Origin of the sequence: Hydrogenophaga sp. BPS33, assembly GCF_009859475.1 — a bacterium.
GTDB lineage: Bacteria > Pseudomonadota > Gammaproteobacteria > Burkholderiales > Burkholderiaceae_C > Hydrogenophaga.
Genome location: NZ_CP044549.1, coordinates 5500343 through 5556323 on the forward strand (window position 1 = coordinate 5500343; position 55981 = coordinate 5556323).

Genomic DNA, 55981 nt, shown 5'->3' on the forward strand with positions numbered 1-55981 from the left:
TACATGCAACGCGCAAGAGACCCCCGCAGTCACCACGAGGGTGGCCAGACGCCTGGGACCCGCGGCGCTGGCCTTGTCGCTCACGGGAACAACACTGCGCCGAAAAGACGCTCGTGCTCACGGATCGCAAAGCGGTCGGTCATGCCGGCGATGTAGTCGGCCACTGCTCGGGCCAGATCCCGGCGATTTCCGTGCGCCTCGGGCAACTCCTGGGGGGTTTCCATGTAGCGCTCGAAAAGATCGCTGACCACACGACGGGCGCGGGCCGTCGTTTCCGTCACTTGTGGATGGCGATACAGATTGCGAAACAGGAACGCCTTGAGGGCCTGCGAGCGCTCGCGCATGTCATCGGAGAAAGCCACCAAAGGCAAACTGGCACGCACGGCATCGGGCGAGTCGACGCCCGATGCCGTGATGCGGCTGCGCGTGAGGGCGATCACGTCGTAGACCTGATCGCTGAGCATGAGCCGAATGGTTTCGAACAGCAATCGACGGCCTTGAAGCGTGGGATGCGTGCGCACAGCTACTTCACGGTAGTGCCGAAAGAGCTCAACCTCGTCCATCTGCTCGATGGTCAGCAAGCCCGAGCGCACACCATCGTCAATATCGTGCGCGTTGTAGGCGATTTCATCGGCGAGGTTGCAAAGCTGGGCCTCCAGCGAAGGGGAGCCACCGCTCAAAAACCGCGATGCCACACCGCCGGGCTCTTGCTGCTCCAAGCGCCGAGCATTCACCTTCGAACAGTGCTTGAGGATGCCTTCGCGGGTTTCGAAGCAGAGATTGAGCCCATCGAATGCAGGGTAGCGCTCCTCCAGCGCATCCACCACACGCAAACTTTGCAGGTTGTGCTCGAAGCCAAGGCTTTCATCGCCAGCCAGCGAAGCGCTTTCGGAGAAGTTCTTGAGACTGCTGTTGAGCGCGTCCTGCCCCGCATGCCCGAAAGGGGTGTGCCCCAAGTCGTGCGCCAGCGCGATGGCCTCCACAAGGTCCTCGTTCAACTGCAAGGACCGCGCAATACTGCGCCCCAGCTGCGCGACCTCCAGCGAATGGGTCAAGCGTGTGCGGAACAGATCGCCTTCGTGGTTCAAAAACACCTGCGTCTTGTAGACCAGGCGTCGAAAGGCCGTGGAATGAATGACGCGATCCCGGTCGCGCTGAAAAGCGGTCCGCGTCGGTGCTTCGGGCTCCGGATGGCGTCGACCACGACTGGCTTTGGGGTCGCTTGCAAAGCGGGCCAGCGTGCCTTCACGCGTCACGGCGCCCGAGGAGGTCATGACACCCGGCAACTGGCGTTGATCACCTCGGCCACGATCGCATCGGGCGCGCTGCGCACGGTCGCCTGGCCGATCGGATCGATCACGACAAATTTGATCTCTCCGGCCTCGGCCTTTTTGTCCACGCGCATCAGTTCCAGATAGCGGCCAACGTTGTCATGCTCGCTCAGGACAGGCGCCACCAGGGGAAGGCCGGCGCGGCGCACCAATGCCGACAACCGATCCACAAATGCCTGATCGACCAGACCCAAGGCCTGCGAGAGCCGCGCAGCCATGACCATCCCGCACCCCACAGCCTCACCATGCAACCATTCGCCGTAACCCATGCCGGCCTCAATGGCATGACCGAAGGTGTGGCCGAAGTTCAGAATCGCGCGCACACCGGATTCGCGCTCGTCCTGGCTGACGACCCAGGCCTTGATCTCGCAACTGCGGCGCACCGCAAACGCCAGCGCACTCAAGTCGCGTTCGAGAAGCGCATCCAGGTTGTCTTCCAGCCACTCCATGAAACCCATGTCAGAGATAGGCCCATACTTGATGATCTCCGCAAGCCCTGCGCTGAGCTCGCGTTCGGGCAAGGTCTTGAGCACGTCCAGATCGCACACCACGCGCCGCGGCTGATAGAACGCCCCGATCATGTTCTTGCCCAAGGGGTGATTGATCGCCGTCTTCCCACCCACGGACGAATCCACCTGCGCGAGCAATGTGGTTGGCACCTGAACAAACGGCACGCCGCGCATGTAGCTGGCGGCGGCAAATCCGGTCATGTCACCGATCACCCCTCCTCCCAAAGCGAACAACACCGTGCTGCGATCACAGCGGTGGGTCAGCAAGGCATCGAAGATGAGATTCAGGGACTCCCAGTTCTTGTGCGACTCGCCATCCGGCAGCACGACCGAATGGACAGCGGGAAAGTGAACCTTCAATGCGTTGAACAACCGGTCACCGTACAGCGCGACCACGGTTGGATTGGACACGATCATCGCATTCGCGGCACCTGGAAGCTCGGCATACGAGGACGCGCTACCCAACAGGTCCCCTCCGATCGCGATGCCGTAGCTGCGATCACCCAGATCGATATTTACCCACTGAGCGTTGGAATCCAGATGCTGTGAAGTCATGGGCACCGAGTTTATTCGGTGTCCATGTTGACGTCCGATGCTCAGCGACTGGATTGGCCAGGACTGGCGGGCAAAACCGAGGCAGAGTGCCCCAGTTCAAGCTGCATCACGATCATGTTGACGAGTGTCGCAACAGACGGGCGGCCGGTTTCGATCACGAAGTGTGCGACGCTTCGGTAAAGGGGATCGCGTGCGTCAAAAAGATCGCGCAACCGCTGCAAGGGATCTGCCACCTGCAGCAACGGTCGGTTGCGGTCGTGGCGCAACCGGCGAAACAACTCTTCCGGTGTGGATTTCAGATAGAACACCGTGCCACGTTCGTGCAAATGGGTCCGATTTTCGGGCCGCAACACGGATCCACCGCCGGTGGACAGCACGGCAGCCGGACCTTGGGTAAATTCGTCGACAACGGCAGCTTCGATATCGCGAAACCGGTCCTCACCTTCGCGTTCGAAAAATTCCCGAATGGAACAGCCCAGGCGCTGCTCGATCACGTGATCGGTGTCGACAAAAGGCTGTGCGAGGCGGCGCGCAAGCTGCCGCCCCACAGTGGACTTTCCAGAGCCTGGCAAGCCTACGAGGAAACTGGACGAAACGCTCAATTGATGGCTGAGCGCCCCAACACACGTGGCGTGATGAAGATGAGCAACTCGGATTTGTTGGAAATACGGTTGCGCGATTTGAACAGATTTCCAACGGCGGGCAGATCACCCAGCAGCGGCACCTTGCTGATATCGGTGCGCTCAGTCTGCTCGAAGATACCGCCAATCACCACCGTGCCGCCATTCTCGACCAAAACCTGGGTCTGCACGTGCTTGGTGTTGATCGCAATGCCATCCGGTGTCGACTCGCCGCGGCTGTCCTTGTTGATATCCAAATCCAAAATGATGTTGCCTTCTGGCGTGATCTGCGGCGTCACTTCCAGCTTCAAATTGGCCTTGCGGAACGCAATGGCTGTTGCTCCACTCGAGGTAGCCGTTTGATACGGAAACTCCGTGCCTTGCTCTATCAAGGCCTTCACCTGGTCTGCCGTGACCACACGAGGGCTGGACACGATTCGGCCCTTGCCATCGGACTCCAACGCGGACAGTTCCAGGCTCAGGAATCTGGACGCAGAAGGGCTGAACAGAGACAGCGCGTAAGAGGCCGCCAACGCCGATCCTGGATTGGCAGGCAAGCTCACGAACGGCGCCGAGGTCAGCGTCGGGCCCGCCGCACTGGACGTGGCTGCATAGGTCGACCCAAAGTTGCCACGAACGTCGTTGCCATTGACCGAGCCAACGCCGAAACCTCGCACGCCGCCGCCGAGCCGTACGCCCAGGGACTTGTTGAAGGTGTCATCGGCCTCCACGATGCGTGCTTCGATCATCACCTGGCGAATTGCTACGTCCAGCTTGCTAATGAGATCCTGCACCTGCTCCAAACGAGAGGGTATGTCGGTCACGAACAGCTGGTTGGTTCTAGGCTCAGCAATGACACTGCCACGGTTGGAGAGAATCCGGGCATTGGCTCCACCACCGCTGTTGCCACCGCCACCTCCTGCGCCCGTTGCCATCAGTTGCGCCGCAATGTCTGCGGCCTTGGCGTAGTTCATCTGAAACGCCTGGGTTCGAAGCGTTTCCAAGCTTTCAATCGACGCTTTGGACTCGAGCTCCTGCTTTTCTCGAGCCGCAATCTCGTCTTTGGGCGCAATCCACAAGACATTCCCAGACTTGCGCATGCCCAGGCCTTTGGCTTGAAGAATGATGTCCAGCGCCTGATCCCAGGGCACATCCTTGAGCCGGAGTGTCACGGCCCCCGAGACCGAATCCGACGTCACGATATTGAAGTTGGTGAAGTCTGCGATCACCTGCAACAAGGACCGCACCTCGATATTCTGGAAGTTCAGCGAGAGCTTCTCGCCGTTGTATCCAGGCCCCTGCGTCAGCTTGGACGAGTCGATTTTCTGCTCGCGCACTTCCAACACGAACTGGTTGTCGCTTTGATAAGCAGAATGCTCCCAGTTGCCGGTCGGTGTGACGACCATGCGCACACGATCCCCGGTTTGTGTCGTGGTCACGCTTTGAACTGGCGTACCGAAATCGCTGACGTCCAAGCGACGGCGCAACCCCTCTGGCAAAGAAGTCTTGAGAAACTCAACCACCAGGTTTTGACCTTGCTGGCGAATGTCGACCCCGACCTGGTTATTGGCCAGCTCAACCACCACGCGTCCGGTACTGCCGACGCCACGACGGAAGTCAATATCTCGCAGAGCCGCGACATCGCGGTTGCGGTTCTCCGCAAACGCTGAGGACGGAGCAGTGGGCGCTGACACCGGTTGTGCCCGCTCCAGAATCACCAGAAGCGTGCTGCCCTCGATCCTGGCCTCGTAAGCAGCTGCCTGCTTCAGGTTGATCACCACACGGGTGCGGTCACCGGCCTGAACCACATTTGCCGACCTCAGATTGCCCTCGTTGATCTCGACCGCGTTACGGCCAATGGCATTGGCAACACCAGGAAAATCCAAAGCAATACGTGCCGGTGCTTGAACCGTAAAGCCCGTCGGCAAGGCCGACAGGGGCGTCGTCGTGTTGATGCGAACAACCTCCACGCCCCCTTGCACGCCTCCGGTCAGGGACTGAATCGCGTTCTGGGCATGCGCCCAAAGTGAGGTGAACGCCATGCATGCAAATACCGCAGCCCTGAGCCCCCTACGCTGCGCAACCGCGACCTTGACCGCCTGGTGTGGCTTGTTGTTCATTTAGAAGCATCCTCTTGTAACTGCAGCGCAGCTGCGCGCTCCATCCATTCCCCAGCGGAATCCTGCACGATCTCGCGCAGCACCACTTCCCGTTCGGTGATGCGGGTCACCCGCCCATAGTTCTGTCCCAGATAGTGCCCGGGCTTCACTTGGTACAGCAAATCTCCAACCTTCACCAAAGCCACCAATTGGCCTTCTCGGTTCAGGCTTCCCACCAAGGACATGGTATCGAGCGGAAACGCCTCCAGCGGTTGCTTGCGGCGGTTGAGCTCGGGCTCGATGAGCGCCGAGTTGGCGACCGGCGTCGATTGGGACCCACGCAATACGCTGGCCAGCTTCTCGCTACTGAAAGGAGATGCCAGACGCTCTGCCTCATATGCCTGCGGAACGAATTTGGTGGGCTCCGGAATGGGCTGCACCGAAGGACGAATGGAATTGCGTTCGCTCTGCATCCACGCCTGCAACTCGTCCTGTCCCGACGACGTGCACCCAGCCACGGCGAACAGAAGCATCAAAAAGCTCCCGATCAAGGGAACGCTTCGAATCGGTATCACTTCTTGGTCCCCTTTGCTGCCTGTTGCTGCGCAGCAATCTCCTCCTGATCCAGGTACCGGAAGGTCTTGGCGGTGCAATCCATGGTCAAGACGCCCTCACGATCCCTGACGGGCGTCAGGCTCAGATTGTTCAGCGTCACAATGCGCGAGAGGTTGGCAATATCCGCAGCGAACAGCCCGATGTCGTGATAGGTACCGGTCACCCGCACCGCAATAGGCAGTTCCGCGTAGTACTCCTTCACACTCACCTGGCCTGGCCGAAACAGCTCAAACTGCAGACTGCGGCCCAGGCCCGCCTGGTTGATATCCGACAAAAGCGCATCCATTTCCGCCTTGCTCGGCAACTGCTTCTCGAGCTGCGTCACGTACTGCTGCACTTGCTCGAGCTGCTTTCGAAGTGCGTCCAGATTGACCGCCTGCACGAGTTTTTTGCGGTAATCCTCGCGAAGCTGTTCTTCGCGTGCTTTTTCTGCAATCAACTCTTCGTCGGACGACTTCAACCAGGCAAACCACAATCCCGCGATGACGGCCACACACACCGCGACAAACAGCAGATTGCGTGGCAAACCCGGCCACTGAGATGGATCGTTTGGATCCAAGCCCGTGAATTGGTTTTTGAGTTGCTCTTGGATTCCCTTGAAATCCACATTGATGCTGGGCGTTTTGGCCATGGTGCGCAGTCCTAGATCAACCTTTGGCCGGCGTGGCCGCAGCAGGCACCGCGGACGGGCGCTTGAGCGACACACGAATCGTGAAATTCGAAACGCGCCGCTGGTCCCGTCCAGCTTCTGCAAATCTCGCCGCGACGATTTCCACCAGTTCGGGCTTCATCAACCAAGGACTGTTGTTACCCAGATTGCGCAACAGATCGGACACGCGCTCCTGCGATTGCGCAACGCCAACCAGGAGAACGCTCTGGCTCTCTTGCTTCATGCTGGTCAGGTAGACGCCGTCGGGCAACTGCTCTGCCAGCTCGTCCAATAGATGCACGGGCAGGTTGCGATCTCCCTGCAAGTTTTCCACTGCGGTCTGGCGTGCGCGCAAGGACGCAATTTCTCGCTGCAAGTTGGCGATGTCCTTGATTTCCGCCTCCAGCTTGGTGATCTCACCCTGCAAGAACTGATTGCGCTCTTGCTGTGCGGCAATCTGCCCCTGGTACCAAGTGAACACGGCGCCGCAGATCACACCACCCAGCAGCGCAGACAGACCCAATTGCGTGTAGAACTGGTCCTTGCGGCGCTTTCTGGCCGCCTCTCGATGCGGCAACAGGTTGATCAAAATCATTGGTAGAACCTCCGCAGGGCCAAGCCGGTGGAGGTCAAATAGGAGGGCGCCTCGCGGGAGAGCTTGCGGGCCTGCACCGAAGCGGCCATCTCCATGGCGTCAAAGGGATTGATCACCATGCACGCGAAGGATGTCTGGTGGGTCACAGCCTCCGTGAGGCCCGGCAATGCGGCGCTTCCTCCCGCCAGCAGAATATGGTCGAGCTTGTTATAGGGGGTGCTTGTGAAAAAGAACTGAAGCGCGCGCCCGATCTCCTGCGCCATGCTTTCGATGAAGGGATCCAGGACTGCCGAGCGGTAGTCATCGGGCAGGTCTCCGGAGCGCTTCTTTGCCTCCGCCTCGTCCGAAGAGAACCCATACTGGCGCACGATAAGCTGCGTGAGTTGAGCACCACCAAAGGCCTGATCTCGCTCGTACAGCACGTCGTCATTGCGCATGACCTGCATGCTCGTGGTGAGAGCGCCTACTTCAAAAAGTGCAACCAGCGAGTCCACGCCTTGGTTGGGCAAGGTTTCGATCACACGGCCAGCAGCCATCCGCGACGCATAGGACTCGACGTCCATGACCACCGGTTTGAGCCCTGCCGCTTCGGCCAAGCCCTGTCGGTCCGACACTTTCTCCTTGCGTGACGCCGCAATCAATACCTCAACGTCGCCCACCGAGTTCGCGCTCGGGCCGATCACGCAGAAGTCCAGGCTCACCTCATCCAGGGAAAAGGGAATGTACTGGTTGGCTTCAGATTCCACTTGCGCTTCCAACTCCTTGTCGGAGAGTCCGCCGGGCAGAATGATTTTTTTTGTAATCACGGCCGAAGCCGGCAATGCAAGTGCAACGTTCTTTGTTTTGCTGCCACTCTTGCGCACTGCGCGGCGTACAGCTTCGGCCACTTCATCGAATTTTTCGATGTTGCCATCCGTGATCCATCCCCGCTCCAGCGGCTCCATGGCGCAACGCTCCAGCACCAAATCACCCGATCGGTTGCGACCGAGCTCTACCAACTTCACGCTGGAGGAACTGATATCGATGCCCAACATGGGCGCCGGCTCCCGGCTGAATAACGACCCCAGTGAGATCAAGGTGGCCCCCAAAAAAAGTAACGACAGGTGTCGTTAAACTTAAGAATTCACTTGAATGCTAGCAGCAAGCCCATTGTCCAGCAAAGATTTTTTGCCTTTGAGACAAAGTGAAACGTTGTCAAAAGCATACGCATCCAAGCCGCGCCAGAGACGTTGTATCGGCCCGTTGGCCGAGAACTGGACAACAACTCACAATACGCTGAGCAGGCTCTCTGACGAGCCGCGAATTTTTATAATCAAGAGCTTCCGCTCTGATCCGCTGCATGCCCAAAACCGACACTTCTTCTACCCACTCCTCTGACGTACCAGTATCGGCCGGGCATACCGCACTGGTCTGGCTAGGTCGCTTGGTGGTGGGTCTTGCCGGACTGGCGGCGGCAGGTGTTGCGTGCGTGTTGATGGCCGTTGGCATCGCATTGGCGGTGGCGTATCCCAATCTGCCGGAAGTGGCCGGTTTGGCAGACTACCGCCCCAAGCTGCCTTTGCGGGTGATCTCGGCCGACGGGCAATTGATTGGCGAGTTTGGCGAGGAGCGTCGCAATCTGCTCACCATCCACGAGATTCCCGCCGTGATGAAGAACGCGGTGTTGGCCATTGAAGACGCGCGCTTCTTCGAACACAACGGTGTCGACTACCGCGGGATGATTCGCGCCGCACTGGCCAACCTGCGACAGGCCAAGAGCCAGGGAGCATCGACCATCACGATGCAGGTGGCGCGCAACGTCTATCTGTCGGCGGAGAAGAGCTACACACGCAAAATCTATGAAGTGCTGCTGACCTTCAAGCTGGAGCACATGCTGACCAAGGAGCAAATCCTTGAGATCTACATGAACCAGATCTTCCTCGGGCAGCGCGCCTACGGATTTGCAGCAGCTTCACAGATCTATTTCGGCAAATCGCTCAAGGATGTGACGATCGCCGAAGCCGCGATGCTCGCCGGCCTGCCGCAGGCGCCGTCGGCCTACAACCCCATCAAGAATCCCCGCCGGGCCCGCAGCCGTCAGTTGCACATCATCGACCGCATGCTTGAGAACGGGTTCATCACCGCCGAGGAAGCCGAGTCCGCCAAATCGGAGCAACTCACGCTGCGTTCACTGGGGGGGCCCAACCGCCTTCACGCAGAGTATGTGGCCGAGATGGTGCGGCAATCCATCGTTGCCCAGTATGGAGAAGAGGCCTACACAAGAGGTCTGGTGGTGACCACCACGCTGAAGGCAGATGAACAGCGCGCAGCCTATCGCGCCATGCGGCAAGGGGTGCTGGACTTCGAGCGGCGCCAGTTCTACCGCGGCCCGGAGTTGTTCATCGACTTGCCGAAAGATCAGCCCGCGCTGGACGAGGCTATCGACGATGCCTTGAACGAGCGCCCAGACAACGACGACTTGCTGTCGGCCGTGGTACTGGAAGCAAACGCCAAACGGGTGGTTGCCGTGCGCCAGGATGGTGAGCCGTTCGAGATCACGGGCGAGGGTCTCAGACCCGTGCAGTCCGGGCTCTCGGACAAAGCGGGCCCCAACATCAAGATTCGGCCGGGCGCGGTCATCCGGGTGGTGGAGACCGCGCCCAAAACCTGGCGCATCACGCAACTGCCCGAAGTGGAGTCTGCGTTCGTGGCGCTGGAGCCGAATTCGGGCAAAGTGATTGCCTTGGTGGGCGGGTTTGATTTCCAGAAGAGCAAGTTCAACCACGTCACCCAAGCCTGGCGCCAGCCTGGATCGAGCTTCAAGCCTTTTATCTATTCGGCCGCGTTGGAAAAAGGCCTGACGCCGATGACCGTGGTCAACGACGCGCCGCTGTTCTATTCGGCGGGCGAAACCGGCGGCAAGCCATGGGAGCCCAAAAACTACGACGGGCAGTTCGAAGGTCCGATGTCGGTCCGCCGCGCGTTGGCGAAGTCCAAGAACATGGTATCTATCCGAGTGCTGCAGATGGTCGGCACGCGAAGTGCGCAGGAGTGGGTCGCGCGGTTCGGATTCGACGCCGACAAGCACCCCCCTTACCTGACCATGGCGCTGGGCGCTGGCGCGGTAACCCCGTTGCAGATGGCTTCCGGCTATGCCGTGTTCGCCAACGGCGGCTATCGGGTCCCTCCCATGTTGATTTCGCGCGTGAGCGACCACAAGGGTAAGGTGCTCTACGAAGCGCCCGAACCCGCCTTGAGCGACGACCAACGCGCCATCGAACCGCGCAACGCGTTTGTCATGAACAGCTTGCTGCAGGAGATCACGCGCACCGGAACCGCCGCACGCGCCCAGGCCACCCTGAAGCGCCCCGATCTCTACGGGAAGACGGGCACCACGAACGATTCGGTGGATGCGTGGTTTGTGGGCTATCAGCCCTCCATTGTGGCGGCCGCTTGGGTCGGTTACGACTCGCCGCGCAATCTCGGCAGTCGCGAGACCGGTGGCGGCTTGAGCCTGCCGATCTGGATCTCGTTCATGTCCGAGGCGCTCAAAGGTGTGCCCGTCGCCACCTACACGCCACCGGCTGGTGTGATCAACGTGGGCAACGAGTGGTACTACGAAGAATACGGTCCAGGCCGTGGCGTGCACAGCCTGGGCATGCAGGACCCTATGCCAGGCGCGGTAGCGCCCGGTGCTGAACTCGATGCCAACGGCATACCGGTCCCCAGGCCGGCTGCGGCGCCCGAGGAGCGTCGCAGCATCCTGGATCTGTTCAGGAACTGAAAGCCAAGCTCAGGCCGGCTTGTTCGGATGCACAACGTGAGAGGTGGGCGAAGAATTCACCCTGCCCCTTGGTGTCCATCCACACCTTGCCGTCGTGTTTGTAGTGGAAGCCTCCGGCGCGCGCGGCCATCCACACTTCGTGCAACGGCTTCTGCAGGTTGATGATGATCTGGCTTTTGTTGGCAAAGGTCAGGGTGACCATGCCCCCCACGCGTTGGTTGTCGATGTCGGCGTCGGTGTGGTCGTTGATGCGATCACACGACAATTCGATCGCCTTCAGCAAGGCTTCCGCGTGGTCTTGGTACTCAGAGTCCGTCATTACAATGCGCCGATGTTGGGTTCAAAACGCATTCTAGGTGGGGCCGTCAGCCCCTCGCGCCACATGGCCATCGCCGTGGCGTCGGTGGGCGCGCTGCTCCTGAGCGCCTGCGGCCAAAGAGGTCCCCTGTATCTGCCTCAAACGCCCTCCCCTCAGCCGTCAGCGGAAAGGCCCGCCGACCAGACCCCGCGCACCGCGCCCAACCTGCCCACACAGCGCTGACTTTCCCCCGTTTCGAATGACCACAACTTCTGACCTGCCGGCGGCCGACCTCTTGCCGTTTTTTGCGTATCGGGACCAGCAACTGGTCATGGAGGGCGTGCCGCTCGAACGATTGGCACACGAGCATGGCACGCCTTTGTTCGTGTACAGCAAGGCTGCCATGCTGAGCGCACTGGCGGCCTATCAGCGTGGCCTGAAGGGGCGCCCTCACCTGATTTGTTACGCCATGAAGGCCAACTCCTCGCTGGCGATTCTGCAGACCTTGGTGCGCGCGGGCTGCGGTCTGGACATTGTGTCCGGTGGCGAGCTCGAACGGGCCTTGGCCGCGGGTGTCGAACCCTCGAAAGTGATTTTTTCCGGCGTGGGCAAGACCCGCGCCGAGATGCGGCAAGCGCTGACCGCAGGTATTGGTTGCTTCAATGTCGAGAGCCGCGCCGAGCTCGACGTCCTCAACGAGGTCGCCCACGACATGGGACGGCGTGCGCCGGTGAGCGTGCGCGTGAATCCCAACGTGGATGCTCAGACCCATCCCTATATCTCCACGGGCCTCAAAGGCAACAAGTTCGGCATCGCGCATGAAGACGTCATCGACACCTATGTGCACGCAGCGGCGTGCGATGGACTGCGCGTCGTGGGCATCGACTGCCACATCGGGTCGCAGATCACGCAGACCGGCCCGTATCTGGATGCGATGGACCGCGTGCTCGATCTGGTCGAGGCCATCGAAGCCCGCGGCGTGGCGATCGAACACATCGACTTCGGCGGTGGCCTGGGCATCGACTACCAGGGCGACACCCCGCCCGAAGCCGACGCGCTTTGGAGCCAACTGCTGCAGCGCATGGAGGCAAGAGGCTATGGCGATCGCAAGATTTACATCGAGCCAGGCCGTTCCCTGGTAGGCAACGCGGGCGTATGCCTGACCGAAGTGCTGTATCTCAAGCCCGGCGAGCACAAGAATTTTCTGATCGTGGACGCGGCAATGAACGATCTGCCCCGCCCCGCGATGTACCAGGCATTCCACCGCATCGTGCCAGTGGCACAGCCGCAGACGGAGGAACAAGCCACCACCTGGGACGTGGTCGGCCCCGTGTGCGAGAGCGGGGACTGGCTCGGGCGTGACCGCGCGCTCTCTGTACGGGCGGGCGACTTGCTGGCCGTGATGTCGGCAGGCGCCTATTGCATGAGCATGGCCAGCAACTACAACACCCGTGGCCGCGCGGCCGAGGTGCTGGTGGACGGCACGCGGTCCACCTTGATCCGCGAACGCGAGACGCCAGCAGACCAGTTCCGCACCGAGCGCATGCTGCCCGCAGCCTGAGCGTGCTGCAGACGCGGCCGCCGCGTTGCGCGGGCGGGCCGCTACCGCGAGAGTCGGCGCCACACGCGCCAGCCCAACAAGGCGCTGAGGATCGCGGCGTAAACCGCCACTTCGGCAAAATCGTTCTTGCCGGCACGCATCCAGAAGAAGTGCAACACCGCCAGCCCGGCGATGACATACACCGCGCGGTGCAGCCACTGCCAACGCGCTGCCCCCAAGGCACGTATGGCACGGTTGAACGACGTGGCCGCCAGTGCCAGCAGGAGCACCCAGGACAGGAAGCCCACCAGGATAAAGGGGCGTTTGACCACGTCGGCTGCGATGCCCGTCAGATCAAATTCCATGTCGAACCAGGCGTAGGCCAGCAGGTGCATGCAGGCATAGAAAAACACGAACAGCCCTACCATGCGCCGCAAGCGCGCCAGCGCCGGCCAGCCTGCGGTCACGCGCAACGGCGTGATCGCCAGGACCAGCACCAGGAAGCGGAGTGTCCAGTCACCCAGAGCGCGGATCAAGGCCTCGGCAGGATTGGCACCTAGTTGATCGCTGAGCGCGGCCCAGACCAACCAAACAAACGGCAGGCAGGCCAAAACGAAGCCCACGGGCTTGGCTGCGCGATGTCCGATCCAGCGATGGATGCGAGAGCCACCGCCCGATGCGGTGCGCAGATGCGTGGACGCGCTGGGCTGGATGGGCGACGTCATGGGAAGAACGGCGCCGCTCAATACAGTTTGCGCAGATCCATGCCGGCGTACAACTGCCCCACCTGGGCCGCATAGCCGTTGAACATCAGCGTCTGGCGGCGTTTGGCGAACAGGCCGCTGCCCTCGCCGATGCGGCGTTCGGTGGCCTGGCTCCAACGGGGGTGCGACACCTCGGGGTTGACGTTGGAATAGAAGCCGTATTCCTGTGGAGCCGCTACGTTCCAGGCGGTGCGCGGCTCTTTGTCGGTGAATCGGATCTTCACCAGCGACTTTGCGCTCTTGAACCCGTACTTCCAGGGCACCACCAGCCTCAAGGGTGCGCCGTTCTGGTTGGGCAGCACTTCGCCGTACATGCCAAACGCCAGCAAGGTCAACGGGTGCATGGCCTCGTCCAGGCGCAGGCCTTCCACATAAGGCCAACCGAGCACGTTGGACCGCAGGCCAGGCATCTGTTTCGGATCGGCCAGGGTCACGAACTCGACAAACTTGGCGCTGCCCTGTGGCTGTACTTGCTTGATGAGTTCGCTCAACGAATAGCCGACCCAGGGGATCACCATCGACCAACCTTCGACGCAACGCAGGCGGTAGATGCGCTCCTCCATCGGGCTGAGCTTGAGCAGGGCGTCGAGATCAAAGGTGCCCGGCTTGTTCACCAAGCCTTCCACGCTCACCGTCCATGGCCTGGGCTTGAGCGTCCTGGCGTTGTCGACCGGGTCGGACTTGTCGGTGCCGAACTCGTAGTAGTTGTTGTAGGAGCTGGCGTCGTTGTAGGAGGTCAACGGCTCCATGGTCACAGCCCCGTCGACCGTGGAACGCCTGCCCGGCAAGGCTGCGAGTTTGCCGGGTTTGGGGGTGGTACCCGGTGCTTGTCCCCAGGCATCGCGCCCGGTCCATGCGGCCAGCCCGCCGCCTAGAGCGGCCGTGGCGAGCAGCCATTGCCGTCGGTTCTGATAGGCCGATCGGGATGTGATTTCGCTGGACCGGGGGTGGTTGAAACCGTCGTCGCGCGTGCCGAGCATCATGGCGCTGTCCTTGGTGGATGAGCCCTGTGCGGAGGATGCCGCGTGGGCTGCTTCATCGGTGATGAGACCGCCACCATTCTGACAAAGTTCCGGCGCCGCGCGCCGAACTCAGAGTTCGCCGTAGCTGTGCAGTCCGGACAGGAACATGTTCACACCGATGAAGGCAAAGGTGGTGATCGCCAGCCCCACCAGCGCCCACCAGGCCGAGACCGTGCCGCGCAGGCCCTTCATGAGCCGCATGTGCAGCCAGGCCGCGTAGTTCAACCAGACGATCAGCGCCCAGGTTTCTTTCGGATCCCAGCTCCAGTAGCCCCCCCAGGCCTCGGCCGCCCACAGCGCACCCAGCACAGTGGCGATGGTGAAGAAGGCAAAGCCGACCGCAATGGCCTTGTACATCACGTCGTCGAGCACCTCGAAGCTGGGCAGGCGCTCTGCAATGCGGCGACGGCCGAACAGGATGGTGCCCACGATGAGCGCGGAAATGCCAAAGTACACGAACCAGTAACTGCCGCCGTTCTCGGCGGCCGATTGGCGGAACACAATCGGTTCGAAGCACAGCACCACCCCCAGCAGCCACAGCGGCGCGAGCTTGTACCAGCGGCTTTCGCTCGCACTCTGCTTGATGAGGTAGGCGAAGGCCAGCATGGCGGCAATGGCAAAGGTACCGTAGCCGATGAAGTTGGCCGGCACATGCAGTTTCATCCACCAGCTCTTGAGCGCGGGCACCAGTGGCTGGATGGCGTGCGCCTCGCGCACCAGGGTGTACCAGAGCAGGAAGCCCACCGCGGCACTGACCACCAACATGGCGAACGCGCCCATGCGGCGGGTCTTGTACTGGTCTTCGTAATACAGGTAGAACGCCGTCGTCATCCAGCAGAACAACACGAACACCTCGTAGAGGTTGCTCACCGGGATGTGGCCGATGTCAGGACCGATCTGATGGCTCTCATACCAGCGCACCATCGTGCCGATCAAGGCCAGCGTGACGGCCACCCAGGCCAGGCGCGAGCCCAGCAACTCGAAGGTGTCACCGGCTCGCTTGAACATGCCCACCCAGTAGAACGCGGTGCTCATGAAGAAGAGCACACTCATCCACAGAATGGCCGACTGGCTGGAGATGAAGTACTTCAGCAGGAACGCTTGGTCAGCCCGTGCCAGGTCGGCCCCCGCAGGGGTCTGGTACAGCCAGATCGCCAGCAGAGACAGTGCCGCGACCACCACCGTCAGCGCGCGCAGCGGACGCCAGAACCATCCCAGCCAGATCATGGCGGGCACTGTGCCCACAAGGATGGCTTTTTCGTATCCATCCATGGCGGCGTTGTAGCGCATGAAGGCCCAGGCCGCGCCCGCGATCACGAACGCGGCAAACAGCCAGTCCCACACATTGCGCCGCGCAAAGTAATGGGGCTCCAGGCCCCGGCCTTGCTGGCCCTTCCTCAATTCGATGGTCTGCGACGAAGCGGCGGCGGTATTCATGGTTGCACCTTCAGCAATTGTGTCTTCAACAGGTCGAACTCGCGATCGGCGTCCATGGTCTTGCGGTTCGTCGACAAGGCCATGCGGGCCTGCGCTTGTTGGTCGCCCGAGGGCGAGAGCCACACCCACAGGCGGCGCTCGCGGACATAGAGCATGGCAAAAACGCCCAGAATGAGCAACAGGCAACCCAGGTAGACGATGTTCTGCCCGGGCGCGCGCGCCACCTGGAACACGCTGGCCTGCACGTGCGTGAAGTCCTTGAGCTGGAAGGTCATGGGCGCGGGGTAAAAGAAGGTATCGCTCAGGCTGATCGCAGCCTGCGACATGAATTGCTGCGTGGCCTCGCCCGCCACCAGCGGCGGCAGGCCCACGCGTTCGCGGCTGAGTTGCATCAACTCGAACAGCGTGCCGTTGAGAATGCGCACCAGCACATCGCCAGCGCGCTCGCGTTCGGCGGGTGGCACGTTGGTTTCCAGAAACGCAGAAACCGCCTGCAAACCACCGCGCACCTCGGGTCGCGGGGAAGTCGCTCCATCACCCGCCGCAGGACTCACCGACTCGGCGCCCGCAAACAGGCCCAGGGCGCGCGTGGCCGACACGGCCAATGCCTCGGCCAGTTCGGGGCGCCCGTCTTCAACGGCGGAGGCCGCATAGCGGCGCACCGCCTGTTCGCGCAGCGCGGGGTCATCCAACGCGGCACGCAGGCGCACAAACCCGTCGATGCCGTCCTGTTCGTCCACGGGGATGCGCAAATACCGGAACGGTTCAGACGGGGTTTTTCTCAGTCCCAGCAGGTACACGCGCGTGCCATCGATCTCGACCGGCAACATGTAGTTGTGGTACTCCACCGCCTGCCCGGCGGCGTCGCGCAGCTTGTAGGTGATGCTCGGCCCGACGTTGCGCAGCGTCTTTTCCGTCACCGTCTTGTGGCCAGAGCCCAGCCGGCTTTCGATCGAACTGCGCAGGTCCACCTTGCGCACGTCGGTGCCCCCACCTTGGTTGGACCCCGCGAAGTTCTCCACGTTGATGACGCGCAAGCCTGTGTATTCCAACGTGAGCTTGTCGTCGCCGTTGCTCAACGCGGTCGAGCTGCCGATCGTGCCCTCGACTTCGAAAGGCGCGGTGGCGCGGTTCAGTGGCACGGCCTGCAGCTTGACGCGCGAGCCGCCGTCGTCAAAGCTCGACTGGTAGATGTTGATGCCGCGGTAGCTCGCGGGGTGGTTGACCTCCACCCGCGCCTCTTTGCTCTCGCCGGTCTCGTTGTCGTGGATCACGATCTCGCTGGCAAACAGCTTGGGCATGCCCGTGTCGTAGTACTCGACGATGAATTTCTTGAGCTCGACGCCAAACGGCAGGTCCTGCAGCAGAACGCCCTGGGGTTGCGCCAGGATGGCCGTGCCCGCCGTCGTACCCTCGGTCACCAGCAGGTTGCCGCGAAAGGTGGGGTTGCTCGCCGAGAGGCGGTGCTGGGCCGGCACGTCGGCGATCAGGCCGCCGCCCATGAACGGTGTTTTGCCGAGGAACCAGGTCTGTGCCCGCACCATGAGGTCGCCGTCGAGCAGGCCACCGATACACACCAGCACGATGGCGCTGTGCGCCGCGAGATAACCGACCTTGTTGGCCGCGCCGGTCTTGGCCGCCACCATCCAACCGGTCCCCGTCGGCGTAACGCGCGATTGCAGCTTGACCTTCCAGCCCGAACCCAGCAACGTCTGTCCGATGCGGTGGGCCGCGGCCTCTGGCGTCTCGCCCAAGGCGCCTTCGGCGCGGTGGGGAAAGGCCTTCAAGCTTTGCTCTCGGATGTTTTCCTTGTAGGCCTTGAAGTCCACCAGGATCTTGGGCGTGTTGCGGGCGATACACAGACTGGTGCTGACCACCAGGAAGGCCAGGATCACCAGGAACCACCAAGCGCTGTACACCGAGAACAGGTTGGCGCTGGCGAAGACGTCGGCCCAGAAGGGGCCGAACTGGTTGACGTAGTTGATGAAGGGCTCGTGCTGCTTGACCACGGTGCCGATCACCGAGGCGATGCAGATGACCGACAGCAGCGAGATCGCGAAACGCATCGAGGACAACAGCTCGACCGAGCCGCTGAGGATGCGAGAGCCTGTTCGGATGTGCAGGCCTTGGGTGGAGACGGTCATGGGTGGATCAAACGGTGCAACAAAAAAGGGCGGCCCCGGTGTGCCCGGAACGCGCCCTCATCTGACTGTGTTTCTTGTCTGGCGTTCAACGCCCGGCGAGGCTTATGGCATTGTGCCGGCAAATATCAACAGTCTCTTATATGACAAGCCGCCACGGGGGGCATTGCCCCAACCCCAGGTTTAGCGCAGACCGGCGATGTAGTCGGACACGGCCTTGATTTCACGGTCGTTCATCTTGGACGCGACGTCCCTCATCTGCACACTGTTCTTGCGCGTACCGTCGCGGAACTGCTTCAATTGGGAGGCGGTGTATTCGGCTTGCTGGCCGGACACGCGCGGGTACTGCGCGGGAATGCCGGCGCCGTTGGGGCTGTGGCAACCGGCGCAGGCGGCAATCTGGCGGTCGGCGATGCCACCGCGGTAGATGCGCTCACCCAGCTTCACCAAGTCCTTGTCGGTGGCGGCGCCGCCCTTGTCCTTCTGGCTCGCCAGCCAGTAGGCCACGTTGCGCATGTCGTCGTCGGACATGGCGGTGGCGAAGCCCTTCATGATGGCGTTGTCACGCTTGCCCGATTTGAATTCCTGCAACTGCTTGACGAGGTACTCAGGATGCTGCTGGGCCAGCTTGGGGTTGGCCGGGGTGGTGGAGTTGCCGTCTGCGGCGTGACAAGCCGCGCAGGTCTGACCGTAGAGGGCGCTTCCTTTGGCCAGATCAGGCTTGACCGATTGCGCCTGGGCGGTGAACGACAGGGCTGCGGCGGCAGCGGCACAAAGGAAAGAAACGGGCAATTTCATGACGGAGCGGGCGTCGGTTGCGACGGGTTCGGTTTATGGAATTTCGCGCTTTGCGTGGACAAAGCCGATCGATTTTACAATGCCCCACCGCTAAGCACCCCCAAATGACCCAACGCCCCACTCCAGCCCGCAAGACCTCTTCGCCGTCACCCGACGCCAAAGGCCGCTCCGGCGCCCTTCCCTCCCAAGCTGGAAAGCCCCCGAGCGACGCCAAGCCCGAGACCAAGGTGGCGCATGGCTGGCTGCACACAGCCCGCTTTCTCACCACCGCGCCCCAGCTCGAGCACCTGCCGCCGCTGGCGGTGCCTGAAATTGCTTTCGTGGGCCGCTCCAATGCCGGCAAGTCCACCTGCATCAACACGCTGACGCAGCAAAAGCGCCTGGCGTTCGCGTCCAAGACACCGGGTCGCACCCAAAGCATCAACCTGTTCTCGCTCGGCAAGCAGGGCGTCACCGACGCGGTGCTGGCCGACCTGCCGGGCTATGGCTACGCGGCCGTGCCGCGCGAGGCCAAGCTGCGTTGGCAACGTGTGATGGGCAACTACCTGATGACTCGGGAAAACCTCAAGGGGATCGTCTTGCTGGTCGACCCGCGCTTGGGGCTGACCGAGCTCGACGAGATCCTGCTCGACGTCATCCGCCCGCGCGTACAGGAAGGCTTGAAGTTTCTGGTGCTGCTGACCAAGTCCGACAAGCTCAACCACGCCGAGGCCCAGAAGGCGTTGTCTATTGCGCGCCTGCAGTCGGGCGGTGGTCGCGCGATGCTGTTCTCGGCCTTGAAGAAGAAGGGCCTGGACGATGTGGCCACGCTGCTCTGGCAGTGGGCCCACGATGAGGGTGGCACCGCTGCGGTCGTGGCCCAGCCCTCACCCGAGGACGAACCACCCGCACTGGACTGAGGGCCTGCGGAGCAAGGGCACTCAGATATCGGCGTAAAACGAAGGCTCGCCGTCGGGCCTGGTTTTGAAGCGTTTGTGCACCCAGTAGTACTGCTCGGGCACGTGGCGGATATAACCTTCGAGGTAGCGATTCATCTCTGCGGTATCGGCCTGCGCATCGGCCGTGGGGTAGTCGGGCCAGGGCGCCATCACCGTCACTTCGTACCCCTCGCGCGTGAGCCGGCTGACCACGGACACCACCCGCGCACGCCCCAGACGCGCCAGACGCGAGAGGGACATCAGCGTGGCGGTCTGCACGCCGAAAAAGGGCACGAATGCCGCGTCGCGCATGCCGTGGTCCATGTCGGGCAGCAAATAAACCGGCAGCCCTTGGCGCATCGCCGACACCAAGGGCTTGATGCCTTGGCGCTTCGCGACGACATGGGGTTGTCCGAAACGCTCGCGGCCCGCGGCCATCCACCGGTCCAGGCCGGCATTGGCTTGTTCCGCATAGAGCCCGCAGAAGCGCCGCTCCAGGTGCGCGGTGAGCGCGGTCCAACCCGCGTCCATGCCGACAAAGTGCGGCGCGAACAGCACCGTGGGCTCGTTCCCCTCCAGCGCGCTGAGTTCCCCCGTGAGACGCAGGCGCTGGCGCACGGTGGCCAAGGGTGCATGCCAAAGCCAACTGCGGTCCAGCCAGGCCTGCGCGAAATACACGAAGTGCCGACGCACTGCGCGCTTGCGCTCGACCACGCCGTCTTGCGGGAAACACTGCATCCAGTTGATGAGCGCGATGCGCCGGCGCCGGACCGCCAAGGCGTACAACGCCTGGCCCAGCAGCCAGCCCATGCAACGCACCCAGGACAAAGGCAGGACGGCCAGCACACGCATGAAGACCACGCCCAATCGGTTGAGCAGGCCGCCGGGCGCAAGCGCCTGTTCTGGGGAGGGAGGCAAGGAAGACATCAGGGCATCAAGGCGACGGAGGCGCCGACCGGTGCGGCTGCTTGTAGCGGTCGTAGGACCAGAGGTATTGGGCCGGGCATTCTCGCACCAGTGCTTCCATGGCCCGGTTGATCTGCCGCGCAGCCTCGTCGGCATCGGTCGACAGCGGGCCGGCGTTGAGGATCTCGAAAGGCCGCACATGCACGCGATAGCCTCGGCCCCACGGCAATCGCTCGCCCCAGCTCAGCAGGATCTGCACGCGCCCTGCCTGGGCCAGCCGAGCCGACAGCGTCATGGTGTACGCGTCGCGTCCGAAGAATGGCGCCCAAACGCCCTGACCCTGCGGCGGCACCTGGTCGGGCAGCAGCCCCACCGCCTGGCCGGCCTTGAGCGCCTTGATGAGCTGCTTGACGCCCGCCAACGTGGTGGGTGCGGCGAACAGTCCCGGTCGCTGCCGGGCGCCGGCGACCAGGTCGCGCAGCCAGGGTTTGCGCGCCGGCCGAAACAGTACTGTCATGGGGTGCGTGGCGCCATAGCGCTTCGCATAGGCCTGCGCGGTGATTTCGAAACAACCCAGGTGCGGCGTGAGGAACAGCACACCTGTGCCTTGCGCCAGGGCCGCGTCGATGTGCTCGGCGCCGGCCCACTCCACCGGCACGGGCCGCCCGAGCCACAGGCGCGGCAACTCGGTCACCAGCTTGCCCGACTCGGCGACCGTGGCCAGCGCCACACGGCGTGGGTAGCCAGCCTGCGCGGCGTGGGCAAACAGGCGCTGCCGGTAGCGGCTGGACAAGCCGAAGCTCAGCCACCCCACCACCCATCCGAAGGCGTGCAGGACAGACAAGGGCAACCCGCTCAGCGCGCGGAAAAGACTGCGGATCAAAAAGGCCACGGCGGGAAGGGGAAGTGCGGGGGGCGATCGCTTGATTTAGAATCCCGCGATCGCCGAGTTATCGAACTAATTGCGGGGCGATTCACAAATACCGCTAAAGCGTTCGCCGAACTCTGAAGACCGGCAACGCCGATCAACCAACTTGGAGTTTAACCATGGCGAACGATTTCCTTTTCACCTCCGAATCCGTCTCTGAAGGCCACCCCGACAAGGTCGCCGACCAGATTTCCGACGCGATTCTCGACGCGATCTTCGAGCAGGACCCGCGCAGCCGCGTGGCCGCCGAAACGCTGACCAACACCGGTCTCGTGGTGCTGGCCGGTGAGATCACCACCAACGCGCACGTCGACTACATCCAGGTCGCGCGCGACACCATCAAGCGCATCGGGTACGACAACACCGAGTACGGTATCGATTACAAGGGCTGCGCGGTCATGGTCTGCTACGACAAGCAGTCCAACGACATCGCCCAGGGCGTGGACCATGCGTCCGACGACCACCTGAACACCGGCGCCGGCGACCAGGGCCTGATGTTCGGCTATGCCTGCGACGAAACGCCCGAGCTGATGCCCGCGCCGATCTACTACGCGCACCGCCTCGTGGAACGCCAGGCGCAGTTGCGCAAGGACGGCCGCCTGCCTTTCCTGCGCCCCGATGCCAAGAGCCAGGTGACCATGCGCTATGTCGACGGCAAGCCGCACAGCATCGACACCGTGGTGCTCTCCACCCAGCACTCGCCCGACCAGAGCGAGACGGCTCACAAGATGAAAGCCTCGTTCAACGAAGCCATCATCGAAGAGATCATCAAGCCAGTGCTGCCCAAGGAGTGGCTCAAGGACACCAAGTACCTGATCAACCCGACCGGCCGTTTCGTCATTGGCGGCCCGCAAGGTGATTGCGGCCTGACCGGTCGCAAGATCATCGTCGACACCTACGGCGGCGCCTGCCCGCACGGTGGTGGCGCGTTCTCCGGCAAGGACCCGTCCAAGGTGGACCGGTCGGCCGCCTATGCCGCGCGCTATGTGGCCAAGAACATCGTGGCCGCCGGCCTGGCCAAGCAATGCCAGATCCAGGTGGCCTACGCCATTGGCGTGGCGCGTCCCATGAACGTGACGGTGTACACCGAAGGCACGGGCGTGATCCCCGACGAGCAGATCGCCGCCTTGGTCAACGAGCAGTTCGACCTGCGCCCCAAGGGCATCATCCAGATGCTCGACCTGCTGCGTCCGATCTACACCAAGACCGCGGCGTATGGCCACTTCGGCCGTGAAGAACCCGAGTTCAGCTGGGAACGCACGGACAAAGCGCAGGCGCTGCGTGCAGCGGCTGGCATCAAATGAGGCCAGCAGGCGCGTAGCGCCGTCCCTGCGCTTTGGGCGAAGCTCATATCGCGTCGCGATGTGAGCGCAGACCACAAGGCCACAAGACGGCCTCGCTGCGTGCAGCGGCTGGCCTGAAGTAAGGCCGGGCGGCACGGCCGCCACTGCGTGAATATTCACCCAAAAACCCCGAGGAGCTTTGTCTTCTCGGGGTTTTTATTTATTTCGTCTTACAGGACTCCTTGCATTCCGGGAAATGCACCCTGAATTTTTCGCCGCATCCACCGATATGGGAGTACAAGCCCACTTTCTGGACTGCCAAAAAGATCGAACTGGAGTTTTGAACCATGGACACTCCCAGCGTCCCAGGGATGGAAACCGCTGAGTTGGCGCACGATCAGCCGCTGGATGCGCGCACGCAAGAGCTGCAGGCTGCGTTGGACAGCGCTCGCGCCTTGAGCGACAGCGCGCCTTGCGGCCTGCTCACCTACGACGCCGCGCAGCACTGTGTGTATGTCAACCAGACTTTGCTTGGCTGGTTGGGCCGCAGCCGCACGGCGTTGCACTTGCACGAACTGGTGGCACCGGCCTGGCACGGCGCCCTGGGTGCCCATGTGGAGTCGCTGCGCCAAAGCGGCCACGCCGAGCCCCTGGCGTTGGACCTGCTGCATGCGGACGGCCAGACCCTGCGCGTGCATCTGGCCTCGACGCCGACGTTCGACCCCGCGGGCCAGTTCCTGCATGGCAACGCCACCGTCACCAAGGCCGCGTCAACGGCGAGTGCGCCATCGATCGCTTCCGACAACCTGCTGCTGAGCATCACCAACCGCATTCCGGCCCGCCTGGCGTACTACGACAAGAACCTGATCTGCCGTTTTGCCAACCAGGCACATGCCGAACGCTATGGCATGACGCCGGCCGACATGGTGGGCTCGCCGCTGAGCCAGGTCGTGCGTCCGGAAGTGCTGCCCGACATCCTGCCCCGTGTGGCACAGGCCCTCTCGGGCCATACGCAGACCTTCGAAGCCGAACGCACCAGCGCCAACGGCCAGCGCAACTACTACGAAATCCACTACGTCCCCGACTTTCAGAACGGCAGCGTCGAAGGCATCCTGATGGAGTTGCACGACATCTCCGAGCGCCGCCGCACGGAAGAGTTCGTGCTGCACGCCAACCACGACCTGGAAGAACGTGTGCGCGAGCGCTCGGCCGAGCTGTTTGCCAGCGAGCAGCGCTACCGCCTGATGGTCGATGCCATTCAGGACTATTGCATCTACTTCGTGGACGAGAACGGCGGCATTACCGAGTGGACCGAGAGCGCTCAGCGCCTGCACGGCCACACCCGGTCGCAAATCGTGGGGCGCTCCTACGAGGTACTGCTGGCCGAAGACAACGCAGACGAGGACGAGGTCGATCCCGGTCAGGTGCTGCGCCTGGCCAAGGCGCATGGCCAATGGGAAACGCGCGGCTGGCGCCTGCGCGAAGACGGCTCGCGCTTCTGGGCCCACACGGTGCTCACGGCGCTGCGCAACGAAGCGGGCGAGCTGCAAGGCCTCTCCAGCATCACACGCGACATGACCGCGGCCAAGAGCCTGGAGGACGTGATGAACGACCTCAACCGCGAACTGGAAAAGCGCGTGGCCGAACGCACACAGCAACTGGTGGCGGCCAACAAGGACCTCGACGTGTTTTCGCACATGGTCTCGCACGATCTGCGCGCGCCGCTGCGCCACATCGCCAGCTTCGTGAGCCTGCTGCAGGAGCAGACGCAGGCCTCCGGCGACACCCTGGCCCTGCAGTACCAGAACTCGATCGCCAAGGCCTCCAAGCGCATGAGCCTGATGATCGAAGGCCTGCTGGAATACGCGCGGCTGGGCCGCGTCACCATCGCGCCGCAGCCCGTGCCGATGGCGCAGTTGCTGCAAGGTGTAATGGCGCACCTGAAACAGGAAAATCCGGACCGCCGCATCGAATGGGTGATCGAGAACGATCTGCCGGTGGTGCGCGGCGACGCCATGCTGCTCGCGCAGGCCCTGGGCAATCTGCTGGACAACGCGGTGAAGTACACCCGCCAGCGCGATCCCGCCCGCATCGAAGTGGGCTGGAAGGTCAACCCGGTGGGCGGCCGCACCTTCTACATCGCCGACAACGGCGTGGGCTTCGACCTCCAAAAGGCGCACAATCTGTTCGTGATGTTCCAGCGCCAGCACCACTCGATGGACTACGAGGGCACCGGCACGGGCCTGGCCCTGTCGCAGCGCATCATCGAGCGCCATGGCGGGCGCATCTGGTCCGAGACCGCTCCGGGAGAAGGTTGCACCTTCTTCTTCACACTGCCTTTCGACGGGCTGGAGCCGGAAATGGCCTTCCCCGAGTCGTCGATGGCCACCTTGCCCAACTGAAGTGCCACACGGGTACACCGGTTGATAATCGACCGGTGCACCCCTCCACCTCTGTTGCGACCTCGTTGTTCTCCCTGCAGGGCCGTGTGGCCCTGGTCACCGGCGCCAGCCGCGGCCTGGGCCTGTCCATGGCCTGCGCGCTGACCGCGCACGGCGCCTCGGTCTGGCTCAACGGGCGCAGTGTCGAGGGCTTGGTCGACGCGGTGAGGCAGGCCGATACCGCTGGCGCAACGGCCGGTGGCGCGGCACACGCGTTGCCGTTCGACGTTGCCGACGAACATGCCGCCACTGCGGCCGTCGATCAGATCCTTGCCACGCAAGGTCGGCTCGACATCCTGATCAACAACGTGGGCCAACGCCGACGCGAACCGTTCGACACCTTGCCCGCCCAAGCCTTGCGTAAAGTGCTGGAAGCGAACCTGGTCTCGGCCTGGCACCTGTGCCGTGAAGCCGCGCGCCCCATGCGCGCACAAGGCTTCGGCCGCATCATCAACATCACATCCATTGCCGGGCCGATCGCGCGCGCCGGCGACGCGGCCTACACCACGAGCAAGGGCGCACTGGCGGCCCTGACGCGCGCGCTCGCCGCCGAACTCGGTCCACACGGCATCAACGTCAACGCCATTGCGCCCGGCTTCTTCGCCACGGAGGCCAATGCCACCATGGTGGAAGACCCGGGCACCAACACCTGGCTACAGCAGCGCAGCTCGCTGGGCCGTTGGGGCCATGCCGATGAAATCGGCGGTGCGGCGGTGTTCCTCGCTTCGCCCGCGGCCAGCTACGTGACCGGCCATGTATTGGCGGTCGACGGCGGCTACCTGGCTCATTTCTAGCGAGTTCAACCCGCGTGCTTGCGCACCCAGTCGGCGTACGCGCCGACCCATTTCTGTAGAAACTCGCGGCTGTCCGCGCCAATGCCGCCGTCCTTGTCGAACAGCCCGTCCTTGGCCTGAATGAAAGCCTCGGGTTGGCCCAGGGTGGGCACGTCCAGATAGGCCAGCACATTGCGCAAATGCTGCTGCGCCAGCGCGGTCCCGATGGCACCGACGGACACGCCGATCACCCCTGCCGGCTTGCCGGCCCAGGCGTTCTTGCCGTAAGGGCGCGAGGCGTGGTCGATGGCGTTCTTCAGCACGCCGGGCATCGATCGGTTGTACTCCGGCGTCACGAACAGCAGGCCTTGCGACGCCGCGATTTCCGACTTGAGCCGCTGCACGGAAGCCGCCTGGTTCGCATCGTCGTCCTGGTTGTACAGCGGCAGATCGCCGATCTCCAGCAGCTTGAACGTGAAGTCCTTGGGGCCGAGCTGGGTGATCGCATGCGCCAGCTTGCGGTTGAAAGAGTCGCGCCGCAGGCTGCCGACGACCACGCCGATCTGGAATCCACTCATGTCAAATCCTCTCTAAATAACAAGGGCAAAGCACAAAGGGTGAGCGCAACAGGCTACCGGTTTGCGACAACACTCAAGTCAGTGTGGGTACCGTGGAGTCAGGATCCTCGAGCGGAACACCTGGCGACAGATGCTGGACCACCTTGCGAGGGTCCGCCACCAGCTGGTCCAGCGCGCGGTGCAAGTGCTGCAGCAGTTGTGCATCGCCAACCGCCTCTTCGCTCGCCATGGGCAGCACCGATGACACGAGGCGGAATCGCAAGTCGATATCGCCGGGCAGCGAAGGCGAGCGCTCCAGGCCCTTGGCCACGATGTGCTGGGCCACCATGCGGATGTCTTCCGGCCCCTCGACGAGCACGGCGAAACGGGTGTCGGCGATGCGGCAGACCGTGTCCACGTCGCGCAGCACCTTCGACAGGCGCGACGCCGCCACCACCAGCGCGCGGTCGCCCGTTTCGCGCCCTTCCCGCTCGACGATCTCTCGGTGGTTGGCCAACTCCACCAGGACCAGGCCACATCGGTGTCCATAGCGACGCGAGCGCCTCAGGGCGTGGCGCAGGCGCAGGATGAGCACCGGCGTCAGCGCCAGGCCGGTCAAGGGGTCCGTGCTTTCTATGGCACGCAGTCGGGTGCGGTTCTCGTTAAAGTCCTTGGCACGCCGGTGCAGGATGTAGAGCAGCAGCGGGATCTCGATCGCCGAGCCGATCACCAGCGCATATTGCGTGGCCCAGCCATCGGGCAACACCCCAGCGCTGCGCAACGCCGGGAATGGGTAGGCCAGGTGCACAGGCAGAAAGCCCAGGGCCAGCCAGCCCGCATAGGTTTCACCACGGCGCCAGGCCCACACGCACAGCGCGAAACTGAGCAGCACCGAGAACAGGCCGTAGAGGCTGAGCACGATGTAAGCCGGCGTGCCCAGCCAACACAGATACACGATCGGGTACAGCAGGCCGAACACCGCCCAGCCCAGTGCGAAGCGGTCCACCACCCGGTCGTAGCGCGCGATCGCACAGGCTTCGCGCACGAACCAGATGCCCGAGGCGGTCAACCAAAGCATGAACACCGCTGGCGCGGCATCGTTCCACCAGGCCCAGTCGCGCCAGAAGAACAACCCGCCCACGCCGGTGAACGCGGCCTGGAAGCCGAGCATGCAGGCCACGTAGCAACAGTAGGCGACAAAGGCCCGATCGCCGTAGAGCCGCACGTGCACCCAGCCCAGGAACAACACCAGCAGACCGAATCCCAGGTAACCGCCGACCATGAGGAAGGTCCAGGAGCGGACCTCCTGCAGGCGCTGCTCGGTCAGCAACACCAGACGCGGACTCAAGGGCGCAGGCGCATTCTCCAGCCGCAGCCAGACCGGCCCCAAAGCCTGTGCATCGAGGGAGAACAAAGGGGTCTGATCGGGGTGGCTCCACTGCGCCACGGGCAGGTGATCACCCGCGCGCTGCGCCGTCCAGGCGCCATCGGCCCCAAGGGTGTACAGGGTGGCGACGTCGGTGAACGCCGCGGCACTGAGCATCAGAAACCAGCGCTGGGCGCGGTCCAACGCGGGCAACTCCAGACGCATCCAGAGCGCACCTGGGCCCAGATCGAAACTGCGGTAACGCTCCAGCGGTGTGAACGAATCGGCGGCGCGGGCCACAACCTCATCGATCCGCGCCTTGCCGCTCACATCCACCCACACCTGGGCTTGCAGGGTGACGTCGGTCTCGCTCGCAGAGGCCGCGAAGACTTGGCCAGTTGCGCAGGCCAACCACCCGCACAACAACAGGCCGACCCAACCGGTTTTCCAACGAAGCAGTCGAACCATATCCAGTGACAGGGTTGGGGTGAAGGAAGTGCCCGCTCGCCGGGCTTAGGACGCGGACCTCGCGGTCGCCGACACGGGGTACAGCCAAGTACCCTGGGGCGGTATTCTAAAAGGCGACATCGACGCGGTTCAGGCCTGCGCGCGTCGCCGTGGGCTGGCCTTCTCGCGCGCAGCATCGCGCAGGCGCAAGCGCATGAAATCGGCCGTCACCTCGGAAGCCGGAGAAATAAAAGGACCTTTGGCTTGAAAACGGCCTAAGCCACCCTTATGATTAGCACTCGCTGGGGTCGAGTGCTAACACACGATTCCAAGTCGATCAGCGGTATGCGCCCTGCTCAGGGACACCCACCGTGCTGAACAACCCCATCCGTTTCATATCCAGGAGATGCAATGAACCTTCGTCCTCTCGCCGATCGCGTGATCGTCAAGCGCATTGACAGCGAAACCAAGACCGCCTCCGGCATCGTCATCCCCGACGCCGCTGCCGAAAAACCCGACCAGGGCGAAGTCCTGGCGGTTGGCCCCGGCAAGAAAAACGACAAGGGCGAACTGTCCGCCATGAACGTCAAGGTCGGTGACCGCGTGCTGTTCGGCAAGTACAGCGGCCAGACCGTCAAGGTCGCTGGCGATGAGCTGCTGGTCATGAAGGAAGACGACCTGTTCGCGGTGGTTGAGTCCAAGTGATTTGCGGGACAGACCGGTCAACGCGCAAAGCGCATGACCGCTCTGTCCCCAACTGATTAATCTTTTTTTTCCGGAGCAACAAACATGGCAGCAAAAGACGTAGTTTTCGGCGGCGAAGCCCGCGCACGCATGGTCGAAGGCGTGAACATCCTGGCCAACGCGGTCAAGGTCACCCTGGGCCCCAAGGGTCGCAACGTGGTGCTCGAGCGCTCGTTCGGCGCCCCCACCGTGACCAAGGACGGTGTGTCCGTGGCCAAGGAAATCGAACTCAAGGACAAGCTGCAGAACATGGGCGCGCAGATGGTCAAGGAAGTTGCTTCCAAGACCTCCGACAACGCCGGTGACGGCACCACCACCGCGACCGTGCTGGCACAAGCCATCGTGCGCGAAGGCATGAAGTACGTGGCCGCCGGCATGAACCCGATGGATCTGAAGCGCGGTATCGACAAGGCTGTGGAAGCCCTGATCGCCGAGCTGAAGAAGGCCTCCAAGGCCACCACCACCAGCAAGGAAATTGCTCAAGTCGGTTCCATCTCCGCCAACAGCGACGCCTCCATCGGCGAAATCATCGCCAACGCGATGGACAAGGTCGGCAAGGAAGGCGTGATCACCGTGGAAGACGGCAAGTCGCTGCAAAACGAACTCGACGTGGTCGAGGGCATGCAGTTCGACCGCGGCTACCTGTCACCCTACTTCATCAACAACCCCGAGAAGCAATCGGCGCTGCTGGACAACCCCTTCGTGCTGCTGTACGACAAGAAGGTTTCCAACATCCGTGACCTGCTGCCCACGCTGGAGCAAGTCGCCAAGGCCGGCCGCCCGCTGCTGATCATTGCCGAAGACGTCGAAGGCGAAGCCCTGGCGACGCTGGTGGTCAACACCATCCGCGGCATCCTGAAGGTCGTGGCTGTGAAGGCACCTGGCTTCGGCGACCGCCGCAAGGCCATGCTGGAAGACATCGCCATCCTGACCGGCGGCAAGGTCATCGCTGAAGAAGTGGGCCTGACGCTCGAAAAGGTGACCCTGGCCGACCTGGGCCAAGCCAAGCGCGTGGAAATCGGCAAGGAAAATACCACCATCATCGACGGCGCTGGCGCCGCTGCTGACATCGAAGCCCGCGTGAAGCAAGTGCGCGTGCAGATCGAAGAAGCCACCAGCGACTACGACCGCGAGAAGCTGCAAGAGCGCGTGGCCAAGCTGGCCGGCGGCGTGGCCGTGATCAAGGTCGGCGCTGCCACCGAAGTCGAAATGAAGGAAAAGAAGGCCCGCGTGGAAGACGCCCTGCACGCCACGCGCGCTGCGGTGGAAGAAGGCATCGTGGCCGGTGGTGGCGTGGCCCTGCTGCGCGCCCGTCAGGCCGCTGGCACCATCAAGGGTGACAACGCCGACCAGGACGCCGGTATCAAGCTGGTGCTCAAGGCCATCGAAGCGCCTCTGCGCGAGATCGTGGCCAACGCCGGTGGCGAACCGTCGGTGGTGGTCAACGCGATCCTGGCTGGCAAGGGCAACTACGGCTTCAACGCCGCCAACGACACCTACGGCGACATGATCGAAATGGGTATCCTGGATCCGACGAAGGTGACCCGCACCGCGCTGCAAAACGCCGCTTCGGTGTCCAGCCTGATGCTGACCACGGAAGCCATGGTGGCCGAGTCCCCGAAGGATGAAGCGCCTGCTGGCGGCATGGGCGGCGGCATGGGAGATATGGGCGGCATGGGCGGCATGGGCATGTAAGCTCTCCTTGCCTGAGGGCGCAGGGCGGCGTTGCAGCCGCTTGCCGTGGCGATGCCACTGTCTGCGCGGCTGCGCCTTGCCCTGCACCCTCATGCTGCGTCGTAGAAGCATTTCTTCGCTCCTACGAAAGCCCAAAAACAAAAACCCCGCGATCGCTCGCGGGGTTTTTGTTTTTGGGCGTTGTGCGCCTATTTCATCAGCGCTTCGAGTTTGATGGTGTCGGCCACAAAGGCGCGAATGCCCTCGGCCAACTTCTCGGTGGCCATCGCATCTTCGTTGAGCGCGAAGCGGAAGCTGGCTTCGTCGTGCGTGACGAACGGGATGTCCAGTGCCTTTGCGGCTGCCGGGTCGAGCGCTCGCACCAGCGGCGCTTCGCTGGCCGCCAACTGGGCCAGCAAATCCGGGCTGATGGTCAGCAGATCGCAACCCGCCAGCGCGGTGATCTGGCCCACGTTGCGAAAGCTCGCACCCATCACCTCGGTGGCGATGCCGTGCTTCTTGTAGAACTCGTAGATGCTGCGCACCGAGCGCACGCCCGGGTCGTTGGCGCCGGCCATGGCGGTCTCGTCCCATGTGGCACCTGCGCTCTTCTTGTACCAGTCATAGATGCGACCCACAAAGGGCGAGATCAGCTGCACCTTGGCCTGGCCGCAAGCCACCGCCTGCGCAAACGAGAACAGCAGCGTGAGGTTGGTATGGATGCCTTCGCGCTCCAGTTTGGCCGCGGCCTGAATGCCCTCCCAGGTGGAGGCGATCTTGATCAGAACGCGGTCCACGTGCACGCCCTGCCCTTGGTACAGCTCGACGATGCGGCGCGCACGCGTCACGGTGGCCTCGGTGTCGAAGCTCAATCGGGCGTCTACCTCGGTGGAGACGCGGCCCGGGATGAGTTTGAGAATTTCACAGCCGAAACTCACCAACAGCCGGTTCATCACCTCGTCCAGGCCTTGCGCTGCGTGCTGGGCCACCGCGTCTTTCAACAGATGCGCGTATTCGGGCTTTTGCACGGCCTTGAGGATCAGCGAGGGATTCGTCGTGGCGTCTTGCGGGGCGTAGGCCGCGATCTGGTTGAAGTCACCCGTGTCGGCCACGACCGTGGTATGCAGTTTGAGAGCGTCGAGTTGGTTCATAGGCGGATTATCGGCCAGGGGACGTAATAAAATTTCGTTCCTCCGAAGCCTGTATGTAACCAGGGACCACCACACCATGCTCGACCGGATCAAAGCCTCCCTGCCTTCGCTGGCGCCCGCCGAGCAACGCGTGGGCAAGCTCGTGCTGCTGGATCCGCGCACTTTTGCCAGCCTGCCCGTGACCGAACTGGCCGAGCGCGCCCACGTGAGCAAACCGACGGTGGTGCGCTTCTGCCGCAGCATGGGTTACGACGGCCTGTCGGACTTCAAGCTCAAGCTCGCAGGCACCGTGAGCGAGGGTGTTCCCTTCATCCACCGCAGCGTGGACGTGGACGACAAGACGGGCGACGTGCTGGTCAAGGTGATCGACAACACCGTGGCCGCGTTCCTGAAGTACCGCAACGACGCGTCGAGCCACGCGGTCGAGAAGGCAGTGGATGCGCTGGTCGCCACCTACAAGAACCGAGGACGCATCGAGTTCTACGGCGCGGGCAATTCGGGCATCGTGGCGCAGGACGCGCAGCACAAGTTCTTCCGCCTGGGCATCAACGCCATTGCCTACAGCGACGGTCACATGCAGGTCATGAGCGCCTCGCTGCTCGGACCCGGCGACTGCGTGGTGATCATCTCCAACTCGGGCCGCACCCGCGACCTGATGGACGCGGCCGACATCGCACGCAAACACGGTGCCACTGTCATCGTGATCACCACCAGCGGTTCACCGCTGGCGCAGACCGGGCACATCCACCTCTCGGCCGACCACCCCGAAGGCTACGACCGCTACAGCCCGATGACCTCGCGCCTGATGCACCTGATGGTGATCGACATCGTCGCCACCTGTGTCGCGCTGCGCATCGGCGGCACGAAGCTGCAGCCCTTGCTCAAGGAAATGAAGAACAACCTGAAGAGCAAGCGGTACGCGTAGCGGCGGCATACCTCAGGGTGCGGGCTTGAACGACTTCAACTCGGTCAAGTTGTCGGTCCACAAACGCCCATTGCGCCAATCCTGGAACTCGGTCTTCACGTAGCGGCTGATGGACGGTGCGTACCAGAAGGTCTGCCTCACCTGCACCACACCCTGCCAGGTGATGCCGGTTACCCAGCCTTTGGACTCTATGCGAAAGGTGTCGAACTCTCCGGCCGGCGTCTGGACCTTTTCGGTGGCCGCCACCTTGAATTCAAGATCGCCTCGGGCCTGAGATTGGTTGGTGCCAGTGCCGACGTACTTGGAGGTCCAGGCCTCGCCCACCGTCAAAGGGAATTTCAGACTCTGGATGGGAGGGTCGAAACGCGTGTTGCTGGCGGCACTGACCACCAGCCCCCACTCGCGGGTTGTCAGGCCCTCGGCAGTTCGATCCGGCCGCGCAAACTGCGATCGGATTTGCGCACCGGTGACCTCCAGAACGGTCACCACCTCTTCCACGGTGCGCTTGTCGCCCCGCATGTTGACCACATAGGTGGCCACATCGCCCACCTTGACCACGGGCCTTGCGGCTTCGTTGGCGTGCGCCCAGAAACCGAGCGGTAACCACGCCAGAGCCATCCACCACCGGTGCTTGACCATGATGCACTCCTCATCAGGTAGGCCAGTGGCGTCACCCGACGGGGTGTCTCAAACCAGGCCTCTCCTGCTCAGAAGCGTAGGCCACCTGATTGCTCCCCACCATCTGCCAAATGGGAGAGCTTCGCGCTCAGATTCGCCCTTCTTCCACCGCATGGCACGCGATGCGAATGCCCTCGATATCCAACAGATGGGGCCGCTCGGCGCGACAGCGATCGTTCGCATGCGGGCAGCGGGGATTGAAGGCGCAACCACTCGGCGGGTTCAACGGATTGGGCACTTCGCCCGAGACGGGCGTGCGCGCCTTGCCGGTGTCGTGCATCTTCGGAATCGCATCGAGCAGCATGCGCGTGTACGGATGGCGCGGCCGCGCGAACAAGTGATGCTTGGGCGCCAGTTCCACCAACCGCCCCAGGTACATCACACCCACCTGATCGCTCACATGCCGCACCACGGCCAGGTTGTGGCTGATGAAGAGATACGTCAACCCGCGCTCACGCTGCAGGTCCTTCATGATGTTGAGCACCTGCGCCTGCACGCTCACATCCAGCGCCGACGTGGGTTCGTCGCACACCAGGAACTCGGGCTGCGTGGCCAAAGCGCGCGCGATCGAAATGCGCTGGCGCTGACCGCCGGAGAACTGGTGCGGATACTTCACACGGTCCTGTGGCGAGAGCCCCACCGATCGGAGCAAGTCGTCGACACGCGCGCGCAAGGCGGCGGGGTCGGTTTCAATCTCATGCTCGCGCAAAGGCTCGGCAATGATGTCCTCGACGCGCCAACGCGGGTTCAGGCTCGCATACGGGTCCTGGAAGATCATCTGGATGCGGCGGCGCAGCTTGCGGCCTTCGGGCCTCTTGAACGCGGCATGTGCATCCTGCCCATCGAACTCGAAGCCCCCGCGCGTGGGTTCGTAGAGCCCCACCAGCAGCCGCGCCACGGTGCTCTTGCCACACCCCGACTCTCCCACCAGGGCCAGCGTCTGACCGCGGGGAATATCGAACGACACGCCGTCCACGGCCCGCAGCAACTGACGCGGCTTGCGTTCCAGGACCCGGTTGAGCCAGGGTGCGGACACGTCGAAGGTCTTGGCGAGATCGGTGGCCCGCACGAGCACGGGCTGAACAGCCACTTCCGGGAGAGGGGATTCGGGCAATGTGGGCGCAGTAGGCGCGGTAGGCGCGGATTGGCGCTCGCGCGCCAGTTGTGCCTGCACGGCCTTTTCGATCATGTCGGCGCTCATGGGACTACCGCCTGACCTTGGCCATGCAACCAGCAGGCCGCGCGCGTGGCGCCGGCGGGCAACAGTTCGGGGCGCTGCACATGGCAACGGTCGAACACGCGTGGGCAACGTGGGTTGTAGGCACAACCCGCGGGTATGGCATTGAGCCGTGGCATCGCGCCATCGATCTGGTGCAAACGTTCGCGGTCCTGGGCCATGTCGGGAATGCAGTCCATCAAGCCTGCGGTGTAGGGGTGAGCGGGCTGGTTGATGACCTGGTGCACCGGGCCGATCTCCGCGATGCGCCCGGCGTACATCACGGCCACGCGGTCGCAGGTTTCGGCGATCACGCCCATGTCGTGCGTGATCAGCATCACGGCCGCGCCGCGCTGTTTGCAGATGGTCTTGAGCAGCGTGATGATCTGTGCCTGGATGGAGACATCGAGCGCGGTGGTAGGTTCGTCGGCCACGATGAGCTGTGGCTCGGCCGCCAGCGCGAGCGCGATCACGACACGCTGGCGCATGCCGCCGGAGAACTGATGCGGGAAATGGTCGATGCGCTGATCCGCCGCCGGAATGCCGGTGTCCTTGAGCAGGTCGATGGCGCGCCGCCGCGCTTCGGCCTGGCTCACGGGAAGGTGCGTGGTGATGGTCTCGATGAGCTGGCGGCCCACCGAGTACAAGGGGTTGAGCGAGGTCAGAGGGTCCTGGAAGATCGCACCGATCTGGCGGCCGCGCACCTTGCGCATCTGGTCGTACGGCAAGTTGTCGATGCGTTTGCCCTGCAGCAGGATCTCACCCGAGGCCACGCGCCCCGGCGGTTCGAGCAAGCCGATGATGGACGCACCCGTGAGCGACTTGCCCGCACCCGACTCGCCCACCACGCCGAGGATCTCGCCCGGAGCAATGTCGAAAGACACGTCGTCCAGCGCGCGCAGCGTGCCGCGGCGGTTCGGAAATTCGACAACCAGGTTCTTGACTTGAAGCAGGCTCATGTTCAGCGCAGTCGTGGGTTCAATGCGTCGCGCAGCCAGTCACCCAGCAGGTTCACGCTCAATGCGATCAGCACCAGCATGGCGCCCGGAAAAATGGTGATCCACCATTCGCCGGAAAACAGGTAATCGTTGCCCACGCGGATCAGCGTGCCCAGCGACGGCGAGGTGGGCGGCGCGCCCACCCCCAGAAAGGACAAGGTGGCCTCGGTGATGATGGCCGTGGCCACCTGGATGGTGGCGAGCACCAGCACCGGCCCCATCACGTTGGGCAACACATGGCTGCGCATGATGTGCAGCGGTGCCACGCCGGTCACGCGCGCGGCCTGCACGTACTCCTTGTTGCGCTCCACCAGCGTGGAGCCGCGCACCGTGCGCGCGTACTGCACCCAGCCCGTGAGCGTGATGGAAATGATGAGCACACCAAAGGCCAGTGCTTCGTGCGCATTGGGAAACAGGGCGCGGCCCACGCCCGCGATCAGCAGCGCGACGAGGATGGCGGGAAAGGACAGCATGACGTCGCACAAGCGCATGAGAAAGCCGTCTATCCAGCCACCGAGAAAACCGGCCAGCAAACCGAACGTCACCCCGATCACCACCGACAGCAGCACCGACGCCAAGCCCACCGCGAGCGAGATGCGCGCGCCGTACATCAACGCGGAGAGAATGTCGCGGCCCTGGTCGTCGGTGCCCAGCAGGAAATTGCTCGAACCTTCAGGATGCCAGGCGGGCGGCAGGCGCGCGTTGGAGAGTTCGAGCGTGGCGAGGTCGAACGGATTGTGTGGTGCCACCCACGGCGCGAACACCGCGCAGAACACGCAAACGATGGCAATGGCCGCCGCCACGATGGCAGTGGGAGATGAGCGAAAGCTGTGGCCGACATCGCTGTCGAGCCCTCTTTTGATGAGGCTGATCACGTGGGGAACCTTGTTGTCCGCGGAGTGGCCACGAGACGCCTAGCCTCTTGGTGGCACGCCAGCATGGCCTTACTTCGGCGACTTCACGGACATGAAGCGGAACGGCATGAAGTTGTCGGCGAGCTGCACCAGTTCCACGTTGTTGGAAACACCCCAGGCCAAGGCCTGCTGGTGCAGCGGGAGATGGCCGATGTCGTCGGTGTGCAGTTTGAAGGCCTCAGCAATCATGGCGTCGCGCTTGGCCTTGTCGGTTTCGGACTGGATCCTCACCGTCAACTCGTCGACCTTCGGGTTGCAGTACGCCCCCAGGTTGAACTGGCCGCTGCCTTTGTCGTCCACACAGCGCATCAGCGCGTTCAACGCGTTGTGCGAGTCGTAGGTACCCGGCGTCCAGCCGAGCATGTAGAAGCTGGTGTCGCGCCGCAGGACCTTGGGGAAATAGGTGCCCTTGGTCTCAGCCTGTAAATTAATCTTCACACCCACGCGCGCGAGGTTGGCCGCCACCGCCTGGCAAATGTCGCCATCGTTCACGTAACGGTCGTTGGGGCAGTTCAGCGTGACCTCGAAGCCGCTCGGATAGCCGGCCTCCGCGAGCAGCTTCTTGGCCGCCTCCGGGTCGTATGGCAATCGCTTGTTCACCGCGTCGTTGTATCCGTTGATGCCGGGACCCACCATCAAGGCCATGGGCTTGGAGGCCCCGCGCATCACCACGCGCTGGATGGTGTTGATGTCGATGGCCTGGTAGAACGCCTGGCGCACGCGCTTGTCCTTGAACGGGTTCTTGCCCTTGACGTTCGAATACAGCAACTCATCGCGCTTCTGGTCCATGCCCAGGAAAATCGTGCGCAATTCGGGCCCTTGCATCACCTTGGTCTTGCCCGTGGCATTGATGCGCGCGACGTCCTGCAGCGGCACGGGCTCGATCACGTCCACCTGGCCCGACAACAGCGCGGCCACGCGCGTGGCGTCGTTGCCAATCGGCGTGTACTCCACATTGAGCACATTGCCCTCGATCTTGCCCCAGTAGCTGCCGTTGCGCACAAAGCTTGTCCTGACGTTGGGCTGGCGCTCGCGCAGGCGGAACGGCCCGGTGCCGTTGGCGCGGAACGAGGCCGCGTTCTCGATGCCCTTGCGGCGATCGACCGGGCGCGTGGCCTGGTTGTCCTCGGCCCACTTCTTGTTCATGATGAACAACAGCGAGAGCACGTCGGGCAGGATGGGGAACGGACCCTTGGTCTCGACCTCGACGGCGAAGTCGTTCACCTTGCGGACTTCCTTCACGTCGTTGGTATAGCTCTTCATGTCCGAGCCCTCGCCGGAGGCGCGCGCGAAGGTGAACAGCACGTCATCGGCCGTGAAAGGAGCGCCGTCGTGGAATTTCACGCCCTTGCGCAACTCGAAGCGCCACACGTTCGGCGAGGTCTGCTTCCAACTGGTGGCCAGCGCGGGCACGAGTTTGAGATTCTTGTCGCGTCCCACCAGTGGCTCGTACACGTTGTTCGTCACGCTGAGCTGCAGCGATTCGTTGAGCGAATGCGGATCCATCGACAAGGCATCGCCCTGGTTGCCGATGCGGATCGTCTGCGCCGAGGCGCTGCCCATGGCGATCATGGCGGTGGTGACCAGTGTGGTCGCCCACGTTGTCCGGATGCTCTTCATGCCTCGCTCCTCGATGTGTGTGCAGTTGTGGAATGGTTTCGGGTGTGGCCGGCGTGCGCGTCGCCCGCCAGCGGCATGCCCTGCTCCACCAGGCTGGCGTGCAAGGCTGCGCCAAGCGGCAGCACCTCGTCGTTGAAGTCGTAACGGTTGTTGTGCAGCACACAGCTGCCCATGCCGTTCTCGGCGCCCTGCCCCAGCCGCAGGTACGCGCCGGGTTTGACTTGCAGCATGAAGGAAAAATCTTCCGCCCCCATGCTCGGGTCCATGTTGCGGTCCACGTGTTCGTGGCCCACCAGCTTCTGCGCCACATCCGCGGCGAAGCGGGCTTCGTCGCGCGTGTTGATGGTGGCGGGGTAGATGCGCTCGTAGTTCACATGGGCCGTTGCGCCCAGGCCCAGCGCCACGCCCGAGCACACTTCCTGCAGGCGCCTCTCCACCATGGCCTGCACCTCGGGGTTGAAGGTGCGCACCGTGCCCACCAAGGTCGCCTTGCTCGGGATCACGCTGAACGCACCCATGTCGCCGGCGTGCATGGCGCACAGGCTGATCACCGCGCTGTCGATCGCGCGCACGTTGCGCGCGACGATGCTCTGCACCGCGGTGATGATGTGGGCCGCGGCCAGCACCGGGTCCACGGTCTGGTACGGGTGCGCGCCATGGCCTCCCTTGCCCGTGATCTCGATGGTGATGCGGTCCGCGGACGCCATCATCGGGCCGGGATTGATGCCCACGGTGCCCGGACGCATCTGCGGCCAGTTGTGCATGCCGAAGACGGACTGCACCGGGAAGCGCTCGAACAGCCCATCTTCGATCATGGCCTTGGCGCCCGCAAAGCCTTCTTCACCCGGCTGGAAGATCAGCACCGCAGTGCCGTCGAACTGGCGCGTTTCCGCAAGGTAACGGGCGGCACCCACCAGCATGGTGGTGTGCCCGTCGTGGCCGCAACCGTGCATCATGCCCGGGCGGGCGGATTTCCAGGCAACGTCGTTGTGCTCGGTCATGGGCAGCGCGTCCATGTCCGCGCGCAGGCCGATCATGCGACCGCTGGTGTTGCTGCGCCCACGGATCACCCCCACCACGCCCGTCTTGCCGATGCCGGTGTGGATCTCGTCGACACCGCACACCTTGAGCGACTCGACCACGCGCTGCGCGGTGTAATGCTCTTCGAAACCCAACTCCGGATGGGCGTGCAGGTCGCGGCGCAAGGCCGTGAGTTCGGGATGGAAAGCCGCGATGTGCGAGAACGCGCGGCCATGTGCCTTGATGCGAGACGGTAGGGTCATCAGTGGCCACCGGCCTTCTCCGCGCGAAGGCGCGGGTCGACAGCGAAGTACAGCAGATCGACGATCAGGTTGATGACCACGAAGATCAGCGCGATCAGGCAGAGGTAGGCGGCCATCACGGGGATGTCGGCGAACGTCACCGCCTGGATGAACAACAGCCCCATGCCGGGCCACTGGAACACGGTCTCGGTGATGATGGCAAAGGCGATCAAGCCGCCCAGTTGCAAGCCGGTGATGGTCATCACCGGCACCAGCGTGTTCTTCAGCGCATGGCCGAAATGCACGGCGCGGTTGGTGAGCCCCCGAGCACGCGCGAACTTGATGTAGTCGGTGCGCAGCACCTCCAGCATTTCGGCGCGCACCAGCCGCATGATCAACGTGAGCTGGAAGATGGCGAGCGTGATCGCCGGCAAGGTGATGTGGTGCCAGCCCTTGGCCGTCAACAAACCGGTGCTCCACCAGCCCAGCGGTGTCACCTCACCACGGCCGAAACTCGGGAACCAACCCAGCGTCACCGCAAACAGCAAGATCAACAGAATGCCGATAAGGAAAGTGGGCAACGACACACCCAACAAGGACACGGTCATGAAGACCTGACTCATGAACGAACCCCGGCGCAATGCCGCGTAAACGCCCATGGGAATGCCGATCAGCAAGGCCAGCAGGGCTGCCACCAGCGACAGCTCCAACGTGGCCGGGAATCGTTCGGCGATCAGCCGCGACACCTTCGCACCCTGGCGCAGCGACAACCCAAATTCGCCCTGTACCGCATTCAAAAGGAAATGCCAGAACTGGATGAAGAACGGCTGGTCGAGCCCCAGGTCGGCGCGCAGCGCGCGGATCTGCTCGGGCGTCGCGTCCTGCCCGAGCAGGAATACCACCGGATCCCCCACATACTGGAACAACATGAACGCGATCAGCGCCACGCTGACCATCACGACCACCGCTTGCGCCAATCGCCGAAGAATGAATGCGAACATCGTGCGAGAAATGAAGAGAGGGTCGCCCCCTGCGGTGCGCGACCCTCAACCGACCGTTGAAAATCAGTTTACCTTGATCAGGCGCCAGTCCAGGCGATTGTCCGCGCGGTGCACCACCGTGACGTTCTTCTTCATCGCCCAGGGGATGACCTGGTTGTGCAGGGGAATGTGCGCCACATCCTCGTTCTGCAGGGCAAGCGCTTTGGTCAGCAGTTCGGTGCGCAGCTTCAGGTCGGTTTCCTTCTTGGTCCGCTCCACCAACGCGTCCATCTGCGGGTTGCTGTAGCGGCCGACGTTGTAATTGCCGTCGCCGCCCGCACCCACCGAGCGCACCAGCGATTGCAGGCTGTAGAGCGCATCAAACGTCGGCACCCCCCAACCCAGCATGTAGATGCTGGCTTCGTAGCGCTGGATCATGGGAAAGTACGTCACCAGCGGCAGCGTGCGCAGCTTGGCTTTGACGCCGATGCGCGCCCACATCGCCGTGACCGCCTGGCAGATCGCCTCGTCGTTGATGTAGCGGTTGTTGGGGCAGGCGAAGTCCACCTCGAACCCATCCTTGTAACCCGCATCGGCCAACAGCTTCTTCGCGGCCTCGACGTTGTACGGATAGCGCTTGTGCACGGCCTGCGTCCACCCGTTCACCTGCGGCGCCACCAGCGCGCCAGTGGCCTGCCCCAGTCCACGCAAGCTCACGCGCGTGATGGTGTCCATGTCGATACCCTGGTACAGCGCTTTGCGCACACGCTGATCCTTCAGCGGATTCTTGCCCTTGATGTTGCTGCCCGGCAGTTCGTTGCGGAACTGGTCCATGCCAAAGAAGATCGTGCGGTTCTCGATGCCATCGATCACCTTGAGCGAAGGATTGGAGCGCACGCGGGGCAAGTCCTGCGGGCTCGGGTCGAGCACGAAATCGACCTCGCCCGACAGCAACGCCGCCATGCGCGTGGCCACTGCCTTCACCGGCGTATAGACGATCTCGGTGACGTTGCCTTCGGCCTTGCCCCACCAGTTGGGATTCTTCGCCAGCACGAGCTTTTGGTCGGGCTGCCATTCCTTGAGCACGAAGGGCCCGGTGCCGTTGGCGTTGCGGTGCGCGAAGTTCTCGTCCTGCGTCTTGATGTCCTTCGGCGACGTCGAGTTGTTCTTTTCTGCCCAAGCCTTGCTCATCATGCGCAACTCAGTGAGCTGGTTGAGCAGCACCGGGTTGGGATCGGTGGTGAAGATATCGATGGTGTTGGCATCCACCTTCACCACGCGCTCGATACCCTGTGCGTAGATGCCGAAGTTGGACGTCTTCGCCATGGCCCGCTGGATGGAAAACACCGCGTCATCGGCGGAGAAGGCGCCCCCGTCATGGAACTTCACACCCGTGCGCAGGTTCAGCCGCAGCTGCGTGGGCGTCATCTGTTTCCAGGCCGTGGCCAGCACCGGCTCGGGCTTGAACGTGCGGCTGTTGTAGTACACGAGCGACTCGTACACCGAGGCGTGCACGCCGTTGCCCAAGGCGTTGTTCTGGGAGTGGATGTCCCAGGTGGGTATATCGCTCGCGCTGGTCCATTTGAAGGTGTTGGCATGCGCACTGACACCAAAGACCGTCGCCGCACACAGGACTGCAAGTGGGAGCCTCATTGGTTGACACCTAAATAAAATGAACATCCCGCCACTATGCAACAAACGTTCCCGCTGATGCACGGGACTAACCCGAAGCTGCCTCATCCGTTTGCTTGCGCCGGTGTTCGCCCGCCACAGGAAGGACAGGGCCACAGACGGAAGCCCGTGACCACCTCTCAGTCGCGGGCGCGTTCAAGCGTCAGCGCGCCATACCATGCCGTGAGCTGGCTCCCGGTGTTGTCCGTGTCCGTCATCACCGCCACCATGCGAAGCGGGCCCGGATCTTCGCCGAAGGCCAAGCGAAAGTCGGCCCGCACATCGCGCACGTGATCGCGCCATTGCCCCAGATGGGCCACCCCGCTGTCGAGCACCACTTTCCGGATGCGGTCCGTGCGCGGATTCACCACAACGGTGCCCGGCGCGTCCTTGGCGCTCCACACGTAAACCAGCGAGGCGTACGGCAACTCCTCACCCGTCACCAAGCGGCTCATTTCAGAGAGACGGTGGTTCCTGGGCGTCCAGCGCGAACGGTCCCCCTCGAAGGAAAGCACCACCCGTACCGGAGAATCCGCCTTGCCGGAAAGCGACAGGTCGGCATCCTGGGGAATGCCATCGACCCGCCAGGACAGGGACACTCGGCCCACCGATGCCAGCGACGGCTCGAACCGCTGCCGCAGAATGCTGACGGAGCTGTTCGCCCGCACACGCAACGCCGGCCGGCCGGCGACCTGCACCGATTCGAACGCGGTAGTCCGCTTGCCCGGGAAGCGGACCGACTCCCAGGGCACCTCAGAAGCAGGCGTGGAGAACAGGCGGCTTGCCGCTGCCAGCACCTCAGACCGCGCGCCCATCGAAGCCTGCCTCTCGCGGGGCTCTGCTCCATCCTCAGCCGGGTCATCGCCCGGCGCCGGAGACCACGCAGTGCACCCCATCAACGCCACGCCCGTGAAAACCAGGCTGACCAGAAAGATCACTCTTCTTTTCAGATTCTTCAAACACGCCTCACATCCGGACTCAACCGCGATTGAACCAACACCTTTGTCACCAAACTTCAATACACCCCGATTCCTTAGGCTTCAATGCCGACCGAGGCCGATGGTTGGCTTCGACCATGGACGGTCATTGAACAGGCTGCCCATGGCATCACAAACGTTTCAACGGAGGAATCCATGTTCAAGAAAACGCTAGTTTGCCTGCTGTCACTGTTCGCCGCCGCCAGCTTTGCCGCCGTCGACATCAACACCGCCACGGTGTCCGATCTTGACAGCATCAAAGGCATCGGGCCGGGCACATCCACCAAGATTCTGGAGGCGCGCAAGTCGGCGCCGTTCAAGAACTGGGGTGATCTGATCCAGCGCGTACCGGGCATTGGCGACAAGCGCGCGGTTAAATTGTCGGCGGAGGGGTTGACGGTGAATGGCGAAGCGTTCAAGCCGACGGCCGCAACACCGAGCGACAAGAAAACCAAGTAAAGCGGTCGCAGACGATCGGCATAGGGGGCAGCCTTTATAGGCTGCACCCCTGCCACACCACCCGGCATGCGGATCCGCACCGGGCGGTTCGAGAGCTTGAGGTCATGAGAGACTGGGCAATCCCAGTTGATCGAACCAGGCGATGGTCTGCACGCTGTTGAGCAGCTCGGCACTGTTGCGCCACCAGCGCCGGCCATTGGCCGCCACCTGCTTTGCAACGTCGTGCGTCACCCCGCGTGCCTTGAGTTCTCGGTAGATCTTCGCGCCCCGCTTCCAATGCCTGAGCTGGACCGCCCTCAATCGGTGGCGCATCCACTTGTCCAGCTCACGCCAGACCTTGAGCGTCTGCGCCACCCCGAAGTACGCCCCCCAGCCGAGCAGATAGGGCCTCAACTTCTCCACTACCTGCTCCAGGCTGCGTCCGCCCGAGCGGCGCGTGTGCTGTCGGATGCGGGCCTTGAGGTCGTCCATGGCCTTGCGCGCCCGTGCGCTTGCCACCACGCTCTTGGCCGCGCCCCGGTGCTCACGAGGCGGGCCTCGGGCTTCGTCGCTGATGGGATCGCCCACGGCTTCACCGTGCGCTACGCCCACCCGCCCGGATCGCTCCGGCATCTGACGCATGGCCTTTGGCATCCCTCGTGTCCTTGGGTCACTCACTCTCGTTCGGCCCTTCGTGCTCGCCTTCTGGCCTCATCGACCCCGGCTCGCGCTACTACGGCCTCTGCTGACTTCTCACTCCGGCATAGCCATCGGTTGCGCTTCGCTTCACTCGCCGTGACCAACTCGGGGCGGGACTTGCACCCGCAGAAGTGCGCCCATGCTGGGCGCACAACGAAAAAAAGCCACCCGGCATGCCGGGTGGCTTTTTGCTGATCGGTATTCCGAGGTACGGAGATCAGAACTTGTGTTGCAGGCCAACACCGAAGGTGGTGACGCGAGCGGTCGTGGTGCCGGCAGCGTCTTCACCCTTTTGGCGCTTGAAGCCGGCATAAGTCGCCGTGCGCTTGGACAGGGTGTACAAAGCACCCACCGAGAAGGCCGTGCGCTTGAAGTCGGTCGGCTCATCCTTGGAGCGGGCATAGCCCGTCGACAGCGTCAGAGCAGAAGACAGCGGGAAGTCCGCGCCGATTTGCCAGTCTTTGGTCTTCGTGTCGAAGAAGTTGCGGGTTTGACCCACGCCACCCTTCAGCACGGCAACGCCAAAGTCGTACGAACCCGTCAGGTACATGGCCTTGGCGTCGGTACCAACGGCAACAGCGTCATTGAGCAGCTGGTAAGCGAAAGCCACGGTCAGCGGGCCGCCGGCATATTGCACATTGAAGTCGGTTTGATCGTTGCTCACGCCAGCCACTTCATCCAGGCTGTGCGACACGGCAAAGCTCACGCCACCGAAGCTCGGCGAGGTGTAGCGCATGCCGTTGCGCGGCTTGTCCACATAGGCGGCCACGCTCAGCGTGCCATAGGAAGGCGAGAACGCCAGCGAGTCAAACACCGAATTGCCGATGGCGTACACATCGTCGAAAGCCGACCAGATGTTACCGAACTGAACGGTACCGAAGCCACCTTCCAGACCGACCCAGGACTGGCGCTCGAAAGCGGTGCCGCCCACTTGCGCGGTACCGGTGTCGGCGTTGAAACCTTGCTCCAGCTTGAAGATGGCCTTCAAACCACCACCCAGGTCTTCCGTGCCTTGAAGGCCGAAACGGCTGGTGGCCAAACCGCCAGAATTCACGCCCGTCACCGACGTGGAGCCCACGCCAGGAAAGTCAATCTTTTGACGGCCGACCCACACGTCTGCCAGACCATACAGCGTCACGCTGGACTGGGCCTGGGCCACACCGGCCACGGAGCCGAGAATTGCCAGTGCAATCAGGGATTTTTTCATGGTTACTTCCTTAAGAATATTGCGGTGACACACCACAAGTTAGAAAAAACTGACAGTTGGATGTTAGGGGGAAAGACCGGGAAACCTAGGGTAAGCCCCAAAAAAGGGCGCAGACTTTGCAGCGTTCGTTGCCGTGGTGCAACAAGTTCATACCCGCCCGGCGCATTCAAGAACACGTCGCTTGAAAGAAAAAAGCCGCCTGTTCTTGCGAACAGGCGGCTTTGCCGCTGATCAAGCTGCTGGCACTAGGCCAGCGTAAGATCAGAAGTTGTGGGCCAGACCCACGCCCCAGCCGGTGATGGCCTTGCCAACTGGCGAACCGTTAAAGCCTTGCTGAGCATTCTTCTTGTTGCCGATGTTCACATAGGCCGTAGTGCGCTTGCTCAGGAAGTACTTGTAGCCACCGTGGATCACACGGGTGGTGCCTGCACCAGCTTCGCTACGGTCATAAGAAGCCCACAATTCGCCGGGGCCGACAGGAGCGGTCACGCCCAATGCCCAGTCGTTGTCGGCATCCGACGCCACATTGGCGCGGTCGTTATACGAGAAGAGCAGCTTGGCTGGGCCGAAGTTGTACGAAGCAGCAAGCAGACGCAAAGACGTGATGCCAGGGGCTACCTGACCCACATTCTTCGAGTAAGCGAAGTTCACAGCCAGAGGACCATTGGCGTACGAAACACCAAAACCACGGTGTGCGTTCACACCAGCAGCTTCAGAAGGCGCGTAGGAAATCTGTCCGCTGAAACCACCAAAGTTCGGCGTCGTGTACAGAATTTGGTTGTCCACGTACACGCCGTTGGTGAACAGGGTGTTGCTACGCGTTTGGTAGCCAGTCACGCCCTTGGTGCTGTTCGCGGTCAAGGCCAGGTTGAAGGTGGGGTTGAAAGAACGGCCCAGCTTCAGGGTACCGAAACCACCTTGCAGGCCCACCCACATGTCGTTGTTACCCAAAACGTTGCCCGCAGTGGTGCCAGTGCTGGCGTCGAAAGAGGTCGCAATTTTGAAGATAGCCTTAAGACCACCACCCAGGTCTTCCGTACCAGACACTGCCCAGTGGCTGGTGCCGAGGCGGCTGGAAGTCATTTCCAGCGGGCTGACTTGGCCGCCACGGTCTTCGAGGCCGACGTCAACGGTGCCGCTCAGGGTCACGGAGGATTGTGCGAATGCGGCGCTGGTGGCTGCCACGGCGGCCAAAGCGATCAGGGTCTTTTTCATGGAAGTTTTCTCCAAGGGTTGATGAGGGCCGCAGGTCTTGGCCGACGAGCCAACTTCCGTTCAGGAAGCTGCGCCAATTGCATCAGAAAGTTTCCCCATACGCCATGTTGATGGATGTATTTGCGCCGTTACAACGGTGCATCCGTTGCACGCCTGCCACGAAGTCGGTGTTTACCCGGACGTCCAAACATCCTGTACCCCAACGAACCCAACGACCGGTCTTCAGACAAACCGTGGCAGGATGGCATTCGACGAATTCTTGAGCTTGCATTGCCATGCGCACACCGACCGATGTTTTGTTGATCACCGCCGATGCGGCACTTCGTACCTTGTTCGTGAGTCCGAAAGCTTCTCGTGGCTGCCCCACACTACCGGAGCGGGCCACCGATGCTGAGCTCAGTGCGAGCGAAAAACAACTTTCGGGGGCGTTGATGCGCGTCAACCACGTCGGGGAGGTGTGCGCGCAGGCGCTGTACACCGCGCAAGCGCTCGCAGCGCGTTGGCCGCGCGGCTCGGGCAAAGCACCCGATGAGGCTCTGGCCTTGCAATTGGAGGCCGCTGGGCGCGAGGAGACCGATCACCTGGCATGGACAGAGACGCGTCTCAAGGAGCTCGGCGCGCGGCCTTCGCTGCTCAACCCGCTCTGGTATGCCGGCGCGTTCGGCTTGGGTTTGGCGGCGGGGCGCCTGGGAACAGGCGTAAGCCTCGGTTTTGTCGTGGAAACCGAGCGCCAGGTGGAGGCACACCTCGCAAGCCACATGGACCGCCTGCCAGCCACGGATCAAGCCTCTCGGGCGATCGTGGCGCAGATGAAGGACGACGAAGCCCGACATGCACGCGAGGCCCAGCACGCAGGCGCAGTGGAGCTGCCACGCGCCGCGAAGGCCCTGATGCGCCTGGCCGCGAAGGTCATGACGACCGTGGCGCACCGCATCTGAGCGGCACGCTCAACAAGGGCCATCAGGCTTCGAGCAATTCGAAACTGGTGGTGATGTCGGCGGTTTTCCCGAGCATGATGCTGGCCGAGCAGTATTTGTCGTGGCTCATGACAATGGCGCGTTCCACAGCCGCATTCGGAATGCGCTTGCCCGTGACGCTGAAGTGCATGTGAATCTTGGTGAACACTTTGGGATCCGTCTGCGCGCGCTCGGTGGTCAGCTTGACTGAGCAAGCCCGCACGTCGTGCCGGCCACGTTTGAGGATGAGGACCACGTCGTAAGCGGTACATCCGCCCGTGCCAGCCAGCACGGTTTCCATGGGGCGGGGCGCCAGGTTGGCACCGCCATTCTCAGGTTTGACGGCATCGGGCGCGCCATCCATGGCGATCACGTGGCCCGTCCCCGTCTCGGCAATGAAGCCCATTTGCGAGCGGGTGCCGGCCGAGCCGGTCCAGGTGACGGTGCATTCCATGGTGTGTCCTGTCGTGTGAAATAAGCAACGGATTTGGGGCAGGCGCTCTAAAAATCATAGAAATGCTGCTCACATTGTTGCGATGCAGCATGAACGCGCTATACTCGCGTCATTGTATTTTCGGTTGTCTCCTCTACCCTCCACGGGTGGATTTAAGCCCGGTCCGGTTCTGCCAGACCGGGCTTTTTTTCGCCCTCGATATGATGTGCGCCGAGGATCAACATGCCATCAACGTCTGCCCGTCCCCCATCACAACGTCAATCAACGAGTGCATCGCCGCTCACCCAAATGGGGCCATCCGACTACCTGAAAAAGATTCTGACTGCGCGGGTGTATGACGTCGCAGTGGAGTCCCCACTGGAAACCGCGACGGACCTCAGCCGCCGCCTGCGCAACACGGTGTTGCTCAAGCGCGAAGACCAGCAACCGGTCTTCAGCTTCAAGCTGCGGGGTGCCTATAACAAGATGGCGCACCTGTCTCCCGAACAATTGAAAAAGGGCGTGATCTGCGCCTCTGCCGGCAATCACGCCCAAGGTGTCGCGCTCGGTGCACGCAAGCTGGGCACGCGAGCGGTGGTCGTGATGCCGACCACCACGCCCCAGGTGAAGGTCGATGCGGTGCGCGGATTTGGCGGCGAAGTGGTGCTGCATGGCGAAAGCTATTCCGACGCCTACACCCATTCGCTGACCCTGCAAAAAAAGCAGGGCCTCACGTTCGTGCATCCCTTCGACGATCCGGATGTGATCGCCGGCCAGGGCACGATCGCGATGGAGATTCTGCGCCAGCTCCAGAGCCTGGGCTCCGACCATCTCGACGCCGTGTTCGTGGCCATCGGCGGCGGTGGCCTGATCGCCGGCGTGGCCAACTACATCAAGGCGGTCCGCCCCGAGATCAAGGTCATCGGCGTTCAGACCCACGACTCGGACGCCATGCTCCAGTCGGTGCAGGGCGGTGCGCGCGTGACGCTGCCCGACGTGGGACTGTTTGCCGATGGCACTGCCGTCAAGCTCGTGGGTGAAGAAACCTTCCGCATCGCGCGGGATCTGGTCGACGAATTCATCTCCGTCGATACCGACGCGGTGTGTGCCGCCATCAAGGATGTGTTCGTGGACACGCGCAGCATTGTCGAGCCGTCCGGCGCGCTGGCGGTAGCGGCCATCAAGCAGTACGTCGCCACACACAAAACACGCGGGGAGACCTATGCCGCGATTCTGTGCGGCGCCAACATGAATTTCGACCGGCTGCGCTTCGTCGCCGAACGCGCCGAGGTGGGCGAGGAGCGCGAGGCGCTGTTTGCCGTCACGATTCCCGAGGAACGCGGCAGTTTCCGGCGCTTCTGCGAAGTGATCGGTGAATTGCCGGGTGGTGCGCGCAACGTGACCGAGTTCAACTACCGCATCCACGATGGCAGTCAGGCCCATGTGTTCGTGGGGCTGACGACCCATGGCAAGGGCGAGTCGGCCAAGATCGCCGGTTATCTCATCAAGCACGGTTTCGAAACGCTGGACCTCACGCACGACGAGTTGGCGAAGGAGCACATCCGGCACATGGTGGGCGGCCATTCGCCGCTGGCGCAGGACGAGCGCCTGCTGCGCTTCGTCTTTCCCGAGCGTCCGGGAGCGTTGCTGAAGTTTCTCAGTCTGCTTCGGCCCGGATGGAACATCAGTCTGTTCCACTACCGCAACCAGGGTGCCGACTACGGGCGCATTCTGGTCGGCCTGCAGGTTCCGCAGAAGGACCACAAGGCGTTCGGCAAATTCCTGGACACGCTGGGTTACCCGTACGTCGAGGAAACGGACAATCCGGTGTATCGCCTGTTCCTGAAGAGTTGAACGCACCATGGCACTTGACCCCGTCTTCGAGCCGATCACCCGCCGCGTGCCCGAGTTGCCGGCCGAACTCAAGCTGCCCCACATCACACCGACCCACGACACGATGCTGGACCACACCGTGCGCCAGCGCCTCATGCCGGACGGATTTCCAGAGCACGTGCTGGGGCGCATGGAGCAACTGGTGCTGCAACTCGCGCGCATCCAGCATGGAAGCCCGCTGCCATTCGATCTGCTGGCCTTTGACTCGCCGCAATTGGTGGTATTCGCGGCCGACCATGGCATCGCTGACGAAGGCATGTCCCACTTGCCCCAGTCCATGACCTGCGAGCATGTGATGCAGTTGCTGCTGGGCGCCGCGCCGGTGAGCGCCTTGGCGCAACTGCATGGATTTGACGTGACGGTGGTGGACGCCGGCGTGGCCTCGCACATCGCACTGCCCGAAGACGCTCGGCGCAAGGTGCCGCTGCTGTTGCGCAAGATCGGCTATGGCACGCGCAACCAGTTGCTCGGGCCTGCCATGTCCCAGATGCAGGCCATTTCGGCATTGCATGCCGGCATGGACGTGGTGCGCCACTTGCCTGGCAATGTGATCGCGCTCGGTGACGTGGGCGTGGCCAACACCGTGAGCGCATCCTTGCTGCTGACCCGCCTGTGCGGCGTGCCGCTGGCCGACGCCTGCGGGCGAGACGACTTTCAGGGCGAGAGCCTGAGCGATATCGGGCTGGAGCAACGGATCGAGAAGCTGTCGGCCGCCGCAGGCCGGCACCGAAAGGCCTTGGGTCCGCTGGATTCGCTCGCGGCACTGGGTGGGTTCGAGATCGCCATGATGACGGGGGCCATTCTCCAGGCTGCCAGCGAGCGGCGCGTGGTCCTGGTCGACGGGTATGTGGCGGGTGCCGCAGCGCTGGTGGCGCGAGGCCTGGTTCCCGCAGCGGCCGACTATCTGGTGTTCAGCCACCGCTCCGGGGAGTTGGGCCACCGTCTGATGCTGATCCACCTGCAGGCGCAACCGCTGCTGGATCTGGGCATGCGCCTTGGCCAAGGCACGGGCGCCTTGATGGCCTGGCCCCTGCTGCTGGCCGCTCAAGCCTTGCTGGAACGTTGAGACGGCCCGGGCCTCAGGATCGCTTGGCCTCTTCGGGCAAGGTCAGCTCCACCGTGGTGGGCGCTTCCAGGGCGGTGCCCAACCGAACCGAGCGCCGCGTGACGGCCTGCAACACAAGGCCACCATCCAGCGGCGCACCCACGCGGTAGGGGCGCGGCGGCTGGCCGTCCACCGCGATGAGCGCCGCGCCGTCTCGCGAGCCCACCGCCACCACGCCCAGCAGGTTGTAACGCGGCGGCGCGGCGGGCGCTGCGCTGGCCACGGTGGCCTCGGGCAACGCGCCCAGCGTGCGGGCCACCGCCGCCGAATCGGCCGTCACCTGCAACAGTGTCCCGGACACCGGGGTGACCGGCGACTGGCCCCAGACCGACAACACCCAGTAACCCGCGCTCAGTCCCGCCGCCAGCCACAACAGCCCTGCGGCCACCGTGGGCGCACGGCCCCCAGCGGTCATCAGTGCCGCTGGGCTTTCCGTGAGAAAGCCGGAATGTCCGAACGCGGGAACCTTCTTCTTCATGCGCGCATTATGATCGACCACCGTGTTTCCCGGCCTGTTCTTCAAGGCCATCTCAGGCCCCGTTTGCGGGAGATTGCATGCCACACCTACCCCCCCTCTCCACCTCCCGAGCCTGGCGCACCGTTCAGCGCGGCTTCACCCTGATCGAGCTCATGGTGGTGCTGGTCATCATCGGTGTGCTCGCAGCGTTGATCGTGCCCAACGTGCTGGACCGCGCCGACGACGCCCGCGTGACCGCCGCCAAAACCGACGTCAACAACCTCATGCAGGCGCTCAAGCTGTACCGGCTCGACAACCAGCGCTACCCAACGGGAGAACAAGGCCTCAATGCCCTGATCGCCAAGCCATCGGCCGGGCCCACGCCACCCAATTGGCGCCCGTACCTGGACAAGCTGCCCGCCGACCCATGGGGCCGTCCTTACCAGTACATCAACCCCGGGCTCAAGGGCGAAGTGGACGTGCTCTCGCTCGGCGCCGATGGCCAGGCCGGGGGCGAAGGCAAGGACGCTGATATCGGCAGTTGGCAATGATCTGAAGGCGATCCATGGCCATGAAGTCGCGCGGCTTCACGCTGCTTGAGTTGATGGTGGTGCTGGTGATTGTCGCCATCGGCACCGCTGGCGTGGGCCTGGCCATGCGCGACAGCGCAGCCACGCGGCTGGAGCGCGAAGGCCTGCGGCTGTCGGCGATGCTCGAATCGGCGCGCGCACAATCGCGCACCAGCGGCTTGCCGGTGGTCTGGCGCGGCCTGCCCCAGGGTTTCGAATTCATCGGACTGCCCCAGGCAACGGGCACAGGCGCGCCCACCAGCGCCCGTGCCTGGTTGAACGAGGACACCCAGGCCATCGTGATCCAACCGCCGGGCGCGCAGTCGCTGGTGCTCGGGCCTGAGCCGCTCATTCCCGCCCAGCGCGTCGTGCTGGCGCAAGGCGAGCGCAGGATCACACTGGGCACCGATGGGCTTTCGCCTTTTGCCGTGCTCGGCCCGCCGCCATGAAACGCCCGTCACGCGGCTTCACCCTGATCGAGGTGCTGGTGGCGCTTGCGGTGGTCGCCATCACCTTGTCGACGGGCCTGCAAGCCACGGGTGCGCTGACGCGCGCCGCAGGGCGGCAAAGCGACCAATGGCTGGCGCAGCTCTGCGCCGAAAACGAACTCACGCGGCTGCGGCTGCAACGCCAGTTGCCTGGCACCGGCGAGAGCGACGCGACCTGTGTGCAGGCCGGGCGCGAGATGCAGGTGCATCTCTCGGTGCTGCCCACGCCGAACCCGAACTTCATGCGGGTCGATGCGGTGGTCGCGGCAGCGGTCGACGGCACGCGCGTGCGCCTGTTGACCCTGTCGACCATCATGGGGCGGTACTGATGGACCGCCCCCCGCTGCGCCGCTCGCGCGGCTTCACCCTGATCGAGCTGCTGGTGGCGATCGTCGTCATGTCCATGCTGGCACTGCTGAGCTGGCGCTCGCTGGACGGCATGACGCGCACCCAGACCCTCACGCAGCAGCGCGCCGACGATTTGCTGCGCATGCAGGCGGCGATGGGCCAATGGGCGACGGACCTGGATGCCCTGATCGACACCGGTGAGGTGAACCCCTTGGACTTCAACGGCCAGGTGTTGCGCATGACGCGGCGCGACAGCGCAGAGACCGGCCTGGACAGCCGCGGCATTCGCGTGGTCGCCTGGGCACGCCTGACCGGCGTGGCCCTGGCAGGCCTGCCCATCATTTCGTCGAGCAGCAGCGCCAGCGGGCAATGGGTGCGCTGGCAATCGGGGCCGCTGTTGCGGCGCGATGAACTGGCGCGCGCCTGGCAAAGGGCGGCCGAATGGGGGCGCGGAGCCCTGCCCTCGCAAACCGGCAACCCGGGCACCGACAGCGCCATTGCCTTGCTGGGCATCGACAACTGGCGGCTGTTTTACCACCGCGGTGAAACCTGGGGCAATCCGCAGTCATCCACCGGCAACGAGGAGCCTGTCGGGGGGGTGGAAACCACGCCCGCGTCCAGCGGCATGCCCAATGGCGTGCGCCTGGAACTCGTGCTGGGCACGGGCGAAGGCTTGCATGGCAACCTGGTGCGCGACTGGGTGCGCCCGACCCTGGAGGCCGGCCGGTGAAGCGGATCGGACCGCGGCGTCAGGCCGGCGCGGCGCTGTTGCTCGCCATGCTGGTGGTCACGCTCGTGGCCACGCTCGCGGCCGCCGCCCTGTGGCAACAGTGGCGCGCCGCCGAGGTCGAGCAGGCCGAGCGACAGCGCGTGCAGGCCGGCTGGATTCTCACCGGCGCGCTGGACTGGGCGCGCCTGATCCTGCGCGAGGATGCGCGCGACAACCAGACCAGCGGCAACGCCGACCACCTGGGCGAACCCTGGGCCACGCCCTTGGAAGAGGCACGCCTCTCGAGCTTCCTCGCGGCCGACAAGAACAACAACACCGACAACGTGCTGGCGGCCTTCCTCTCCGGCGAAGTGGTCGACATGCAATCGCGCATGAACTTCCTCAACCTCGTGCGCACGGTGGGCAGCGGCTCGCAAGGCAAGGTGGAGCTGTCCGAGGCCGACCTGCGCAGCTTCACCCGGCTCTATGAACTCCTGGGTCTGCCCACTTCGGAACTCAACGCCGCCGCCAACGAGTTGCGCACGACCATGGCGCTGGCGCTGAGCGACCCGCTGCCCTCGCGCACCGCCCTGATCCCGAAGAAGTTCTCCCAACTGGGCTGGCTGGGCATCGGCCGCGCCAGCCTGGCCGCGCTGGAGATGCACGTGACCGTGCTGCCCAGCCGCACCACCCTCAACCTCAACACGGCCAGCGCACAGGCGATGTCCGCCAGCGTGCCCGGCCTGGATCTGGCACAGGCGCGCCAACTCGTCGCCGCGCGCGATCGCGAGCCCTTCAAGAGCCTGGCCGATGCGAGCGCGGCCGTGCCCGACTTGAAGGGCCAGCTGTCCGACCTGTACCACGGCGTGCGCAGCGACCATTTCGAGGTGCGCGGCCGCCTGCGGCTGGACAACACCGTCATTGAAGAACGGTCGCTCGTGGTGCGCAACAACCTGGACGTGCGCGTGAACTGGCGCGAGCGTTTCGCCAGGCCATAAGGCAGCGTGGCGCATTCCCGCCACGCGGGTTGTGCAGGGCCCCCTCAACGTCATGCCGAGTAACTAGAATGGTGCACTCTCGCCCCCTGCAACACTTTCGCATGACTGGGTCACCGTGCTGATCGTCACCCCCTCGGACTTTTCCGCCGCGCCCGTCGCGGGGCCCACCGCTCTCTTCGATTGGGCGGTGTCCAGCAATGGCCAGCAGATCACCGACCATGGCCAGTGCGCCGCCGCGCTGCTGCCGCGCAACGACGATGTGGTGCTGGTGCTGCCACCGCGCGCGGTGTCCTGGCACCGCGTGGCCCTGCCCAAGGTGGCCCAGGCGCGGCTGCGCGCCGCGCTCGACGGCCTGCTCGAAGACCGCCTGCTGAACGACACGGCCGAACTGCACTTTGCCCTGGAGCCCGGGGGCCGCTCGGGTCAGACGGTGTGGGTCGCCGCGTGCGAAAAGCGCTGGCTGCGCGGCTGGCTGCAAGCGCTGGAGGCCGCCAACCGTCCGGTGGGCCGCATCGCCCCCGGGTTGTGGCCGCTGGTGCCCTCCGAAGCCCCTGGGGCCTTGCCCGGCGCCTCGCGCAGCTTCGCCCTCGACATCCCCTCCAACATCCACTGGGCGTACAACGAAAACGGCCAGACCTGGCTGGCCAGCGCCGGCCTGCTGGGCGTGAGCTGCACACCGGTGCGCGAAACGCCGCTGGGCAATGGCACCGCCGCGGACATGGTGGTCAGCGCACTCATGCCCATGGCCAGCGACGCGCCCGGCGCACCCGGCGAATTCGACGTCTGGCTGGCCGACCCCACGGTGGCTCAACAGGCCGAACAGGTGCTGCAGCAGCGCTTCGAACTGGTCACCCTGCCGGCCTGGTTGCTGCGGTGTGCCCAGTCCGAATGGAACCTCGCACAGTTCGACCTGAGTCTGTCGGCGGGCGCACGGCGCGGCCAACGGCTCAAGCGCAGTTGGCGGCAATGGCGCAACGCCCCGGCATGGCGCCCGGCACGCTGGGGCTTCGCGGCCTTGCTCGGTGTGCAGCTCGTGGGCTTGAACGTCGCCGCCTGGCACGAACGCAGCGTGCTCAAGGACAAGCAACAAGCCGTCGCGCAGACGCTGCAGAAGACCTTTCCGCAGGTGAGCGTGGTGCTCGACGCGCCGGTGCAGATGCAGCGCGAGGTCGCGCGCCTGCAGCAGGCCAGCGGGGCGCTCTCCGCCGGTGATCTGGAAACCCTGCTCGCCGCCGTCGACCAGGCCGCGGCAGGCGACGCGCTCACGCCCTCGGCCATTGCGTACGGCGGCGGCGAAGGCCG

At 63.5% G+C, this 55981-nt stretch carries 54 protein-coding genes (2 of these 54 cut by a window edge); 20 read left to right on the top strand and 34 right to left on the bottom strand.

Annotated features, from left to right (window positions below):
* The 9 genes in view from F9K07_RS25455 to F9K07_RS25495 are tightly spaced (at most 41 nt apart) and all read right to left on the bottom strand, a layout consistent with a single transcriptional unit that may run on beyond the window.
* On the bottom strand, positions 1 to 84 hold the 5' end (the start) of the coding sequence (locus F9K07_RS25455) for an MFS transporter (RefSeq protein WP_159596066.1). It extends 1131 nt beyond the left edge of the window; the window shows 84 of its 1215 coding nt (coding positions 1-84); it begins with the start codon at positions 82 to 84; its stop codon lies beyond the left edge, outside the window.
* The gene (locus F9K07_RS25460; protein WP_159596067.1) at positions 81 to 1274 is read right to left on the bottom strand and encodes a deoxyguanosinetriphosphate triphosphohydrolase; all 1194 of its coding nucleotides are present in this window, start codon (positions 1272 to 1274) and stop codon (positions 81 to 83) included. Before F9K07_RS25460 ends, F9K07_RS25455 begins: the two co-directional genes overlap by 4 nt.
* On the bottom strand, positions 1271 to 2395 hold the full coding sequence (aroB, locus tag F9K07_RS25465) for a 3-dehydroquinate synthase (RefSeq protein ID WP_201451480.1): 1125 nt from the start codon (positions 2393 to 2395) through the stop codon (positions 1271 to 1273). The genes F9K07_RS25460 and aroB overlap by 4 nt, the downstream gene beginning before the upstream one ends.
* 41 nt (positions 2396 to 2436) lie before the next feature.
* Complete coding sequence (locus F9K07_RS25470; RefSeq protein WP_159596069.1) at positions 2437 to 2997, bottom strand: shikimate kinase; 561 nt, start codon at positions 2995 to 2997, stop codon at positions 2437 to 2439.
* Positions 2994 to 5135, bottom strand: coding sequence for a type IV pilus secretin PilQ (gene pilQ / locus F9K07_RS25475; protein WP_159596070.1), 2142 nt, complete (start codon positions 5133 to 5135; stop codon positions 2994 to 2996). The genes F9K07_RS25470 and pilQ overlap by 4 nt, the downstream gene beginning before the upstream one ends.
* Positions 5132 to 5647, bottom strand: a complete 516-nt coding sequence (locus F9K07_RS25480) for a pilus assembly protein PilP (RefSeq protein WP_236581511.1) — start codon at positions 5645 to 5647, stop codon at positions 5132 to 5134. Before F9K07_RS25480 ends, pilQ begins: the two co-directional genes overlap by 4 nt.
* A 38-nt stretch (positions 5648 to 5685) precedes the next feature.
* Positions 5686 to 6360 (bottom strand): type 4a pilus biogenesis protein PilO, encoded by a 675-nt coding sequence (locus tag F9K07_RS25485; RefSeq protein WP_159596071.1) that lies wholly within the window; start codon positions 6358 to 6360, stop codon positions 5686 to 5688.
* Between the two features lie 16 nt (positions 6361 to 6376).
* Positions 6377 to 6973, bottom strand: a complete 597-nt coding sequence (locus F9K07_RS25490) for a PilN domain-containing protein (RefSeq protein WP_159596072.1) — start codon at positions 6971 to 6973, stop codon at positions 6377 to 6379.
* Positions 6970 to 8049, bottom strand: a complete 1080-nt coding sequence (locus tag F9K07_RS25495) for a pilus assembly protein PilM (protein WP_159596073.1) — start codon at positions 8047 to 8049, stop codon at positions 6970 to 6972. Before F9K07_RS25495 ends, F9K07_RS25490 begins: the two co-directional genes overlap by 4 nt.
* A 263-nt stretch (positions 8050 to 8312) precedes the next feature.
* On the opposite strand from F9K07_RS25495, the gene F9K07_RS25500 reads away from it, so the two are divergent.
* Entirely contained in the window at positions 8313 to 10736 is a 2424-nt protein-coding gene (locus F9K07_RS25500) for a penicillin-binding protein 1A (protein ID WP_159596074.1), read from the top strand.
* Here F9K07_RS25500 and cyaY read toward each other — a convergent pair.
* The gene (gene cyaY, locus F9K07_RS25505) at positions 10726 to 11055 is read right to left on the bottom strand and encodes an iron donor protein CyaY (RefSeq protein ID WP_159596075.1); all 330 of its coding nucleotides are present in this window, start codon (positions 11053 to 11055) and stop codon (positions 10726 to 10728) included. The two genes, F9K07_RS25500 and cyaY, sit on opposite strands and share 11 nt — an antisense overlap.
* Before the next feature lie 63 nt (positions 11056 to 11118).
* Between cyaY and lptM the strand changes: the two genes are divergently transcribed.
* Both lptM and lysA read left to right on the top strand, forming a co-directional pair.
* Positions 11119 to 11277, top strand: coding sequence for an LPS translocon maturation chaperone LptM (gene lptM / locus F9K07_RS25510; RefSeq protein WP_159597106.1), 159 nt, complete (start codon positions 11119 to 11121; stop codon positions 11275 to 11277).
* A gap of 16 nt (positions 11278 to 11293) precedes the next feature.
* On the top strand, positions 11294 to 12595 hold the full coding sequence (gene lysA / locus F9K07_RS25515) for a diaminopimelate decarboxylase (protein WP_159596076.1): 1302 nt from the start codon (positions 11294 to 11296) through the stop codon (positions 12593 to 12595).
* 41 nt (positions 12596 to 12636) lie between these two features.
* Here the strand turns inward: lysA and F9K07_RS25520 are convergent, their stop codons facing one another.
* From F9K07_RS25520 to F9K07_RS25540, 5 genes are all read right to left on the bottom strand, one after another.
* Complete coding sequence (locus F9K07_RS25520; RefSeq protein WP_159596077.1) at positions 12637 to 13299, bottom strand: sulfite oxidase heme-binding subunit YedZ; 663 nt, start codon at positions 13297 to 13299, stop codon at positions 12637 to 12639.
* A 17-nt stretch (positions 13300 to 13316) separates the two neighbouring features.
* The gene (msrP, locus tag F9K07_RS25525; protein ID WP_159596078.1) at positions 13317 to 14321 is read right to left on the bottom strand and encodes a protein-methionine-sulfoxide reductase catalytic subunit MsrP; all 1005 of its coding nucleotides are present in this window, start codon (positions 14319 to 14321) and stop codon (positions 13317 to 13319) included.
* A gap of 108 nt (positions 14322 to 14429) precedes the next feature.
* Positions 14430 to 15797, bottom strand: coding sequence for a c-type cytochrome biogenesis protein CcsB (gene ccsB, locus F9K07_RS25530; protein WP_159596079.1), 1368 nt, complete (start codon positions 15795 to 15797; stop codon positions 14430 to 14432).
* The gene (locus F9K07_RS25535) at positions 15794 to 17941 is read right to left on the bottom strand and encodes a cytochrome c biogenesis protein ResB (RefSeq protein ID WP_159596080.1); all 2148 of its coding nucleotides are present in this window, start codon (positions 17939 to 17941) and stop codon (positions 15794 to 15796) included. The genes ccsB and F9K07_RS25535 overlap by 4 nt, the downstream gene beginning before the upstream one ends.
* 180 nt (positions 17942 to 18121) lie before the next feature.
* On the bottom strand, positions 18122 to 18736 hold the full coding sequence (locus tag F9K07_RS25540; protein WP_159596081.1) for a c-type cytochrome: 615 nt from the start codon (positions 18734 to 18736) through the stop codon (positions 18122 to 18124).
* Between the two features lie 104 nt (positions 18737 to 18840).
* Here F9K07_RS25540 and yihA point away from each other — a divergent pair, with 104 nt between their 5' ends.
* A complete protein-coding gene (gene yihA, locus F9K07_RS25545; RefSeq protein ID WP_159596082.1) occupies positions 18841 to 19635 on the top strand; it encodes a ribosome biogenesis GTP-binding protein YihA/YsxC in 795 nt (264 codons plus the stop codon).
* A 21-nt stretch (positions 19636 to 19656) separates the two neighbouring features.
* Here yihA and F9K07_RS25550 read toward each other — a convergent pair whose 3' ends face one another.
* Positions 19657 to 20580 (bottom strand): LpxL/LpxP family acyltransferase, encoded by a 924-nt coding sequence (locus F9K07_RS25550; protein ID WP_159596083.1) that lies wholly within the window; start codon positions 20578 to 20580, stop codon positions 19657 to 19659.
* A 7-nt stretch (positions 20581 to 20587) separates the two neighbouring features.
* Positions 20588 to 21451: a lysophospholipid acyltransferase family protein gene (locus F9K07_RS25555; protein WP_236581513.1), complete on the bottom strand. Its 864-nt coding sequence runs from the start codon at positions 21449 to 21451 to the stop codon at positions 20588 to 20590.
* Positions 21452 to 21606: 155 nt separating this feature from the next.
* On the opposite strand from F9K07_RS25555, the gene metK reads away from it, so the two are divergent.
* From metK to F9K07_RS25570, 3 genes are all read left to right on the top strand, one after another.
* Positions 21607 to 22791, top strand: a complete 1185-nt coding sequence (gene metK, locus F9K07_RS25560; RefSeq protein WP_159596084.1) for a methionine adenosyltransferase — start codon at positions 21607 to 21609, stop codon at positions 22789 to 22791.
* A gap of 326 nt (positions 22792 to 23117) precedes the next feature.
* Entirely contained in the window at positions 23118 to 25172 is a 2055-nt protein-coding gene (locus F9K07_RS25565; protein WP_159596085.1) for a PAS domain-containing sensor histidine kinase, read from the top strand.
* Positions 25173 to 25207: 35 nt separating this feature from the next.
* A complete protein-coding gene (locus F9K07_RS25570; RefSeq protein ID WP_159596086.1) occupies positions 25208 to 26005 on the top strand; it encodes an SDR family oxidoreductase in 798 nt (265 codons plus the stop codon).
* A 5-nt stretch (positions 26006 to 26010) separates the two neighbouring features.
* Here the strand turns inward: F9K07_RS25570 and F9K07_RS25575 are convergent, their stop codons facing one another.
* Both F9K07_RS25575 and F9K07_RS25580 read right to left on the bottom strand, forming a co-directional pair.
* Positions 26011 to 26562: an NADPH-dependent FMN reductase gene (locus F9K07_RS25575; protein WP_159596087.1), complete on the bottom strand. Its 552-nt coding sequence runs from the start codon at positions 26560 to 26562 to the stop codon at positions 26011 to 26013.
* Between the two features lie 73 nt (positions 26563 to 26635).
* Entirely contained in the window at positions 26636 to 28375 is a 1740-nt protein-coding gene (locus tag F9K07_RS25580) for a sensor domain-containing diguanylate cyclase (RefSeq protein ID WP_159596088.1), read from the bottom strand.
* A gap of 390 nt (positions 28376 to 28765) precedes the next feature.
* Here F9K07_RS25580 and F9K07_RS25585 point away from each other — a divergent pair, with 390 nt between their 5' ends.
* Both F9K07_RS25585 and groL read left to right on the top strand, forming a co-directional pair.
* Positions 28766 to 29059, top strand: coding sequence for a co-chaperone GroES (locus F9K07_RS25585; protein ID WP_066268460.1), 294 nt, complete (start codon positions 28766 to 28768; stop codon positions 29057 to 29059).
* 84 nt (positions 29060 to 29143) lie between these two features.
* Positions 29144 to 30793: a chaperonin GroEL gene (gene groL, locus F9K07_RS25590; RefSeq protein WP_159596089.1), complete on the top strand. Its 1650-nt coding sequence runs from the start codon at positions 29144 to 29146 to the stop codon at positions 30791 to 30793.
* 188 nt (positions 30794 to 30981) lie between these two features.
* Here the strand turns inward: groL and tal are convergent, their stop codons facing one another.
* Entirely contained in the window at positions 30982 to 31923 is a 942-nt protein-coding gene (gene tal, locus F9K07_RS25595) for a transaldolase (protein WP_159596090.1), read from the bottom strand.
* A 76-nt stretch (positions 31924 to 31999) separates the two neighbouring features.
* On the opposite strand from tal, the gene F9K07_RS25600 reads away from it, so the two are divergent.
* Complete coding sequence (locus F9K07_RS25600) at positions 32000 to 32848, top strand: MurR/RpiR family transcriptional regulator (protein ID WP_159596091.1); 849 nt, start codon at positions 32000 to 32002, stop codon at positions 32846 to 32848.
* A gap of 12 nt (positions 32849 to 32860) precedes the next feature.
* Here F9K07_RS25600 and F9K07_RS25605 read toward each other — a convergent pair whose 3' ends face one another.
* The 9 genes from F9K07_RS25605 to F9K07_RS25645 all read right to left on the bottom strand — a co-directional run bounded on the left by F9K07_RS25605 (position 32861) and on the right by F9K07_RS25645 (position 43146).
* The gene (locus F9K07_RS25605) at positions 32861 to 33487 is read right to left on the bottom strand and encodes a hypothetical protein (protein WP_159596092.1); all 627 of its coding nucleotides are present in this window, start codon (positions 33485 to 33487) and stop codon (positions 32861 to 32863) included.
* 127 nt (positions 33488 to 33614) lie between these two features.
* A complete protein-coding gene (locus tag F9K07_RS25610; RefSeq protein ID WP_236581515.1) occupies positions 33615 to 34727 on the bottom strand; it encodes an ABC transporter ATP-binding protein in 1113 nt (370 codons plus the stop codon).
* The gene (locus F9K07_RS25615; protein ID WP_159596093.1) at positions 34724 to 35701 is read right to left on the bottom strand and encodes an ABC transporter ATP-binding protein; all 978 of its coding nucleotides are present in this window, start codon (positions 35699 to 35701) and stop codon (positions 34724 to 34726) included. Before F9K07_RS25615 ends, F9K07_RS25610 begins: the two co-directional genes overlap by 4 nt.
* Positions 35702 to 35703: 2 nt before the next feature.
* On the bottom strand, positions 35704 to 36615 hold the full coding sequence (locus F9K07_RS25620; RefSeq protein ID WP_159596094.1) for an ABC transporter permease: 912 nt from the start codon (positions 36613 to 36615) through the stop codon (positions 35704 to 35706).
* A gap of 69 nt (positions 36616 to 36684) precedes the next feature.
* A complete protein-coding gene (locus tag F9K07_RS25625; protein WP_236582059.1) occupies positions 36685 to 38226 on the bottom strand; it encodes an ABC transporter substrate-binding protein in 1542 nt (513 codons plus the stop codon).
* Positions 38227 to 38270: 44 nt separating this feature from the next.
* Complete coding sequence (locus F9K07_RS25630) at positions 38271 to 39557, bottom strand: M20 aminoacylase family protein (protein ID WP_159596096.1); 1287 nt, start codon at positions 39555 to 39557, stop codon at positions 38271 to 38273.
* Positions 39557 to 40537, bottom strand: a complete 981-nt coding sequence (locus F9K07_RS25635; RefSeq protein ID WP_159596097.1) for an ABC transporter permease — start codon at positions 40535 to 40537, stop codon at positions 39557 to 39559. The genes F9K07_RS25630 and F9K07_RS25635 overlap by 1 nt, the downstream gene beginning before the upstream one ends.
* A 63-nt stretch (positions 40538 to 40600) precedes the next feature.
* The gene (locus tag F9K07_RS25640) at positions 40601 to 42169 is read right to left on the bottom strand and encodes an ABC transporter substrate-binding protein (RefSeq protein WP_159596098.1); all 1569 of its coding nucleotides are present in this window, start codon (positions 42167 to 42169) and stop codon (positions 40601 to 40603) included.
* A 158-nt stretch (positions 42170 to 42327) separates the two neighbouring features.
* Positions 42328 to 43146 (bottom strand): DUF3047 domain-containing protein, encoded by an 819-nt coding sequence (locus tag F9K07_RS25645; protein WP_159596099.1) that lies wholly within the window; start codon positions 43144 to 43146, stop codon positions 42328 to 42330.
* A 174-nt stretch (positions 43147 to 43320) separates the two neighbouring features.
* Here F9K07_RS25645 and F9K07_RS25650 point away from each other — a divergent pair, with 174 nt between their 5' ends.
* A complete protein-coding gene (locus F9K07_RS25650) occupies positions 43321 to 43623 on the top strand; it encodes a ComEA family DNA-binding protein (protein WP_159596100.1) in 303 nt (100 codons plus the stop codon).
* 102 nt (positions 43624 to 43725) lie between these two features.
* Here F9K07_RS25650 and F9K07_RS25655 read toward each other — a convergent pair whose 3' ends face one another.
* The 3 genes from F9K07_RS25655 to F9K07_RS25665 all read right to left on the bottom strand — a co-directional run bounded on the left by F9K07_RS25655 (position 43726) and on the right by F9K07_RS25665 (position 46723).
* Positions 43726 to 44256, bottom strand: coding sequence for a group II intron maturase-specific domain-containing protein (locus F9K07_RS25655; RefSeq protein ID WP_159596101.1), 531 nt, complete (start codon positions 44254 to 44256; stop codon positions 43726 to 43728).
* A 262-nt stretch (positions 44257 to 44518) separates the two neighbouring features.
* Positions 44519 to 45508, bottom strand: coding sequence for a porin (locus tag F9K07_RS25660; RefSeq protein ID WP_159596102.1), 990 nt, complete (start codon positions 45506 to 45508; stop codon positions 44519 to 44521).
* Positions 45509 to 45769: 261 nt separating this feature from the next.
* A complete protein-coding gene (locus F9K07_RS25665; protein ID WP_159596103.1) occupies positions 45770 to 46723 on the bottom strand; it encodes a porin in 954 nt (317 codons plus the stop codon).
* A 275-nt stretch (positions 46724 to 46998) separates the two neighbouring features.
* Between F9K07_RS25665 and coq7 the strand changes: the two genes are divergently transcribed.
* On the top strand, positions 46999 to 47661 hold the full coding sequence (gene coq7, locus F9K07_RS25670; protein WP_159596104.1) for a 2-polyprenyl-3-methyl-6-methoxy-1,4-benzoquinone monooxygenase: 663 nt from the start codon (positions 46999 to 47001) through the stop codon (positions 47659 to 47661).
* Between the two features lie 22 nt (positions 47662 to 47683).
* Here the strand turns inward: coq7 and F9K07_RS25675 are convergent, their stop codons facing one another.
* Positions 47684 to 48133 (bottom strand): OsmC family protein, encoded by a 450-nt coding sequence (locus F9K07_RS25675; protein ID WP_159596105.1) that lies wholly within the window; start codon positions 48131 to 48133, stop codon positions 47684 to 47686.
* 222 nt (positions 48134 to 48355) lie between these two features.
* On the opposite strand from F9K07_RS25675, the gene ilvA reads away from it, so the two are divergent.
* Together ilvA and F9K07_RS25685 are read left to right on the top strand one after the other, a co-directional pair.
* The gene (ilvA, locus tag F9K07_RS25680; protein WP_159596106.1) at positions 48356 to 49966 is read left to right on the top strand and encodes a threonine ammonia-lyase, biosynthetic; all 1611 of its coding nucleotides are present in this window, start codon (positions 48356 to 48358) and stop codon (positions 49964 to 49966) included.
* 7 nt (positions 49967 to 49973) lie between these two features.
* The gene (locus tag F9K07_RS25685; protein WP_159596107.1) at positions 49974 to 51071 is read left to right on the top strand and encodes a nicotinate-nucleotide--dimethylbenzimidazole phosphoribosyltransferase; all 1098 of its coding nucleotides are present in this window, start codon (positions 49974 to 49976) and stop codon (positions 51069 to 51071) included.
* A gap of 13 nt (positions 51072 to 51084) precedes the next feature.
* Here F9K07_RS25685 and F9K07_RS25690 read toward each other — a convergent pair whose 3' ends face one another.
* Positions 51085 to 51588, bottom strand: a complete 504-nt coding sequence (locus F9K07_RS25690; protein WP_236581520.1) for a type II secretion system protein N — start codon at positions 51586 to 51588, stop codon at positions 51085 to 51087.
* A 77-nt stretch (positions 51589 to 51665) separates the two neighbouring features.
* Between F9K07_RS25690 and gspG the strand changes: the two genes are divergently transcribed.
* The 6 genes from gspG to gspL form a co-directional block, all read left to right on the top strand.
* Positions 51666 to 52118: a type II secretion system major pseudopilin GspG gene (gene gspG, locus F9K07_RS25695; RefSeq protein ID WP_159596108.1), complete on the top strand. Its 453-nt coding sequence runs from the start codon at positions 51666 to 51668 to the stop codon at positions 52116 to 52118.
* Positions 52119 to 52132: 14 nt separating this feature from the next.
* Positions 52133 to 52585: a prepilin-type N-terminal cleavage/methylation domain-containing protein gene (locus tag F9K07_RS25700; protein WP_159596109.1), complete on the top strand. Its 453-nt coding sequence runs from the start codon at positions 52133 to 52135 to the stop codon at positions 52583 to 52585.
* Positions 52582 to 52953 (top strand): type II secretion system minor pseudopilin GspI, encoded by a 372-nt coding sequence (gene gspI / locus F9K07_RS25705; protein ID WP_159596110.1) that lies wholly within the window; start codon positions 52582 to 52584, stop codon positions 52951 to 52953. Before F9K07_RS25700 ends, gspI begins: the two co-directional genes overlap by 4 nt.
* Positions 52953 to 53702, top strand: a complete 750-nt coding sequence (locus F9K07_RS25710; protein WP_159596111.1) for a PulJ/GspJ family protein — start codon at positions 52953 to 52955, stop codon at positions 53700 to 53702. Before gspI ends, F9K07_RS25710 begins: the two co-directional genes overlap by 1 nt.
* Positions 53699 to 54679 (top strand): type II secretion system minor pseudopilin GspK, encoded by a 981-nt coding sequence (gspK, locus tag F9K07_RS25715; RefSeq protein ID WP_268894729.1) that lies wholly within the window; start codon positions 53699 to 53701, stop codon positions 54677 to 54679. The genes F9K07_RS25710 and gspK overlap by 4 nt, the downstream gene beginning before the upstream one ends.
* Before the next feature lie 115 nt (positions 54680 to 54794).
* On the top strand, positions 54795 to 55981 hold the 5' portion of the coding sequence (gspL, locus tag F9K07_RS25720; RefSeq protein WP_159596112.1) for a type II secretion system protein GspL. The gene runs 121 nt beyond the window's last position; the window shows 1187 of its 1308 coding nt (coding positions 1-1187); its start codon is at positions 54795 to 54797; its stop codon lies off the right edge, out of view.

What these genes read in the sequence shown, in the direction of transcription:
- F9K07_RS25460 (WP_159596067.1), bottom strand. Translation starts at nt 1,274, where the DNA reads ATGACCTCCTCGGGCGCCGTGACGCGTGAAGGCACGCTGGCCCGCTTT.
- aroB (WP_201451480.1), bottom strand. Translation starts at nt 2,395, where the DNA reads ATGACTTCACAGCATCTGGATTCCAACGCTCAGTGGGTAAATATCGAT.
- pilQ (WP_159596070.1), bottom strand. Translation starts at nt 5,135, where the DNA reads ATGAACAACAAGCCACACCAGGCGGTCAAGGTCGCGGTTGCGCAGCGT.
- F9K07_RS25480 (WP_236581511.1), bottom strand. Translation starts at nt 5,647, where the DNA reads ATGCTTCTGTTCGCCGTGGCTGGGTGCACGTCGTCGGGACAGGACGAG.
- F9K07_RS25485 (WP_159596071.1), bottom strand. Translation starts at nt 6,360, where the DNA reads ATGGCCAAAACGCCCAGCATCAATGTGGATTTCAAGGGAATCCAAGAG.
- F9K07_RS25490 (WP_159596072.1), bottom strand. Translation starts at nt 6,973, where the DNA reads ATGATTTTGATCAACCTGTTGCCGCATCGAGAGGCGGCCAGAAAGCGC.
- F9K07_RS25500 (WP_159596074.1), top strand. Translation starts at nt 8,313, where the DNA reads ATGCCCAAAACCGACACTTCTTCTACCCACTCCTCTGACGTACCAGTA.
- cyaY (WP_159596075.1), bottom strand. Translation starts at nt 11,055, where the DNA reads ATGACGGACTCTGAGTACCAAGACCACGCGGAAGCCTTGCTGAAGGCG.
- lptM (WP_159597106.1), top strand. Translation starts at nt 11,119, where the DNA reads ATGGCCATCGCCGTGGCGTCGGTGGGCGCGCTGCTCCTGAGCGCCTGC.
- lysA (WP_159596076.1), top strand. Translation starts at nt 11,294, where the DNA reads ATGACCACAACTTCTGACCTGCCGGCGGCCGACCTCTTGCCGTTTTTT.
- F9K07_RS25520 (WP_159596077.1), bottom strand. Translation starts at nt 13,299, where the DNA reads ATGACGTCGCCCATCCAGCCCAGCGCGTCCACGCATCTGCGCACCGCA.
- msrP (WP_159596078.1), bottom strand. Translation starts at nt 14,321, where the DNA reads ATGATGCTCGGCACGCGCGACGACGGTTTCAACCACCCCCGGTCCAGC.
- ccsB (WP_159596079.1), bottom strand. Translation starts at nt 15,797, where the DNA reads ATGAATACCGCCGCCGCTTCGTCGCAGACCATCGAATTGAGGAAGGGC.
- F9K07_RS25535 (WP_159596080.1), bottom strand. Translation starts at nt 17,941, where the DNA reads ATGACCGTCTCCACCCAAGGCCTGCACATCCGAACAGGCTCTCGCATC.
- F9K07_RS25540 (WP_159596081.1), bottom strand. Translation starts at nt 18,736, where the DNA reads ATGAAATTGCCCGTTTCTTTCCTTTGTGCCGCTGCCGCCGCAGCCCTG.
- yihA (WP_159596082.1), top strand. Translation starts at nt 18,841, where the DNA reads ATGACCCAACGCCCCACTCCAGCCCGCAAGACCTCTTCGCCGTCACCC.
- F9K07_RS25550 (WP_159596083.1), bottom strand. Translation starts at nt 20,580, where the DNA reads ATGTCTTCCTTGCCTCCCTCCCCAGAACAGGCGCTTGCGCCCGGCGGC.
- metK (WP_159596084.1), top strand. Translation starts at nt 21,607, where the DNA reads ATGGCGAACGATTTCCTTTTCACCTCCGAATCCGTCTCTGAAGGCCAC.
- F9K07_RS25565 (WP_159596085.1), top strand. Translation starts at nt 23,118, where the DNA reads ATGGACACTCCCAGCGTCCCAGGGATGGAAACCGCTGAGTTGGCGCAC.
- F9K07_RS25575 (WP_159596087.1), bottom strand. Translation starts at nt 26,562, where the DNA reads ATGAGTGGATTCCAGATCGGCGTGGTCGTCGGCAGCCTGCGGCGCGAC.
- F9K07_RS25580 (WP_159596088.1), bottom strand. Translation starts at nt 28,375, where the DNA reads ATGGTTCGACTGCTTCGTTGGAAAACCGGTTGGGTCGGCCTGTTGTTG.
- F9K07_RS25585 (WP_066268460.1), top strand. Translation starts at nt 28,766, where the DNA reads ATGAACCTTCGTCCTCTCGCCGATCGCGTGATCGTCAAGCGCATTGAC.
- groL (WP_159596089.1), top strand. Translation starts at nt 29,144, where the DNA reads ATGGCAGCAAAAGACGTAGTTTTCGGCGGCGAAGCCCGCGCACGCATG.
- tal (WP_159596090.1), bottom strand. Translation starts at nt 31,923, where the DNA reads ATGAACCAACTCGACGCTCTCAAACTGCATACCACGGTCGTGGCCGAC.
- F9K07_RS25600 (WP_159596091.1), top strand. Translation starts at nt 32,000, where the DNA reads ATGCTCGACCGGATCAAAGCCTCCCTGCCTTCGCTGGCGCCCGCCGAG.
- F9K07_RS25605 (WP_159596092.1), bottom strand. Translation starts at nt 33,487, where the DNA reads ATGGTCAAGCACCGGTGGTGGATGGCTCTGGCGTGGTTACCGCTCGGT.
- F9K07_RS25610 (WP_236581515.1), bottom strand. Translation starts at nt 34,727, where the DNA reads ATGAGCGCCGACATGATCGAAAAGGCCGTGCAGGCACAACTGGCGCGC.
- F9K07_RS25615 (WP_159596093.1), bottom strand. Translation starts at nt 35,701, where the DNA reads ATGAGCCTGCTTCAAGTCAAGAACCTGGTTGTCGAATTTCCGAACCGC.
- F9K07_RS25625 (WP_236582059.1), bottom strand. Translation starts at nt 38,226, where the DNA reads ATGATCGCCATGGGCAGCGCCTCGGCGCAGACGATCCGCATCGGCAAC.
- F9K07_RS25630 (WP_159596096.1), bottom strand. Translation starts at nt 39,557, where the DNA reads ATGACCCTACCGTCTCGCATCAAGGCACATGGCCGCGCGTTCTCGCAC.
- F9K07_RS25635 (WP_159596097.1), bottom strand. Translation starts at nt 40,537, where the DNA reads ATGTTCGCATTCATTCTTCGGCGATTGGCGCAAGCGGTGGTCGTGATG.
- F9K07_RS25640 (WP_159596098.1), bottom strand. Translation starts at nt 42,169, where the DNA reads ATGAGGCTCCCACTTGCAGTCCTGTGTGCGGCGACGGTCTTTGGTGTC.
- F9K07_RS25650 (WP_159596100.1), top strand. Translation starts at nt 43,321, where the DNA reads ATGTTCAAGAAAACGCTAGTTTGCCTGCTGTCACTGTTCGCCGCCGCC.
- F9K07_RS25655 (WP_159596101.1), bottom strand. Translation starts at nt 44,256, where the DNA reads ATGCCAAAGGCCATGCGTCAGATGCCGGAGCGATCCGGGCGGGTGGGC.
- F9K07_RS25660 (WP_159596102.1), bottom strand. Translation starts at nt 45,508, where the DNA reads ATGAAAAAATCCCTGATTGCACTGGCAATTCTCGGCTCCGTGGCCGGT.
- F9K07_RS25665 (WP_159596103.1), bottom strand. Translation starts at nt 46,723, where the DNA reads ATGAAAAAGACCCTGATCGCTTTGGCCGCCGTGGCAGCCACCAGCGCC.
- coq7 (WP_159596104.1), top strand. Translation starts at nt 46,999, where the DNA reads ATGCGCACACCGACCGATGTTTTGTTGATCACCGCCGATGCGGCACTT.
- F9K07_RS25675 (WP_159596105.1), bottom strand. Translation starts at nt 48,133, where the DNA reads ATGGAATGCACCGTCACCTGGACCGGCTCGGCCGGCACCCGCTCGCAA.
- ilvA (WP_159596106.1), top strand. Translation starts at nt 48,356, where the DNA reads ATGCCATCAACGTCTGCCCGTCCCCCATCACAACGTCAATCAACGAGT.
- F9K07_RS25685 (WP_159596107.1), top strand. Translation starts at nt 49,974, where the DNA reads ATGGCACTTGACCCCGTCTTCGAGCCGATCACCCGCCGCGTGCCCGAG.
- F9K07_RS25690 (WP_236581520.1), bottom strand. Translation starts at nt 51,588, where the DNA reads ATGAAGAAGAAGGTTCCCGCGTTCGGACATTCCGGCTTTCTCACGGAA.
- gspG (WP_159596108.1), top strand. Translation starts at nt 51,666, where the DNA reads ATGCCACACCTACCCCCCCTCTCCACCTCCCGAGCCTGGCGCACCGTT.
- F9K07_RS25700 (WP_159596109.1), top strand. Translation starts at nt 52,133, where the DNA reads ATGGCCATGAAGTCGCGCGGCTTCACGCTGCTTGAGTTGATGGTGGTG.
- gspI (WP_159596110.1), top strand. Translation starts at nt 52,582, where the DNA reads ATGAAACGCCCGTCACGCGGCTTCACCCTGATCGAGGTGCTGGTGGCG.
- F9K07_RS25710 (WP_159596111.1), top strand. Translation starts at nt 52,953, where the DNA reads ATGGACCGCCCCCCGCTGCGCCGCTCGCGCGGCTTCACCCTGATCGAG.